This window comes from Zhongshania aquatica (assembly GCF_027257955.1).
Lineage (GTDB): Bacteria > Pseudomonadota > Gammaproteobacteria > Pseudomonadales > Spongiibacteraceae > Spongiibacter > Spongiibacter aquatica.
This window is the reverse complement of sequence record NZ_JANZNQ010000012.1, coordinates 57,672-115,342: the sequence shown is the minus strand read 5'-3', so window position 1 is coordinate 115,342 and position 57,671 is coordinate 57,672. Positions and strand designations below refer to the sequence as shown.

Annotated in this window: 52 protein-coding genes (1 of these 52 only partly in view); 17 read left to right on the top strand and 35 right to left on the bottom strand. The window is 49.1% G+C overall.

The window, feature by feature from the left end; translation table 11 throughout:
- Positions 1-297 precede the first annotated feature (297 nt).
- Positions 298-2,037, top strand: coding sequence for a gamma-glutamyltransferase (gene ggt / locus O9X78_RS13415; RefSeq protein ID WP_269620214.1), 1,740 nt, complete (start codon positions 298-300; stop codon positions 2,035-2,037).
- Positions 2,038-2,266: 229 nt separating this feature from the next.
- On the opposite strand, the gene mutM is transcribed toward ggt, so the two are convergent.
- Complete coding sequence (mutM, locus tag O9X78_RS13410; protein ID WP_269620213.1) at positions 2,267-3,085, bottom strand: bifunctional DNA-formamidopyrimidine glycosylase/DNA-(apurinic or apyrimidinic site) lyase; 819 nt, start codon at positions 3,083-3,085, stop codon at positions 2,267-2,269.
- Between the two features lie 345 nt (positions 3,086-3,430).
- Here mutM and O9X78_RS13405 point away from each other — a divergent pair, with 345 nt between their 5' ends.
- Together O9X78_RS13405 and O9X78_RS13400 are read left to right on the top strand one after the other, a co-directional pair.
- Entirely contained in the window at positions 3,431-5,440 is a 2,010-nt protein-coding gene (locus O9X78_RS13405; RefSeq protein WP_269620212.1) for a hydantoinase/oxoprolinase family protein, read from the top strand.
- Positions 5,441-5,523: 83 nt separating this feature from the next.
- Positions 5,524-8,301 carry a class I adenylate cyclase gene (locus O9X78_RS13400; protein WP_269620211.1) on the top strand — a complete coding sequence of 926 codons (2,778 nt, stop codon included), beginning with the start codon at positions 5,524-5,526 and terminating at the stop codon, positions 8,299-8,301.
- 201 nt (positions 8,302-8,502) lie between these two features.
- Here O9X78_RS13400 and cyaY read toward each other — a convergent pair whose 3' ends face one another.
- Positions 8,503-8,817: an iron donor protein CyaY gene (cyaY, locus tag O9X78_RS13395; protein ID WP_269620210.1), complete on the bottom strand. Its 315-nt coding sequence runs from the start codon at positions 8,815-8,817 to the stop codon at positions 8,503-8,505.
- Between the two features lie 135 nt (positions 8,818-8,952).
- On the opposite strand from cyaY, the gene lptM reads away from it, so the two are divergent.
- The 4 genes from lptM to O9X78_RS13375 all read left to right on the top strand — a co-directional run bounded on the left by lptM (position 8,953) and on the right by O9X78_RS13375 (position 12,051).
- A complete protein-coding gene (gene lptM / locus O9X78_RS13390; RefSeq protein WP_269620209.1) occupies positions 8,953-9,138 on the top strand; it encodes an LPS translocon maturation chaperone LptM in 186 nt (61 codons plus the stop codon).
- Positions 9,139-9,144: 6 nt separating this feature from the next.
- Positions 9,145-10,392, top strand: a complete 1,248-nt coding sequence (gene lysA / locus O9X78_RS13385; protein ID WP_269620208.1) for a diaminopimelate decarboxylase — start codon at positions 9,145-9,147, stop codon at positions 10,390-10,392.
- 115 nt (positions 10,393-10,507) lie between these two features.
- Positions 10,508-11,338 (top strand): diaminopimelate epimerase, encoded by an 831-nt coding sequence (gene dapF, locus O9X78_RS13380; RefSeq protein ID WP_269620207.1) that lies wholly within the window; start codon positions 10,508-10,510, stop codon positions 11,336-11,338.
- An 8-nt stretch (positions 11,339-11,346) separates the two neighbouring features.
- Positions 11,347-12,051 (top strand): DUF484 family protein, encoded by a 705-nt coding sequence (locus O9X78_RS13375; RefSeq protein WP_269620206.1) that lies wholly within the window; start codon positions 11,347-11,349, stop codon positions 12,049-12,051.
- Between the two features lie 47 nt (positions 12,052-12,098).
- Here the strand turns inward: O9X78_RS13375 and O9X78_RS13370 are convergent, their stop codons facing one another.
- Positions 12,099-13,289 carry an alpha/beta hydrolase family protein gene (locus tag O9X78_RS13370; RefSeq protein WP_269620205.1) on the bottom strand — a complete coding sequence of 397 codons (1,191 nt, stop codon included), beginning with the start codon at positions 13,287-13,289 and terminating at the stop codon, positions 12,099-12,101.
- A 100-nt stretch (positions 13,290-13,389) separates the two neighbouring features.
- On the opposite strand from O9X78_RS13370, the gene O9X78_RS13365 reads away from it, so the two are divergent.
- Complete coding sequence (locus tag O9X78_RS13365; protein ID WP_269620204.1) at positions 13,390-14,094, top strand: HAD family hydrolase; 705 nt, start codon at positions 13,390-13,392, stop codon at positions 14,092-14,094.
- A 34-nt stretch (positions 14,095-14,128) separates the two neighbouring features.
- On the opposite strand, the gene O9X78_RS13360 is transcribed toward O9X78_RS13365, so the two are convergent.
- From O9X78_RS13360 to O9X78_RS13270, 19 genes are all read right to left on the bottom strand, one after another.
- Positions 14,129-14,332, bottom strand: coding sequence for a hypothetical protein (locus O9X78_RS13360; RefSeq protein ID WP_269620203.1), 204 nt, complete (start codon positions 14,330-14,332; stop codon positions 14,129-14,131).
- 196 nt (positions 14,333-14,528) lie between these two features.
- The gene (gene glnK, locus O9X78_RS13355) at positions 14,529-14,867 is read right to left on the bottom strand and encodes a P-II family nitrogen regulator (protein WP_269620202.1); all 339 of its coding nucleotides are present in this window, start codon (positions 14,865-14,867) and stop codon (positions 14,529-14,531) included.
- A 179-nt stretch (positions 14,868-15,046) separates the two neighbouring features.
- Entirely contained in the window at positions 15,047-16,291 is a 1,245-nt protein-coding gene (locus tag O9X78_RS13350) for an ammonium transporter (protein ID WP_269620201.1), read from the bottom strand.
- Positions 16,292-16,361: 70 nt separating this feature from the next.
- Positions 16,362-16,700 carry a P-II family nitrogen regulator gene (gene glnK / locus O9X78_RS13345; RefSeq protein ID WP_269620200.1) on the bottom strand — a complete coding sequence of 113 codons (339 nt, stop codon included), beginning with the start codon at positions 16,698-16,700 and terminating at the stop codon, positions 16,362-16,364.
- Positions 16,701-16,786: 86 nt separating this feature from the next.
- Positions 16,787-17,500: a TorF family putative porin gene (locus O9X78_RS13340; RefSeq protein ID WP_269620199.1), complete on the bottom strand. Its 714-nt coding sequence runs from the start codon at positions 17,498-17,500 to the stop codon at positions 16,787-16,789.
- Between the two features lie 484 nt (positions 17,501-17,984).
- Positions 17,985-18,896, bottom strand: a complete 912-nt coding sequence (locus O9X78_RS13335; RefSeq protein WP_269620198.1) for a hypothetical protein — start codon at positions 18,894-18,896, stop codon at positions 17,985-17,987.
- A 74-nt stretch (positions 18,897-18,970) separates the two neighbouring features.
- On the bottom strand, positions 18,971-19,666 hold the full coding sequence (gene urtE, locus O9X78_RS13330; protein ID WP_269620197.1) for an urea ABC transporter ATP-binding subunit UrtE: 696 nt from the start codon (positions 19,664-19,666) through the stop codon (positions 18,971-18,973).
- A gap of 1 nt (position 19,667) precedes the next feature.
- Positions 19,668-20,447, bottom strand: coding sequence for an urea ABC transporter ATP-binding protein UrtD (gene urtD, locus O9X78_RS13325; protein WP_269620196.1), 780 nt, complete (start codon positions 20,445-20,447; stop codon positions 19,668-19,670).
- On the bottom strand, positions 20,444-21,604 hold the full coding sequence (gene urtC / locus O9X78_RS13320; RefSeq protein ID WP_435056058.1) for an urea ABC transporter permease subunit UrtC: 1,161 nt from the start codon (positions 21,602-21,604) through the stop codon (positions 20,444-20,446). The genes urtD and urtC overlap by 4 nt, the downstream gene beginning before the upstream one ends.
- 6 nt (positions 21,605-21,610) lie before the next feature.
- Positions 21,611-23,263, bottom strand: a complete 1,653-nt coding sequence (gene urtB, locus O9X78_RS13315) for an urea ABC transporter permease subunit UrtB (RefSeq protein ID WP_269620195.1) — start codon at positions 23,261-23,263, stop codon at positions 21,611-21,613.
- Positions 23,264-23,353: 90 nt separating this feature from the next.
- Positions 23,354-24,670 carry an urea ABC transporter substrate-binding protein gene (gene urtA, locus O9X78_RS13310; protein ID WP_269620194.1) on the bottom strand — a complete coding sequence of 439 codons (1,317 nt, stop codon included), beginning with the start codon at positions 24,668-24,670 and terminating at the stop codon, positions 23,354-23,356.
- Positions 24,671-24,958: 288 nt separating this feature from the next.
- Positions 24,959-25,576, bottom strand: a complete 618-nt coding sequence (locus tag O9X78_RS13305; RefSeq protein ID WP_269620193.1) for a HoxN/HupN/NixA family nickel/cobalt transporter — start codon at positions 25,574-25,576, stop codon at positions 24,959-24,961.
- A gap of 20 nt (positions 25,577-25,596) precedes the next feature.
- The gene (gene ureG / locus O9X78_RS13300) at positions 25,597-26,214 is read right to left on the bottom strand and encodes an urease accessory protein UreG (protein WP_269620192.1); all 618 of its coding nucleotides are present in this window, start codon (positions 26,212-26,214) and stop codon (positions 25,597-25,599) included.
- Positions 26,215-26,266: 52 nt separating this feature from the next.
- On the bottom strand, positions 26,267-26,935 hold the full coding sequence (locus tag O9X78_RS13295; protein WP_269620191.1) for an urease accessory protein UreF: 669 nt from the start codon (positions 26,933-26,935) through the stop codon (positions 26,267-26,269).
- Positions 26,928-27,428 carry an urease accessory protein UreE gene (gene ureE, locus O9X78_RS13290; RefSeq protein ID WP_269620190.1) on the bottom strand — a complete coding sequence of 167 codons (501 nt, stop codon included), beginning with the start codon at positions 27,426-27,428 and terminating at the stop codon, positions 26,928-26,930. The genes O9X78_RS13295 and ureE overlap by 8 nt, the downstream gene beginning before the upstream one ends.
- A 33-nt stretch (positions 27,429-27,461) precedes the next feature.
- Positions 27,462-29,165: an urease subunit alpha gene (gene ureC, locus O9X78_RS13285; protein ID WP_269620189.1), complete on the bottom strand. Its 1,704-nt coding sequence runs from the start codon at positions 29,163-29,165 to the stop codon at positions 27,462-27,464.
- Positions 29,162-29,497: an urease subunit beta gene (locus tag O9X78_RS13280; RefSeq protein WP_269620188.1), complete on the bottom strand. Its 336-nt coding sequence runs from the start codon at positions 29,495-29,497 to the stop codon at positions 29,162-29,164. Before O9X78_RS13280 ends, ureC begins: the two co-directional genes overlap by 4 nt.
- Positions 29,498-29,535: 38 nt before the next feature.
- The gene (gene ureA / locus O9X78_RS13275) at positions 29,536-29,838 is read right to left on the bottom strand and encodes an urease subunit gamma (protein WP_269620187.1); all 303 of its coding nucleotides are present in this window, start codon (positions 29,836-29,838) and stop codon (positions 29,536-29,538) included.
- 49 nt (positions 29,839-29,887) lie between these two features.
- Positions 29,888-30,772: an urease accessory protein UreD gene (locus tag O9X78_RS13270; RefSeq protein ID WP_269620186.1), complete on the bottom strand. Its 885-nt coding sequence runs from the start codon at positions 30,770-30,772 to the stop codon at positions 29,888-29,890.
- 315 nt (positions 30,773-31,087) lie between these two features.
- Between O9X78_RS13270 and O9X78_RS13265 the strand changes: the two genes are divergently transcribed.
- The 3 genes from O9X78_RS13265 to O9X78_RS13255 all read left to right on the top strand — a co-directional run bounded on the left by O9X78_RS13265 (position 31,088) and on the right by O9X78_RS13255 (position 34,220).
- Positions 31,088-31,351 carry an accessory factor UbiK family protein gene (locus tag O9X78_RS13265; RefSeq protein WP_269620185.1) on the top strand — a complete coding sequence of 88 codons (264 nt, stop codon included), beginning with the start codon at positions 31,088-31,090 and terminating at the stop codon, positions 31,349-31,351.
- A 39-nt stretch (positions 31,352-31,390) separates the two neighbouring features.
- Positions 31,391-32,872, top strand: a complete 1,482-nt coding sequence (locus tag O9X78_RS13260) for a YifB family Mg chelatase-like AAA ATPase (RefSeq protein WP_269620184.1) — start codon at positions 31,391-31,393, stop codon at positions 32,870-32,872.
- A 97-nt stretch (positions 32,873-32,969) separates the two neighbouring features.
- Positions 32,970-34,220 (top strand): response regulator, encoded by a 1,251-nt coding sequence (locus O9X78_RS13255; protein ID WP_269620183.1) that lies wholly within the window; start codon positions 32,970-32,972, stop codon positions 34,218-34,220.
- A gap of 176 nt (positions 34,221-34,396) precedes the next feature.
- On the opposite strand, the gene O9X78_RS13250 is transcribed toward O9X78_RS13255, so the two are convergent.
- Together O9X78_RS13250 and O9X78_RS13245 are read right to left on the bottom strand one after the other, a co-directional pair.
- Entirely contained in the window at positions 34,397-35,338 is a 942-nt protein-coding gene (locus O9X78_RS13250) for a lysophospholipid acyltransferase family protein (RefSeq protein WP_269620182.1), read from the bottom strand.
- A 1-nt stretch (position 35,339) separates the two neighbouring features.
- Positions 35,340-36,617, bottom strand: coding sequence for a sulfotransferase family protein (locus O9X78_RS13245; protein ID WP_269620181.1), 1,278 nt, complete (start codon positions 36,615-36,617; stop codon positions 35,340-35,342).
- Positions 36,618-37,011: 394 nt separating this feature from the next.
- On the opposite strand from O9X78_RS13245, the gene rep reads away from it, so the two are divergent.
- Positions 37,012-39,018 (top strand): DNA helicase Rep, encoded by a 2,007-nt coding sequence (rep, locus tag O9X78_RS13240; RefSeq protein ID WP_269620180.1) that lies wholly within the window; start codon positions 37,012-37,014, stop codon positions 39,016-39,018.
- A 4-nt stretch (positions 39,019-39,022) separates the two neighbouring features.
- Here the strand turns inward: rep and O9X78_RS13235 are convergent, their stop codons facing one another.
- The 8 genes from O9X78_RS13235 to O9X78_RS13200 all read right to left on the bottom strand — a co-directional run bounded on the left by O9X78_RS13235 (position 39,023) and on the right by O9X78_RS13200 (position 45,957).
- Complete coding sequence (locus O9X78_RS13235; RefSeq protein WP_269620179.1) at positions 39,023-39,955, bottom strand: trypsin-like peptidase domain-containing protein; 933 nt, start codon at positions 39,953-39,955, stop codon at positions 39,023-39,025.
- A 185-nt stretch (positions 39,956-40,140) separates the two neighbouring features.
- Positions 40,141-40,563, bottom strand: coding sequence for a c-type cytochrome (locus O9X78_RS13230; RefSeq protein ID WP_269620178.1), 423 nt, complete (start codon positions 40,561-40,563; stop codon positions 40,141-40,143).
- 230 nt (positions 40,564-40,793) lie between these two features.
- Complete coding sequence (locus O9X78_RS13225) at positions 40,794-41,432, bottom strand: NAD(P)-dependent oxidoreductase (protein WP_269620231.1); 639 nt, start codon at positions 41,430-41,432, stop codon at positions 40,794-40,796.
- 108 nt (positions 41,433-41,540) lie between these two features.
- Positions 41,541-41,921, bottom strand: a complete 381-nt coding sequence (locus tag O9X78_RS13220) for a VOC family protein (RefSeq protein ID WP_269620177.1) — start codon at positions 41,919-41,921, stop codon at positions 41,541-41,543.
- 135 nt (positions 41,922-42,056) lie between these two features.
- Positions 42,057-43,946, bottom strand: coding sequence for a DNA topoisomerase IV subunit B (gene parE, locus O9X78_RS13215; protein ID WP_269620176.1), 1,890 nt, complete (start codon positions 43,944-43,946; stop codon positions 42,057-42,059).
- Positions 43,947-44,041: 95 nt separating this feature from the next.
- A complete protein-coding gene (locus O9X78_RS13210) occupies positions 44,042-44,635 on the bottom strand; it encodes a YqiA/YcfP family alpha/beta fold hydrolase (protein ID WP_269620175.1) in 594 nt (197 codons plus the stop codon).
- Complete coding sequence (locus O9X78_RS13205) at positions 44,632-45,438, bottom strand: phosphodiesterase (RefSeq protein ID WP_269620174.1); 807 nt, start codon at positions 45,436-45,438, stop codon at positions 44,632-44,634. Before O9X78_RS13205 ends, O9X78_RS13210 begins: the two co-directional genes overlap by 4 nt.
- A gap of 75 nt (positions 45,439-45,513) precedes the next feature.
- Positions 45,514-45,957, bottom strand: a complete 444-nt coding sequence (locus tag O9X78_RS13200) for a DUF1249 domain-containing protein (RefSeq protein WP_269620173.1) — start codon at positions 45,955-45,957, stop codon at positions 45,514-45,516.
- Between the two features lie 122 nt (positions 45,958-46,079).
- Here O9X78_RS13200 and O9X78_RS13195 point away from each other — a divergent pair, with 122 nt between their 5' ends.
- Positions 46,080-47,498, top strand: coding sequence for a TolC family outer membrane protein (locus tag O9X78_RS13195; RefSeq protein ID WP_269620172.1), 1,419 nt, complete (start codon positions 46,080-46,082; stop codon positions 47,496-47,498).
- A 34-nt stretch (positions 47,499-47,532) separates the two neighbouring features.
- On the opposite strand, the gene waaA is transcribed toward O9X78_RS13195, so the two are convergent.
- The 3 genes from waaA to O9X78_RS13180 all read right to left on the bottom strand — a co-directional run bounded on the left by waaA (position 47,533) and on the right by O9X78_RS13180 (position 50,548).
- A complete protein-coding gene (gene waaA, locus O9X78_RS13190; protein ID WP_269620171.1) occupies positions 47,533-48,825 on the bottom strand; it encodes a lipid IV(A) 3-deoxy-D-manno-octulosonic acid transferase in 1,293 nt (430 codons plus the stop codon).
- 89 nt (positions 48,826-48,914) lie between these two features.
- Positions 48,915-49,568: an isoprenoid biosynthesis glyoxalase ElbB gene (gene elbB / locus O9X78_RS13185; RefSeq protein ID WP_269620170.1), complete on the bottom strand. Its 654-nt coding sequence runs from the start codon at positions 49,566-49,568 to the stop codon at positions 48,915-48,917.
- A complete protein-coding gene (locus O9X78_RS13180) occupies positions 49,565-50,548 on the bottom strand; it encodes a Ppx/GppA phosphatase family protein (protein ID WP_269620169.1) in 984 nt (327 codons plus the stop codon). The genes elbB and O9X78_RS13180 overlap by 4 nt, the downstream gene beginning before the upstream one ends.
- An 84-nt stretch (positions 50,549-50,632) precedes the next feature.
- Here O9X78_RS13180 and trxA point away from each other — a divergent pair, with 84 nt between their 5' ends.
- The 4 genes from trxA to O9X78_RS13160 all read left to right on the top strand — a co-directional run.
- The gene (gene trxA, locus O9X78_RS13175; RefSeq protein ID WP_269620168.1) at positions 50,633-50,959 is read left to right on the top strand and encodes a thioredoxin TrxA; all 327 of its coding nucleotides are present in this window, start codon (positions 50,633-50,635) and stop codon (positions 50,957-50,959) included.
- A 224-nt stretch (positions 50,960-51,183) separates the two neighbouring features.
- Positions 51,184-52,452, top strand: a complete 1,269-nt coding sequence (rho, locus tag O9X78_RS13170; protein ID WP_269620167.1) for a transcription termination factor Rho — start codon at positions 51,184-51,186, stop codon at positions 52,450-52,452.
- 139 nt (positions 52,453-52,591) lie between these two features.
- Complete coding sequence (gene ubiD, locus O9X78_RS13165) at positions 52,592-54,055, top strand: 4-hydroxy-3-polyprenylbenzoate decarboxylase (RefSeq protein WP_269620166.1); 1,464 nt, start codon at positions 52,592-52,594, stop codon at positions 54,053-54,055.
- Between the two features lie 792 nt (positions 54,056-54,847).
- Positions 54,848-57,671, top strand: partial view of a hypothetical protein gene (locus O9X78_RS13160; RefSeq protein ID WP_269620165.1) — the 5' portion only. The gene runs 98 nt beyond the window's last position; 2,824 of the gene's 2,922 nt are visible here — the first part of the coding sequence; it begins with the start codon at positions 54,848-54,850; the stop codon falls past the right edge of the window.

The window sequence follows — 57,671 nt, the reverse complement described above, 5'->3', positions numbered from 1 at the left end:
TATTAACCAATACGTCGCTATGCCGCCGATAAATACGATGATCTCTTACCCTAATTTATAGTAATGCCACGGGCTTGAGGGAATATTCTGAAATATTGGCAAAGCCCGAAACGAGCCAAGTGATGAGGCTTTAACAAGGTTCTGCGCAGCTAGTATTAACCACTTTTTGGTCTTTAGGTTAAAACCGCTCACTATTCCCACTTCATGATATTAGTTGTGCTCGGCCTTTCTTTGCGATTTATCTTATTGCGTGGCAAGCTGCAGACAACATCATTTTCTGTGACAGCTGCCATGTCTATGTTTTTTAAGAGACCAACGTTCACAATTGCCGCCGCTTTTTTGGTTTCATCGATCAGTTACGCCAGTGACCCTGTCATTATTCCGGAGGCCGCTAGTGGTTTTACCGAGTCCACCACCGTTAGCGCAGAATCAGCGATGGCAGTTACCGCTAATCCTTATGCCACCTACGCTGCGGAAAAAATATTACGCGCGGGAGGCTCAGCTATCGATGCGGGCATAGCCGCACAACTGGTGCTTGGTCTCGTAGAACCGCAGTCCTCTGGCATTGGTGGCGGCGCCTTTATGCTGTATTGGGATGCAACGAGTAAGCAGCTCAGCAGCTGGGATGGCCGGGAAACTGCGCCGCAGTTAGTCGATGAACATCACTTCCTAACTCCCGATGGTCAGCCTATGGGATTCTTTGATGCGGTTATCGGCGGCTATTCTGTTGGCGTTCCCGGTGTATTAGCCATGCTTGAAGCCTCACACAAAAGGTTCGGTAAGCTACCGTGGAAAACCTTGTTTGCTCCCGCAATTTCACTAGCCAATGATGGCTTCGTTGTCTCACCGCGTTTACATACTTTACTACTTGAAATGCCGAAGGTTGCTGTTAACCCAGCGATTACGGCTTATTTCTTTAGCGATGAGAAAACACCAAAACCCGTCGGCACTATCCTTAAAAACCCTGCCTACGCGGCAGCTTTATCGAAGATCGCCACAAAAGGTAGTGTTGCTTTTTATAAGGGTGATATCGCGAAGGATATCGTCAACGCGGTTAAGTCTGATCAACATCGCGCGGGTTTATTACGTAAAACAGACTTAGAAAATTACAAAGCCAAAGAAAGGACGCCGATCTGCGCTAGCTTTCGGTCTTATAAGGTCTGCGGCGCACCACCACCCTCGTCGGGTGGTACAACCGTACTGGCAATCTTAAAAATGATTGAGGCTACCGGCGACGCTAATTCCACTTTCACCGAAGCGGACTTTCTTCACACATTTATCGAGGCGTCTCGCCTCGCCTTTGCAGATCGGAATACGTATGTAGCCGATCCTGACTTCGTTGAAGTGCCGACAGCTGGACTAGTAGATTCAGCTTATTTAAAACGAAGAGCAGCGTTAATAGACCTAAAAAAACGTACCCAAGAGGTGTTTGCCGGTCAGCCTCCCGCCTCGCCAACTCGAATCACTAGCACGTCGCCTGAACTTCCATCCACCAGTCACTTTAGTATTGTGGACGCGAGCGGTAATGTTTTAAGTATGACGACCAGTATAGAAACCGCCTTTGGCTCACGTATTTTTGTTGATGGATTTCTACTTAATAATCAGCTCACCGACTTTTCATTCAGCCCAGACAATTCTGATGGCGGCAAAATAGCGAATCGCATAGAGGCCGGAAAACGTCCGCGCTCATCAATGTCACCGATGATTATTTTTAAAGACGACAAACCAGTACTTGCTATTGGCTCGCCAGGTGGCGCTCGTATTATTGATTATGTTGCCGGCAGCATTTATCGAATTCTCGCTGAAGGCGAAGACATTGCCGACGCGATAAGCGCTGGTCACATCATCGCGATGGGCGATACTACCGAATTAGAAACCGGACGATTTTCTGATGAAGTGAAAAAAAATCTACAACAACGCGGCCACCAATTTACCGAGCGCGATCAAACCAGTGGTTTACACGGGATTATGATTGAAGACACCGGCTTAAAAGGCGCTGCCGATCCTCGCAGAGAGGGGCAAGTACTGGGGTTTTGACGCTTTGCTTCTTAGGATAAAGGCATTCGCTTACCCTCATATGGATACCCGATCGGGGTCGAGTAAGGCCACGTAGATAACCGCAGTGTGAGTTATGACAATCAAACACCTCCCCCTTCTCATCCCCAGCTTGATCGGGGATCAATAGGCTTCGGACTTTTGGCCGCGAACAGGCACGCAGAACCTAGGACTTATATTCCTTATTCAGACGGACCATGTATTTAGATATCTACCGTTGGCATGTTGTGCAAAACACAGTTGTACGCTGCGACATTCGAATTTCGTGAAGAACTCGTTTGCAGTTATTGCAGGCCTTACCCCCGCGACCATAAACTTGCAGCTCTTGTTTGAAGTAGCCTGGCTTTCCGTCGCCACCGACAAAGTCCTTTAGTGTGGTGCCACCTTGTGCGATCGCCTTTTCAAGCACTGACTTTACTGCTGTAACCAATCGTGTATACCGCGCAAGGCTGATTTTCCCAGCCTCCTGCGTCGGTAAGATCCCCGCCATAAAAAGCGCTTCGTTGGCATAAATGTTCCCGACGCCCACAACGACAGTGGCAGACATTAAATAGCTTTTTATTGGGACTTTACGACGCCTAGAATGTTTAAACAGATATTCAGCATCGAAAACTTCAGATAATGGTTCAGGACCAAGCGACGAGAACAATTTATGTATTGAAACATCATCACCAGAAATCCACAGTACTGCGCCAAAACGCCTTGGGTCTGTGTAGCGCAGTAATTGACCGTCGCTGAGTAGCCAATCCACGTGGTCATGTTTGGCTGGAGGAGTGTCAGCACTGACAAAGTACAGTCGCCCCGACATGCCAAGATGTATTACTAAGTATCCGGTAGCCAAACGCACTAAGACATATTTCGCACGCCGCTCAACACTTAAGATCTCGTGACCCAGCAAATGGTCCGCTAAATTAGGATCAACCGGCCAGCGAAGTCTATGATCTCGAACGATGACTTTTTCAAAACGTCGCGACACGAGATGCGGTTCAATACCACGCTTTACGGTTTCTACTTCGGGTAATTCGGGCACGACATTCTCAATCAGGATTATTTGTGGATACAGATTGTATCTCAGCTTGATGGCCGCCGTAATGAGTGGGCTTAGATGGCTTGTTATCTTTAGCCTAGGCTATCGCTGTAAATACTTCGGGGGTTCACAGGGTGCCACCAATAGCCAGAGACCTATAGATCCTCAATCAAGTCCGATACGACGAGGTGTTGAGATGCAGATTTAGCACTCTCATTTCCGTCCGATCCACCATCATCCCCGACTCCGATCGGGCATCCATGTGGGCGTAGCGAATGCGTCGCGTCAAGCAATGACAAAGTCCCGCTGACTAGCGACAATAGCGTACCGTCTTCGTTTGAGTTTGTTATGTCTAATCTTGCCCCACTTGCTTACCTAGGTGTCGATACCGGCGGCACGTTTACTGATTTTGTCTTATTTCAGGACAATCAAATTCACTGTTATAAATGCCCGTCTACGCCAGCGCAGCCCGAAGTCGCCATTTTAAACGGTATTCGCCAGCTCGGTTTGATGGATCTAGTTGACGCTGGTCGCTTGGTGGTTGTTCACGGCTCCACGGTAGCGACTAACGCAGCACTGGAGGGCAAGGGGGCTAAAACAGTATTTATCACCAACCGCGGCTTTGCCGATATGCTTACGATTGGCCGTCAAACCCGCGACAAATTGTATGATCTCAAGCCCAAGCCAAAAGTGGTTCCCGTGCCCGCCTCACTCTGTTTGGAAACTGGCGGACGAGTGGGCGCCGACGGCGTGATAGTCGAAGCGCTCTCAGAGCATGACTTAGACAGACTAATAGCTGAAATAAAACGTATTCAGCCAGATGCTGTGGCGATCAACCTACTATTTTCGTTCATCGACAGCCAATTTGAAAAAGCCATTGCAGAACACATTCCCGAGGGGATATTCATTTCCCGCTCATCCGAGGTTTTACCCGAATATAAAGAATATGAACGGGGCATGGCGACGTGGTTGAACGCCTGGCTTGGGCCTAAAGTCGCAAGCTATTTAGGGAATTTACGGGCGTCCTTAAAGCGCACGCCAATTTCGGTAATGCAATCCTCCGGTGGCACAACCGACGCCGCCAATGCCGCGCAGCGAGCAGTCAATCTATTGCTGTCTGGTCCCGCTGGAGGACTAGCCGCAGCTAAATACTTAGGCCAATCCCTGCAACGACCTAAATTAATGAGCTTCGATATGGGGGGCACATCCAGTGACGTCGCCTTAATTAATGGCGAGATAAAACTGACCAATGAAGGTCGCATTGGCCCCTACCCCGTCGCTGTCCCCATGGTCGATATGCATACCATCGGTGCGGGGGGTGGCTCGATAGCCTATCTCGATGAGGGCGGAATGTTGCGAGTAGGCCCGGAATCGGCGGGGGCCGAACCAGGCCCAGCCTGCTACAACAAAGGCGGTCTGAAGCCCACTGTCACCGACGCCAACGTTGTGCTTGGCCGACTCCCCGCCAACGCGCAACTCGGCGGCGATATGCCAATTAACTACGAGGCAGCAAGGGCCGCGATTAACGGGCTAGCAAACTCACTTGGCCTCAGTATTGAAAACGCAGCTGCTGGCATTGTCGACATCGCCAACGAACATATGGTCCGCGCGCTGCGGGTCATCTCTGTGCAGCGAGGACATGATCCCGCAGATTTTAGTCTCTGCTGCTTTGGCGGTGCGGGCGGCTTGCATATTTGTGCATTAGCCGACGCATTAGCTTGCCACGAAATCATTGTGCCAAATTATGCTGGAGTATTTTCTGCGCTCGGCATGTTACTCGCGCCGAGAGAGCGACAACTCTCTCGTACCATTAACACCGGCTTAGCAGAAACCAATATCGCCGCGTTAGAACAAGCACTACTAGAACTAGCCGATACTGGCCGCGAACAATTAATCGTGGAAGGCATAGATGCTGCGCAAATTGTCACGAATGCGAGTGTTGACCTTTGTTATGTCGGGCAGTCCTATACACTCAATTTAGCGTGGCAAAACGATACAGCAAACCTACAAAGTGCATTTCATAAAGCACACCGGGATCACTACGGACACGAACTAGATCTCCCCATTCAACTGATAAATATTCGTCAAGCGCTGCGAGCCGACACTCTTGAATTATCACTCCCAGACGTCCTTACCGGGCCGCCTGCACATGAGGTCGACTTCCACACAATCACGCTAGACGACGCTGAGCACATGACCAGCGTGCCACGCTATGAAAGGCAGCAATTGCGCGCGCATCAAGTCATTACTGGCCCAGCGCTCATTAGCGATACCGTAGCCACTGTTTGGATCGCGCGTCATTGGCAAGCGCAGGCAGATCCCAAAGGCCATTTAATACTGAATAAACACAGCCAATAACACCGGTACGGAAACAATACCGCACATGACAAGACACTGTAATTGCCGGTACAGTGCTTACAGATTTACATCGGATGCACTATATGGCGGACACGTCTATTCACACTCACAACCCCCTGTTCGATCGCGGCATTACCCACGAAGGACTTGCGGAGATTCGTGATCGTTTTTTAAGACTAAACCACGAACGCCTGCTTCGCACTCGCACCGCGCTGCTACCCCGACAACAAATCTTTCTCGATTTACTGCCACTGCTAATCCATATAAATCACCCTATTTTACCCGGTTACAACAGCCTAAGTGCACCCTGTGGTATAGATGGCTACCAACCCGACTCTGTCACGCTAGACAGGCTGCGCAACAACATTGCGCGCAGTGTTAACTACCGCCCCGAAGATCAAGCCGCCCCAAGAATCCACAGTATCTTTTTGATGGGTTCCTGCGGCACGGTAGCGCAAGCAGAAAATTCTGACTTAGACGTATGGCTTTGTCACCACGCAGACCTTGATGAATCTGATATTGAGAAGCTCTATCGCAAAGCCGGCGCTATTTCGGAATGGGCAAAAAACTTGGGGCTGGAAATCCATTTCTTCTTAATGAATAACGATCAGTTTCGTCGTGGCCAACGAGACAGAATCAGCGCGGAATCTGCAGGCACTAGCCAGCATTTCTTACTCTTAGATGAATTCTATCGCAGCGCTCTTTTGGTCGCTGGACGATACCCTATCTGGTGGTTAGTGCCGCCAGAGGAAGAGGTGAATTACCAGGAATATACTGCCCTACTCCACTCCCAAGGTTTCGTCGGTCCGAATGAGTCCATCGATTTCGGTGGCGTATCAGATATTCCCGCCGGTGAGTTTATTGGCGCAGGGGTCTGGCAATTATATAAAGCGATTAGCTCGCCCTATAAAGCGGTTTTAAAGTTGCTGCTGACCGAAGCCTACGCGCGCGACTTTCCCAAAGTGCTGCCAATTTGCGTCAGCCTTAAAGACGCCATTTATAGAGGCACTACCGACGCAGACACACTAGACCCATACGTTATGGTCTATCAACGACTCGCTAGTTATCTCAGCGCACGTAGTGAGCTCGACCGCTTGGAACTGACTCGCCGCGCCTTCTATTTCAAAGTCGGCATACGTCTGTCACAACCAAGCCAATCAGGTACAACGTGGCGGCGCCAATTACTCGAAAAACTAATTCAAGAATGGAAATGGCCGCCGGAACAAATGCTCAACCTCGATACTCGCAACCGCTGGAAATTGCGGCGTGTGCGTGAAGAGCATCGTTTTTTGGTCGCCGAGCTAACCAATAGTTACCGATTTTTACAGGACTTTGCCAAGCGCAGTAAACGACCGGCATTAATCAAATCACAAGAGATGACTTTACTTGGTCGCAAGTTATACGCCGCCTTTGAGCGTAAGCGAAATAAAGTGGAATGGTTAAATCCCGGCATTGCACCTGATCTATCTGAAGAGCAACTTTTTTTCCATTCATCTGGATTTGGCGAACAGCGCCGCTGGGCTGTCAGCACTAGCGCACACCATGACTTCGAAACGGATGCCATACTACAAGAGCACGACCACCTTAGCGGTTTGCTATGCTGGTGTTACTGCAATGGCCTAATTAATGACTACAGTCGCCTACGGATCAATGGCCGGCAAAACGGCATAACAGAAAATGAGTTACGGCGACTAGCGCAACATCTATGCAAATATCTACCGCGTAATGCCTACGCCGCTGACCCAGATAAACATGAGGCCTTTAATCGCCCCAAAGTGCCGGAAACGCTATTGCTCTACCTCAATCTTGGCCAACACGCACTTAGCGCACTGGGCACGGCGCGCGTAGCAAGTGAGAGCTACCATTATCCAATCGATCAATTAGAAATGGTCACTATTAATAGCTGGGGCGAAGTATCTTCGATCGCCTTTAGCGGCACTGAAACGGTACTTAACACATTTAGAAGTTACCAGCAGCTTATGGTACAGGTCAGTCGCGGCAGCCATCAGCTTGGTATTCACGCACTCTCCTTTAACGATCCAGACAATAAATTACTGAACCGCACCAAGCACTTACCCGAGCTGCTACGTCGCGCTTTTTACAAAAAGTCGGCAAATAACCGGCTAATTATTACCCTGAGCAACGGGTTTTATATTCTCCAATCTAAAAACGACGACTTACAAAGTATTTACGCAGCGAGTTACTCAGAACTCATTCAATGCCTTGGTCGCGGGCAAGCAGAATATAGTCCGATGATTATCGATAAGTATTGCTCTCCTCATTCTGCACTGGCGAGTATTGTTCACACTGCCAACTCACCCAATTGCTATGTGTTTTTTCACCAACGAGAAAATACTGCGGATTTATTTTTACGCGATGAACGCGGTTCACTTCACTACAGTACCGCCGCCTTTACCAGCGCTGAAGATCTAATACTCCCACTTTTGAGCTTTTTGACGGAGTGCAAAAAAGAACAACAGAGTCATCACGACATTCTCGTCTACGAATTACGTCAAAAAGATGACAAGTGGATTAGTGAAGCGAATACCGAATTAACTCAGCTGCCAATTGCTTCAAGTGATGGGGATCAGCCCTATCTCGAAGCCATCGCACAAACTCAGTCCGCCGGACGGCTGGTATTTGATATGCGGTGTAACGACCAACTTTTTCGCTATGCGCAAGCAGGCCAGCAACTGTTCGATGAACTCGCCAAGCAATTGCAGCTACTTAGCGCTACGCCGCAACATTATTATCTCAGCAAGATAAACCTTGGGATTATGCCGCCGCAGCAAACCTGCGTGTATATGCGCTACAAACAACATATAGAGGAAATATTGAATACCTCCGTGTTAGCGCGCTGAGGGCATTATTAAGCGGCCAACTTTATTTCACGCTTTCGCTCTGTTCACACGAATCCCCGATCAGGGTCGGATATGATTGGAGTCGTTAAAAAGCCCCGTGTAAAACTCGTTTGACGTCCGAACTCAGCGGTTTTTTACGATCCACAGGATACGGCAGAAGCAGGTCATCGTTACTCGCCACTCAAATGTATCCAAGGCCGATCAATTGATTACTAGCGCCTCACCAATTTGTTCGCGGCCAATTTCATCCAGCATTTCCGCCAGTGTTTGCTCGGTACGCGCACAGTACCATTCATCGTTTTGCCAACTATAATGAAAGCCCCCGGAACGTGCGGCCAACCACAGTTCCTTGCTAGCGGACTGGCGGCTAAATATTAATGCACTGCCATCAGGGCATTTTAGCGTTAACACGCCGCCGCTAATTTCGCAGTCTACGTCCGCATCAAGATCGTCAATTGCATCTTCGATGGTGGTAAACAACTCATCAATATTGTCGTTGAATGTGACTTCGTTCATAGTTAGTTTCCGCTTAAAGCTCTGTGCGCGGCAGTATACTAAGCCTGCCTCCAATCTGCAGTACGATAACAGCCATTGGGCTTGCAGCGCGAGCTAGGTATAATGCGCGCCTTAGCTATTTTCAGGGTCTTTGTTATGGTCAGCTTTCGGGTTTTTGCACTTTGCAGCGTCGTTTTATTGGGCGCCTGCGGCCAAACCGGGCCTCTCGTCCTTCCCAGCGAGGATGGCGACATCAAGCCCGCATCCACAAGCGCAGCTGACACATCTGCTGAAAGCCTGAAAATCACTACCGATACGGCTACGCCGTCTGCCGAAGAGTAAGCCAATATGACCCCTTTCCATTACGTAAATGGCGAACTTCACGCCGAGTCTGTCCCGCTGACGAAAATCGCCGCTGAATTCGGCAGCCCTTGCTACGTGTATTCTCGCGCCTACCTAGAACAACGCTTTACCGAGTACACCGAGGCCTTGACCGGTCAGGATCATTTAGTTTGCTACGCGGTAAAAGCAAACTCGAATATTGCGGTGTTAAATGTATTAGCTAAGCTTGGCGCAGGTTTTGACATTGTTTCTGCTGGCGAATTAGAGCGAGTGCTTGCTGCCGGCGGCAAACCTGAGCGGATTGTCTTTTCCGGTGTGGGGAAAACCGCAGCAGAAATGCAGCGGGCATTAGAAGTGGGTATTCACTGCTTTAATGTTGAGTCAGAAGCAGAGCTGGAGCGTTTGAATACCGTCGCGGCGACAATGAATGTTGTTGCACCAATTTCTGTGCGAGTTAATCCCGACGTAGACGCAAAAACCCATCCCTATATTTCGACCGGCTTGCGCGACAATAAGTTTGGCATCGATATCGACCGCGCGCCCGAGGTATATCGTCGCGCCTCGTCACTCGCAAATATTCACATCAAGGGAATCGATTGCCATATAGGCTCACAACTTATCGACACCAGCCCATTTTTAGACGCCCTTGAACGGGTTTTAAAACTTGTTGATGTACTGGCCGAGATGGATATCACCATCTCTCATCTCGATCTCGGCGGTGGTTTAGGTGTGCGCTATCGCGATGAAACCGCCCCCGTTACCGGAGATTATATTCGCGCCATCCGCGAAAAATTAGGTGGTCGTAAAGTTACCCTAATGTTTGAACCCGGCCGCTCAATTGTCGCCAATGCCGGAATATTGCTAACTCGTGTGGAATATTTAAAGCTCAACGACCACAAAAATTTCGCGATTATCGACGCTGCAATGAACGATATGATCAGACCCGCTTTGTACTCGGCATGGATGGACTTATTGGCCGTACAGCCCCGCCAAGACGGCGTTATCCGCCATTACGATTTTGTTGGCCCGGTGTGCGAAACCGGTGACTTTTTGGCCAAGGATCGCGAACTTTGCATAGAAGAAGGGGATTTACTGGCCCTTGCATCAAGCGGTGCCTATGGATTTACCATGAGTTCCAATTACAATAGCCGAGGACGTGCGGCGGAAATCATGGTGGACGGCGACAACTACCACCTCATCCGCGCACGCGAAACTGTCACCGACTTGATGCGTGGCGAAACTGTGTTGCCCTGAGGCGCACGTAGATTCTAAAGCGTTTTAGGATTTACGCCTAAGCGCTCTTTTATAAAGGCTTCGCGCCCGCATCGTTAATCAGCGCCTTCGGTGAGGCGCAACACAGGGTTTTACGATGCAGCTTCGCTTTACCAAAATGCATGGCCTGGGCAATGATTTTGTTGTTATTGATCTCATTACCCAGCGCTTCAAGCTTAAACCGCACCATATCCGCAAAATTGCCGATCGGCATTTTGGCATTGGTTGTGATCAGGTTCTTACGGTTGAAATTCCTAGCCAACCCGATGTCGACTTCTGCTACCGTATTTACAACGCGGAAGGCAGCGAAGTTGAGCAATGTGGGAATGGCGCGCGTTGTTTTGCGCGTTTTATCCGCGACAAACGCTTAACGGGCAAACAAAAAATCAAAGTGGAAACCCTTGCCGGTATTATTGAACTCGAGCTTACCGAAAATCGGCAGGTTCGCGTTGATATGGGCGAACCCATACTCGACCCCAAACGCATTCCCTTTACCGCCGAGCAGCAAGCCACAGAGTACGCACTCGATGTAAACGGCAGTACATGGCGGGTTGGTGCGGTGTCTATGGGTAACCCCCATGTCATTCTTCCCATTGACGACGTAGACACGGCGCCTGTTGAGTCTATTGGCCCAATAACAGAAAACCATTCGCGATTCCCCCAGCGCGTGAATGTTGGTTTTATGCAAATAATCGATCGAGACACCATCAAGTTGAGGGTATTCGAACGCGGCGTTGGCGAAACCTTAGCCTGCGGGACAGGTGCCTGTGCTGCCGTGGTAAGCGGTATCGTGCAAGGCAAACTCAACGCCACCGTGACAGTGCATTTGCCCGGTGGCAGCCTAAGTATTCACTGGCAAGGCCCGGGGCAGCCCGTTATTATGACTGGGCCCGCAACGACGGTTTTTGAAGGCCAGATACAAATATAGGATTAACTGTGGACAGTGCAAGCCCGAAAAAAGACGGACTACCCAGCGAAACCGAAGTAGCGCGCTATCTTCGTAATCATCCCGGTTTCTTTCTGAATAACGAAGATCTATTGACCGAGCTTAAGATTACTCACAAAACGGGTAAAGCGGTCAGTCTGCTGGAGCGGCAAGTAGAAGTATTGCGCGAGCGCAATATGGATATGCGCAATCGCATCAGCAGTATGCTCGATAATGCACAACGCAATGACATGTTATTCGAGCGCAGCAAGACGCTGATTTTATCGTTGATTGAAGCGAAACGTGCTGAGGAGCTAAGCAATTCGCTGTGCCGTCACTTGGTCAATGATTTTGACGACATCGACTATGCCAGCCTCATTCTATTTGCCGACCCCAATCGGGTTGGCGGCAATGCCCTGCGCGTTGTCAGCCCTGAACAAGCACAAAGCCAAATAGGCAATTTACTCCGTGGTAAAAAATCGGTGTGTGGTGTATTACGCGGAGAGGAATTGAGCTTTCTATTTGGCAAGCATGCCGATCACATTGGCTCGGCAGCGCTTATGCCGATTCAGTCCGGCAATATCGACGGCGTTATCGCAATCGCGAGCAAAGATCCGCAACACTTTAAGTCCAGCATGGGCACTATGTTCTTGGAATATATCGCCGACGTGGTAAATCGCACCTTACCAAAACTAATGAAAGGGCCGTTTCTGTAAGCAAACGACCCTGCCGTATATCACTGCACGCCCCTTGCCAAGTAGCATTAATTGTATGTCTCGCCTTGGCAATGACTATCCATAAAGTGACGCATTAATTTCAAATATTCGTGTTGCCCCAAGTGAAGAATGTGATTGCCGGGAAACCAGTGCAAATGCGACTCAGGCCAATGCGCATGCAGTAAGCGAACAAAACGCGGCGGTGTAAATCTATCCCCTGCACCACCTATAACCATCACCCGATCAGGATCGAGCTTTGGCTGATAGCTTAGCGGGCTATGAATAGCCAATCCTCGTCTAAGATCCAGCGGCGTCAATCCGGTTCGCTTACCGATTAACTCCATTACTGGGCCTGTCGGCACCCAACTTCTCATGGTATCTACCGGCGAGACCAAGGGCGAGTTTGGAATACAAAAGGCTAACCGTGGTTCCACCACCGCCATCACCGAACTCAAATAGCCACCCAAACTCAAGCCACTTATTCCCACATGGGGAGCACCGCGGTCGAACAAATAATCCACTACTACCCGCAAATCAGATACGGCTTGCAGCATCCCCTCGTTTAATTGAGAAAATCCGCCGGCGAAAAGGCCATAGCCACTAAAGGGATGACAACGTTCGGCCCGATCACCATGAAATGGCTGCGTCATCATGACAATATCGTAGCCGTTCTCGTAAAACCATCTAAGCGAAAAGAACAGACTATTAAATCCATACCAGCTTTCAACCACGCCATGCACAAAAATCAAGGTAGGACGCGGGCCGTCGGGGTGCTGCCAATACTGCGCCCTTGCTGTTCGGTTACGGGTATAGCTTAAATAGCTGTCGGTAAGCTCAGGATTCAAGGGCGTAAAGGGGCTTTCAAAGCGCAGCTCAACCGCCGGAATACCTTTGGGCTTATACGCCAACTTACCAATTTTATACTCTGTAATAGGTACCTTAGGTGGCGCAGCAAATACCTGATCAACATCTCTTTGCTCAGCGAACTTTGCGTAAAAATCCATCCATTCGCGCTCGCGCGCTAAACCACCACCTTTTAACAGCTGTGGCAGTAAGGTACCCGAAATTATCAAAGACAGCCCAGTCCGCATCACCCTGTCCATTACGGCGGTGCCATAGACCTTTAGCGGATATTCACTATCGAGCTCAGTGCCGTCTGACTGGCAGTAAAAGTCATCTGGTAAAGTGCGCCACCAAGGCGGTGATGTCTTTACCGGTTGTAAGGTGGTTTTTGCCATGGATAACTCTCTGCCTTTTAGTTTATATCGATATTGACGCATAAACGCCTAGAAAACCTATATTATCAACTAAGAAAATAGAAAGAATGAATAAACCCTTATGAAGCGAATAAAATTGCTGTGTTTCGACCTAGATGACACGCTATGGCTTAGTAAACCTGTCATCCTGCGCGCGGAAGAGATCTTTTATACATATTTGGCAGACAACGCTCCGGCACTGACAGAACAATTCAGCCCTGAGTCGCTACGAGCCCACCGCTTAGCCTTCTTGGCACGTTACCCTCACTTTAAACACCAAATTTCTCAGTGGCGTATTCACAGTCTCACCGAAGCCTTGGAATTGAGTGGTTATCAGGATCAAAGTGCAAACATTGCAAAGCGGGCCTTTGACGTTTTTTTGGCCGCACGACAGCAGATTTCGCTTTTCCCATACACTGAAGACGTCATTAGCACATTGAGCGAAAATTACACGCTAATCAGTCTTACCAACGGTAATGCTGATCTTCAACAACACTCCATAGGCCGATACTTTAGTGCCAGCTATCAGGCGGAAGACGTAAATGCGGCAAAACCAGATGCTGCGCTTTTTTTAAAAGCACTAGAACACAGCGGTTGTAAACCGGAAGAAGCGATACACATAGGCGATCACGCCATTGACGATATCAGCGGCGCAAAAGCGCTAGGATTTCTTGCGATACAAGCATGCCTAACCCCCGATTCACCAGAGCCAGCCACCCTTGCCGATGATCACTTTCGTGACTGGCGGGAATTACCAGATAAGATCAGGCAGCTCAGCTCTCGCTAGCTGCCGACCTTTATCGAGACAGAAACCAAGCCTACTAGAAGTTATCTGACTCTGTATCTATATCGTTTAAATTACTGCGCATATGCGGATCTAAATGCTTTATTTCTCCACCGTGAGAGAGAAAAGCCTCTACATCCTTCGCCAATTGTTCCCGCATACGATCATGCATCGTCGGCGGCGATATATACTGCGATATGTTAGAAGTTTCATTATTTGTACTACGATTACGCGACCCCATACGACGTCCTCCCGGAAATAAGAATCCCGCGTTTACGAGGCGATTTATACTTGTATATAAGGCTAATTGACAAGTGAATGATTAGGCTTTTTTGTTATTACAATAAAATTCATCATTGCTTTTCGAGCTATATGTATTAATACCTGCCATAAAAAAGGCGGCCATTGGCCGCCTTTTTTATGCATCCAACAACATGTTAAATGGCATCTTCGCCGGTTTCACCAGTCCGAATGCGAATGACCTGCTCAAGCGAGGTCACAAAAATCTTACCATCGCCAATCTTACCGGTATTAGCTGATTTGGTAATTGTATCGATGACTTTTTCAAGCAGACTGTCCGCCACCGCAATTTCTAATTTGACTTTAGGCAAAAAGTCTACGACGTACTCGGCACCACGATAAAGCTCAGTATGCCCTTTTTGACGTCCAAAGCCCTTAACCTCGGTCACTGTCACACCCTGCACACCAATCTCTGACAATGCGGCACGGACATCATCTAATTTAAACGGTTTGATTACCGCACTGACTAATTTCATCGCCGATTATTCCTCTTACTTTTATGATAAGAATTACTCACTGCCATTAAGTTATCTCAGGCAGCAATGACTTGGCAAGGTTATCAAGGTTTTAGTATGAAATAAGCGCCAAAAGCGCCCCTTAAAACAAAAAAGGGCGCTCCTATGAGCGCCCTAAACAATCACCAAACGGGGGAGACTTACTTGTTGGTGAATTCCGGGTAGGCTTCCATACCGCATTCAGAGAGGTCGACACCTTCGTACTCTTCCTCTTCAGTAACACGTATGCCCATGACTGCTTTCAAGATACCCCAGATCACTATGCTGGCCACGAAGGTCCAAGCGAAGATCACGAAAGCACCGTATAACTGATTACCGAAAGTTGCGTCGCCGTTGTTGAATGGCACGGCCATTACACCCCAGAAACCTACAACACCGTGGACAGAGATTGCGCCCACTGGATCATCAATTTTGAGTTTATCCAAGGCAAGGATCGCAAACACAACCAGCACACCACCTACGGCACCGATCAGTGTAGAAACCACAGGATCAGGAGACAGAGGATCAGCAGTAATTGCAACCAGACCTGCGAGAGCGCCGTTTAACACCATGGTTAAGTCAGCTTTGCCGAACAGTAAGCGTGCAACGATCATCGCCGCAATCAAACCGCCACTCGCAGCAGCATTGGTGTTCACAAACACTTGTGCAGTTGCGTTAGCTTCTTCGATGTTAGACACCATCAGCTCAGAACCACCGTTGAACCCGAACCAACCCATCCACAGGATGAAGGTACCCAATGTCGCCATTGGTAGGTTTGCACCTGGAATCGCGTTAACTTGGCCATTCTCACCGTACTTGCCTTTACGAGCGCCCAGTAGCAGTACACCAGCCAGTGCTGCAGAAGCACCACACATATGCACGATACCTGAACCCGCGAAGTCAGAAAAACCAGCTTCAGACAAGAAACCACCGCCCCAGCTCCAAGAACCTTGAAGAGGGTAAATAACGCCTGTCATCACGATAGCGAAAGCAAGGAATGCCCACAACTTCATGCGCTCTGCCACTGCACCCGAAACAATAGACATAGCTGTTGCTACGAATACTACTTGGAAGAAAAAGTCAGATGAACCTGAGTAGTAAGTGTCGCCGTTTGATGCCAGCACTTCTTCAACAGTCGCATCAGCGATTGAGTTGCCAAACCATGCATCTGGTAACATACCGCCTTCTGAACCGCCATACATAATTGTGTAGCCACACAACAAGTACATAGTACAAGCCACCGCAAACAGCGCGATGTTTTTAGTTAAGATTTCTGTGGTGTTTTTTGCACGAACCAAACCGGCTTCGAGCATGGCAAAACCTGCTGCCATCCACATTACGAACGCGCCCATAACTAGGAAGTAAAATGTGTCCAGGGCGTACTTGACCTGTATGATGTCTTCCATCACATGCCCTCCAAAGGGAAAGAGTTAAATCTTTTAATTAATTTAGTTAACACAAACCGCGACCGTAGAATTAAATGGCTTCTTCGCCAGTTTCACCGGTACGGATACGAATAACCTGCTCAAGTGCCGTGACGAAAATCTTGCCATCGCCAATTTTGCCCGTGTTTGCTGACTTAGTAATTGCTTCGATAGTGGGTTCAACTGAATCATCTGCGACAGCAACTTCAATCTTCACCTTAGGCAGAAAATCGACGACATACTCGGCACCACGATATAACTCGGTGTGACCTTTCTGACGACCAAAACCTTTAACTTCGGTGACAGTTATGCCCTGTACGCCGATGTCAGATAGCGCTTCGCGCACATCATCAAGTTTGAATGGCTTAATAACAGCCGTAATCAATTTCATCGGATATCTCCCGTCAATGTGTGTTAGCCACACATTAGGATTAAGTTAAGAAATAGCCGGCGACAAAAATGCCGCCGGCTGGGGTATTACATAGAAATAGGTAGGCTGTAAGAAACTACGAATTTCAGGTCGTCTTCGCCACCAGCAAAAGCATTAACATTATCTTCGCCGTCAACAAACTGGCTCAAAGTAAACGATAAGTTATCGTTGTAAGAATAAGTCACGTTGATATGCGACTCGGTTTCACCGTCCAAAGTTTTACCATTTACCACAGTGCCATCAGTAAGACCATCATGCATACCGTACAAGAATGAGAACTGGCCGATGTCATAGCTCAACGTAAAGTACATGTAATCTTCGTTAACACCAGCAATCTGCTTGTAGATGCTTGCGCCAAATGAACCCACACCAACTGAGAAAATTACTTCAGAGAAGTCACCGAAATCTGCTTCGCCGTCTAACGTCGCAGCACCAGTGCCTGGGTAAACGTAGTTTGTGAAATTTAAATCAAAACTCACGCCTCCAACTTCCATACCATAACCTGCGAACAAGTCATATTCGGTACCGAAAGACGTGTCACCACTCGATGCCCACACACCAGCGTAGAAACCGCTCATGCTGTATGAAATGTCACCGTAAACGGCAGGAGTACCGCCCGAACCAGACAAATCATATCCGCGCCACAAGTATGAACTTGCGACACCAGCACTTGCGCTTAACTCAGCCGAAGCTGGAGCGGCAATCATAGTCATTGAAGCAGCTGCAACACTTGCAGCGATTAAGGTTTTCATTGTTTTCATGTCTTTAGTCTCCACTAAGGTATAAGAAAGTGATCAAGCACAATCCTGCTCAAGCTTTAGCACTTTCAATGCCAACTTCATTTTTTATTATTAAAAACAACAACCTAGAACAACCTTACTCGCAAGTTATAACGTTGCTAGTTACTGGCGCATTACAAGACCTCCCTTCCTCCTATGGTTACGCTCAAATATAGAGCACTTTCCAAAATGTGCTTCATTGAACGCCTCAATAAAATGCACAAGTTAAGAGCTATGTAGCATTAGCATTTTAAAAAAGCCTTTTCGAAATGAAGAAAATTCCTTTAAAAACATTTAGATAGATAAAAAATAAATATTCTCCCGATATAGCTAGGCGATGCACCGAAGGCTTTCGCACCAAAATAATGCGCACGCACTAATTTTTAGCTAAACCCGACTTTTTTACTCTCCAGAATGCAAAAAGGGATGCCACAGGACATCCCTTTTAAACAAAACTCTCATAACATCATTGCCGAGTGGCATTAGCCTCTAACTTCTCAACACGAACACGCAAACGCTCAATCTGTCTCTGTAACTCCAAAATAGTTGTTGTCGATGATCTCACCTCGATAGGCTGCGTTGACGATAATATTAATTGATCCACTAATATTCGCCCAGGATTGCCCGCCGATCCAGCCGAACCTGGGTTACCCGCTAGTCCGCCATCGCCGCCCTCAACCCACTTTCGGTTACCTGTCAGCGTTTTCTTGTTAACGTAGTAGCCGCCAGCGCCCGCACCACCAGAACCCGCATCCCCCCCGTTTCCACCGGAACCGCCTTCACTACGAATCGCTATTCGCTTAAGTAGATCATCGCCAGCAACGGATTTGCCAAGAACCTGATAAAGAATAGTGACATCACCGCCTCGGCCGCCCTCTCCGCCATCACCGCCACTTCCACCTTCGCCACCGGCAGCGAGATCACAATTTTCACTCACGTCAGCGCCATCGCCGCCAGCGCCACCAACACCACCGTTCCCACCGTTCCCACCGTTAGACATCACCTGGATATCGCCTAAGGATTCAATACCAAGCTGCAAGCGGATTTCTACGCCATCACTGCCGTCGCCGCCATTTCCACCCGCACCGCCATCTGCGCATACCGATATGGCTTCTGCTGAATCACCTGCCGTACCGGCACTGCCATTGCCGTCAACCACTACACCGCTACCAATATAGGCATGCCGTGCTTGAACACGCCAACCCACCACCGCAGAAGAAAATGTAATTTTAGCGCCATCGCCAATACGTAGGTTTTCGAGCACTAACTCCTGTTGATCAATACCAACAACATAGGTTTTCCCAGCAGGGATTGTAAGGTCGGCAGCCAGCCCCGCCAGCGGTGCCATCGCAAGCGTTAAAATGGCAAGGTGTTTCATGAGTTAATTTTCCTTAAACGATTAAAGCGAAGGGATCTAAAAAGAATCTTTGCCGACTAGTATAAACCCTGCGCCTATACCGTCATATGCCGGCGCACATCTTCTTCGATCATTTCGTCACCGCGCCCCGACATAATGACTTCACCACGATCCATTACCGCGTAGTTGTCAGCTAAAGCCCGAGCAAAATCAAAATATTGCTCAACTAACACAATGGCCATTTCGCCCTGCTGACGCAGTATAGAAATTACGTTTTGAATATCTTTAATAATCGACGGCTGAATGCCTTCGGTCGGCTCATCCAGCACCAACAACCTTGGTCGGGTAATTAAAGCCCGCGCTATAGCGAGTTGCTGCTGTTGGCCACCGGACAAATCACCACCCCGCCGTCGCAACATACTTTTTAACACGGGAAATAAATCGAATATCTCTGGGCTAATGCTGCGCTGACTGCGTTTAAGCGGTGCGTAGCCGGTATATAGATTCTCCTGCACGGTCAGCTGAGAAAACACTTCCCGCCCCTGCGGTACGTAAGCAATACCCGCGCGCGCGCGATCCGCTGGGCCCATCGCACTGATATCTTTGTTCTCCCATATAATGCTGCCACCACGAATCGGGTGGCGACCGGTAACGGCCCGTGCCAAGCTCGATTTTCCGACACCATTGCGACCAAGAATACAGGTGACTTGGCCTTTTTCAGCAACCACATCAACTTTTCTCAGCGCCTGACTGGCGCCGTAGTAAAGATCAATTTCATTAACTACCAACATATCAGCGCCCCAAGTACACTTCGATAACTCGGGGATTAGCAGACACGACTTCTAACCTCCCCTCAGCTAAAACACTGCCCTCGTGTAAGACGGTAACCTTGCTATCCAGCGCCTTAATAAAATCCATATCGTGCTCAACTACCACAACGGTATGATCCTTATTAATTTCTTTTAGCAGCGCAGCGGTTTCCATGGTTTCATGATCAGTCATTCCCGCAGCAGGTTCGTCGACCAGCAATAACTCCGGCCCCTGCACAATCAACATGCCTATTTCTAACCATTGCTTCTGGCCATGTGACAGGCTACCTGCTAGGTCGCCGGTTTTCGCCTTCAAACCTACCAACTGAATAACGTCGGTAATTTTGTCTGCCTGCTCGGCACTCAACTTATGAAACAAGGCACGCATAACACTGCGTGTGCCCGCCAGGGCCAGCTCGACGTTCTCCCATACCGTTAGCGTTTCTACCACTGTTGGTTTCTGAAACTTACGACCAATACCAAGATTAGCAATATCCGCTTCGTCATATTGAGTGAGATCAATACTGTCTTGAAATCTAACTTGCCCGGTGTCGGGCCGCGTCTTACCTGTAATGATATCCATCATGGTACTTTTACCCGCCCCATTCGGACCAATAATCGCTCGCAACTCACCGGGCGCAATATCCAGCGATAAATTATTAATCGCCTTAAAGCCATCAAAGCTTTTCGTCACACCGCTTAGGTACAACATGCTCTGAATTTCGTCACTATGAAAACCAGGGCTCTTTACGACTGCGCTCATGACTCTGCCCCCTGTTCTGGCGTTGAGGTCGCATTCCGTTCTGCACGTCGCTCACGCATTTGGGTCACCACACCAACGATTCCTTTCGGCAAATACAAAGTGCTGATCACAAACAAAGTGCCAAGCATAAATAGCCAGACCTCTGGGAAGGCACCGGTGAAATAAGTTTTCGCATAGTTCACCGCCACTGCGCCAATAACTGCACCGAACAACGTTCCGCGACCGCCAATAGCCACCCAAATAACAATTTCTATTGAGTTAATCGGACCGAACTCACCGGGGTTAATAATGCCCACCTGAGGCACGTACAAGGCACCAGCAATACCTGCCAGAATAGCCGACACCACAAACACAAATAACTTAAAGTGCTCGACGCGATAACCCATGAACCGAGTACGACTTTCTGCATCCCGAATTGCCACCAACACCCGCCCATACTTACTGCTTACTATGGCGCGGCAAAGAACGTAAGCCAGTACGACGCTCAATGCGGATAGCGCAAACAGCACACAGCGAGTCACATCAGACTGCAAACTAAAACCGAGAATATCTTTAAAATCAGTTAGACCATTATTACCGCCAAAACCCATGTCATTTCGGAAAAAAGCCAGCAACAAGGCATAGGTCATCGCCTGAGTAATAATCGATAAATAAACGCCAGTTACCCGCGACCGAAACGCCAACCAACCAAACACAAAGGCCAGCACCGCAGGAACCAAGGCGACCATGAACATGGAGAAGAAGAAGTTATCAAATCCATACCAATACCACGGCAACTCGGTCCAATTTAAAAACACCATAAAATCAGGTAATTCAGCGTTACCGTAGACACCGCGCTCACCAATTTGGCGCATCAGGTGCATACCCATGGCATAACCACCCAAGGCAAAAAATGCACCGTGGCCAAGACTAAGAATGCCGCAGTAACCCCATATTAAATCCAGCGCCAAGGCCAATAAGGCGTAGCAAAGATACTTACCTAACAACACTACAACATAGGTGGGTACATAGAGAAAGCTGCCCTCCGGCATAATTAAATTGCACAGCGGTACTAACACCATTGCTGCTAGTAAAACTGCAATTAAATAGCGGCCCGCTTTGTCAGCCAGCAATAAGCGACCAATTGCGCTGTGTTCAAATATTTTGGTATTTATCATGACTGATTAATCCTCTACCGAGCGGCCTTTGAGGGCAAATAATCCCCTCGGACGCCACTGAATGAATAGAATGATGAAAACCAGTACAAATATTTTCGCTAGTACCGCACCTGCAAAGGGTTCTAAAAATTTATTCGCAACACCAAGGCTCATGGCCGCAAAGAAGGTACCGAATAGATTGCCCACCCCCCCAAATACCACCACCATGAAAGAATCAATGATGTATGACTGACCTAAGTTGGGGCCCACATTGGTTAACTGACTAAGTGCGACACCGGCAATACCCGCAATACCCGAACCTAATCCGAAGGTAAGCGCATCAACCCATCCGGTACGAATACCCATTGAATTGGCCATCGCACGATTCTGCGTAACCGCTCGCATTTGCAGACCAACAAATGTTTTCTTTAGCAAGAAAACCAGCATGAGCAAAACGACTAAACTAAAAATAATAATGTAGAGACGATTATAGGTTAGCGATAAGGCGCCGTTTATTTCCCAGGATCCGCTCAACCAACTTGGCGCGCTGACGGATTTATTTAGTGGCGAGAAAATACTTCTCACCGCTTGCTGCAGTATCAAACTCACACCAAAGGTTGCCAGTAATGTCTCGAGCGGGCGGCCGTAAAGATGTCGAATAATACCTCGCTCAATCACAATACCCACCAAACCCGAGACCAAAAATGCCGCGGGAATTGCAACGATAATTGAGTAATCAATATAGTTTGGCATCAACAATTGAATAACGTAGGTGGTGTACGCGCCAAGCATCATCATTTCGCCATGGGCCATATTAATAACGCCCATAACACCGAAGGTAATAGCTAACCCCACTGCGGTAAGCAACAAGACCGAGCCGAGGCTTAAACCAAAGAATGTATTCTCTATTACTTTATAAATTTCAGCCTTGCTGCGCATTTCAGTTAATACGGCAGCGGCGGACTCTCTCACCAAGTCATCTTTCTCAGTGTAATTACCATCGCTATCTTTTAATTGCATACCTGCCAGTATCGACATAGCATCGGTATCCAATGTGCCACGAAAAGATTCAATTGCATCCAATCTTAATAATTGCTGATCAGAATTTAAATTAACCATCGCGGCGGCAATATTTAAGGACTCTAAAACTCGCGCGCTGGTTTCTACCGCCTTTGCCCGCTCAATGGCGGGCAGAAATTCAGCCGCCGGGCTACGAATCAAATCCTTGGCGGCTTTTAGGCGCTCAGCAACATCGTCACTACGCAAAGATAATTCCGCTAAAACCCCGCGCAGCACGGCACGCAATTCATTATTAATACTAATCTTTCTAACTTTACGATTTCCGATTACACCCAGATCTTCGCCGCTAATGACAGACGTAATTTGATAACCATCGGGGTGCGTTATTGCATAAACCAGTTTCTCGTCGCTTTTTGTGTAGTACAGTTGGCCATCTTGCAATGCGTTGAGCACCGCTGATCGCTGCGACAAATTCGAGCTAGCAATAAGGTTAATAAGATTAATTTTGTCTGATGTGGAGCTTGCCGAAATTAGCTGATTCAACAGCAGCGCGCTATCGGCCTCACTCTCTAATACAACTTGTTCTGCTTGAACTCCCTGAAGAGAAAATAATAGGGAAAGCGTCAAAACAAGCATGCGAAAAACATGACTGTGCTTCATGGAAACATCCATTTACGATCAAGGCCCCGGCACCTTGCAGTGACGGGGCAACGTTGATGAAAGCCTTACTAAGAAGGGCTTTTTATTGGACTAGTAGTTTTGACCTGAACACTTTTTAGTTTCAGTATTGTAGTTACCACACATGATTTTCGGATCTTGCCAATCCGCCGTCAGTTTGGCACTTTCTGGAAGGAAGTCAGTCCATGCATCACCAGGAACAGCACCTTTAGTTTGCCACACAATATCAAACTGACCGTTTTCCTGAATCTCACCGATAAGCACTGGCTTAGTTAAATGGTGATTAGGTAGCATCGTTGCAACGCCACCGGTCAAGTTAGGTACGCTAATACCAATAATGGCAGCAGACACTTTATCAACATCGGTAGTACCGGCTTTCTCAACCGCTTTTACCCACATATTAAAGCCAATGTAAGTTGCTTCCATTGGATCATTGGTAACACGCTTGTCATCGCCAATATAGGCAATCCACTTATCAATAAACTCATCGTTGGCTTCTGCATCAGCGCTCATGAAGTAGTTCCACGCCGCTAGATGGCCAACTAGTGGCCCGGTGTCAAAACCGCTAAGCTCTTCTTCACCAACGGAGAAGGCCACAACCGGAATATCTTCAGCAGACATACCCTGGTTCGCCAGCTCTTTATAAAAAGGCACGTTAGCATCACCGTTGATGGTAGAAACCACCGCCGTTTTCTTGCCTTGCGAACCGAATTTTTTAATATCAGAAACAATGGTTTGCCAATCCGAATGACCAAATGGCGTGTAGTTGATCATAATATCTTCTTCAGCAACACCTTTGCTCTTTAAGTACGCTTCAAGAATCTTGTTGGTAGTACGTGGATAAACATAATCCGTACCGGCCAGCACCCAGCGCTTAACTGAACCACCCGCATCACTCATTAAATAATCAACCGCAGGAATCGCTTGCTGATTGGGAGCGGCGCCTGTGTAAAAAACATTTTTAGACGATTCTTCACCTTCATATTGAACCGGGTAAAACAGTAGTCCGTTTAATTCTTCGATAACTGGCAAAACTGATTTACGAGAAACCGACGTCCAGCAACCAAAAATGACATCAACCTTGTCTTTGTCTAATAATTCTTTTGCTTTTTCTGCGAACAAAGGCCAGTTCGACGCGGGATCGACAACAACCGCTTCCAACTTCTTACCTAAAATGCCACCTTTTTTGTTCTGATCTTCAATTAGCATTAACACGGTATCTTTCAGTGTTGTTTCACTGATTGCCATCGTGCCGGAAAGGGAATGCAACACACCAACTTTAATAGTGTCTGCGGCTTGTGCAATCGAGGCGCTTAACGACAGCGTCGCGGCGGCCAACACAATACTGCTGTGCTTAGCCAAAGCCTTAAAGGAATTACGACTTTTCATGTTTAGCTCCGTACTCTTTTTTTTGTATATATCGCTAATCTGTATAAATACGATTAGTGAACCCTGGCAAATCTCCCACGTGTAGTAGCAGAATTAGTGCCAATCATTAAAGGAGCGTTAAAGCACTATCTAGGTGCGACGTGCTAAAGAGCGTAGAACCGGAGCTAGAATGACGTTAAAGGGAAAATGTAAACTTAAATGTGACATAGGCGCGAGCGCACTATTTTTATTCCGTGCAGCATAGCGCACCAATATTGCGCGGCCGCACCAAGAAATCTCCGACAGGACTTAATTCGACAACAAAAGAAATACACCAAAACCAGTAGCAAAAACACCAAGCCCAGACTGCAAAGATAATTGCAAGGCGTGATGATAACGTCCAGCCGCACTCATACCGCTGCGTAATGCGGCGCCGACACCTGCCATCGCCATAATTAAACCGACATTAAATAACAGAATATGCAGCATGCCGAGCGCCGGACTTGCCATGCCCGCAGCAGGAATGACCGCCAGCAGCGGCGCCGAACCTGCACTACCATGGACCAAACCAACTAGCGCAGCGTTATAGCTATTGGGTCGGGCATGTCCTCGTCGATGATGTTGTCGCCACAAGTGCATAAACGTCGATATACCAATGGCAATTAACATCCACGCAACTGCCGCCTCAGCATAGGCACTAAATCGAGTTGGTATCGCGGTACCCGCCACCAGAACGCAGGTAGCTATAATAATAACCGCCAGTCCATGACCAAAACCCCAGTGCAAAGCAAATCGAAAACTATGGCGACCGCCATCGCGACCACTAATACCACTCACAGCGGCAATATGATCGGCGTCAAAGGCGTGAATCACACCCGCCGCAAAACCCAGCAGTAAAATACTCAATAAAGGTGCCATATCAGCCATCACTCATTGCTCCCTAGCTGTTAATGCTCACGCCCTAACATACCCTGCTCGATAATAAAGCTCACAATCTCCGCCACACCGCTGCCGTCTTTTAGGTTGCTAAAAATAAACGGTTTATCGCCGCGCATTTTCTTCGCGTCTCTATCCATCACGCCGAGGTCGGCGCCAACCAGCGGCGCTAAGTCGGTTTTGTTGATAATGAGTAAATCTGAGCGGGTTATGCCGGGACCACCTTTGCGGGGAATTTTGTCACCGGCTGAAACGTCAATCACATAAATGGTGAGATCAGATAATTCAGGGCTAAAGGTCGCCGCTAAATTATCTCCACCGCTTTCAATCATAATTAATTCTAGATCGGGGAATCGGCCACTTAACTCAGCCACCGCAGACAGGTTCATCGACGCATCTTCTCGGATTGCCGTATGTGGACAACCACCCGTTTCGACACCGAGTATACGATCCTGCGACAGCACTTCGTGGCGCAACAAAAACTCTGCATCTTCGCGGGTGTAAATATCATTGGTTATGACCGCAATATCAAAGCGCTCTCGCAACTCCGCGCAAAGAGTTTTGACCAGCGCAGTTTTCCCCGACCCCACAGGGCCACCAATACCAAGCCGTAAGGCAGGCTTTTTCATAATTCCAACTCCATATTTTTTAATATATTTACGGACATGTATTTGCGCTCAATTAAGAACGGAATAATCGTGAATATTGCGTTTCATGTTGCATAGATGCCATTGCCAAACCCGGCAAGCCTGCACCTATATCTTCATCCGCTCGCAAATAAGCCTTTGCCACACTTTCCTCTAAACACGGCATTAAGGCCATCAACAATCGCTGACCGTCAGTCTGGCCCAAGGGCACCAATTTAATCGCTGCTGCCGCCTGATTTTCTAGCCAGCTCCACGCAAAGCCACTAAGAACGTCATCATGGTCTATTTCAAAATGCTGGGCAGCCATAGCAAATCCGGTGGCAAAACTTATCGCTTCGCCCTTAGGCCAGCGCAACGCCGAAGGTAATTCGAATGACACGAGCAAACGCAAAAGCGCTTCACCCATTTGCACATCTTCTAATAGTAATTCGCGGGACTCCCGCGCAGCCTGTAGAGTTTGATTCCAATACACCACGGCGTCTATATCATCACTCTGCCAGGCTTTTAATAATCGCAACAAGACCGGCAAATCCAAACCACCAACGCTGTGATTTAATACCTCGCCAATCCAATCGACTGCACCATCCATATCGCGAACCCAAGCGCGCTCAACCGCATACTCCAAACCCTGCGAGTAGGCGTAAGCACCCACCGGCAAGGCGGGACTAACCATCTGCATGAGGTGCAATAAGGGCCTAGCCATGATGATGCTCATGGGTGGTATCAGCATGACTATGGGAATGATCGTGGTCGTGGGAATGGCCGCTGTGGTGAGCACCGCTATTGTGGTAAGCCCCATTTTCCGGGTGGAAGGATTTATCCGTCACCAGCACCGTAAGCCCAAGTCCACGCAACATATCGTCGAGCACATGGTCGTGCTGATAACGCAATTCGCCAGTTTCAATTTGCAAAGGAACGTGGCGATTACCAAGGTGATAGGCAGCCTTTGCCAATAACAGAGGATCGTCACTTCGTACTTCGGAAACGGTTTCTTCCGCCGCCACTACCAGTATTTTTTCGCCAGTTGTCGCGACCAGAACTTCTCCATCGGCGAGCACATTACCGCGCTCGACAAACCAGGCAACCTCTACGCCGCATAAAGTTTTTGCGCGATAGCGACTACGCTGCCGCTCCTGATAATTTAGGACCAAGCGAATATCACTGGTGCCACTGCCCAGCTCATAACATTCCAACATTTTAATTCCTTATTCTCGGCAACACCGCTGTCATTAAAACAAGCAGTACAACTGTGTCAGTGGTAGCTCGGTCGCAGGCTCACAAATCAGCAGCTGTCCGTCGGCACGCACTTCATACGTGTCGGGATCGACGTCCATAACCGGCTGATAATTATTCAACACCATGTCTGCCTTGGTGACGTTGCGGCAATTTTTGACGGCGACCAATGGCCGCTCTAAACCTAAGCCCGAAGCGATATCCGCATCTATTGCCGGCTGGCTCACAAAGCTGACCGAAGTCTGTACGCAGGCCTTGCCAAAGGCACCAAACATCATTCGATAATGCACTGGCTGTGGTGTAGGAATAGATGCATTTGGATCACCCATTGGCGCAGCAGCAATGGCGCCGCCTTTAATAATCATCGACGGTTTAATACCGAAAAATGCGGGCTTCCATAACACTAAATCCGCTAATTTACCGACTTCAATGGAGCCTACCTCATGGGAAATTCCATGGGCGATGGCGGGATTGATGGTGTACTTAGAAATATATCGACGGGCGCGGAAGTTATCGCTGCCCTCTGAATCTTCGGCGAGTGGGCCGCGCTGCACTTTCATTTTATGCGCGGTTTGCCAAGTTCTGCATACCACTTCGCCCACACGCCCCATGGCTTGGGAGTCCGACGAGATCATCGAAAACGCACCTAAATCGTGAAGAATATCTTCCGCAGCAATCGTCTCTTTACGAATCCGCGAATCAGCAAAGGCCACATCTTCTGGAATATTCGGATCAAGGTGATGGCAGACCATCAACATATCCAAATGCTCATCTACCGTGTTAACTGTGTAGGGACGGGTTGGATTGGTAGAGGACGGCAAGACATTCGGTGAGCCACAGGCTTTGATAATATCTGGCGCGTGGCCACCGCCCGCACCCTCGGTGTGGTAGGTGTGGATCGTCCTCCCCTTAAATGCAGCGATGGTATCCTCTACAAAGCCCGATTCATTCAAAGTATCGGTATGGATCGCTACCTGCACATCGTATTTTTCGGCAACGCTCAAACAGCAATCTATCGATGCCGGCGTGGTCCCCCAATCCTCATGAAGTTTTAAACCCATTGCGCCAGCCTGCAACTGCTCTTCTAAAGCACCGGGTAAACTGGCGTTACCCTTACCGAGAAATCCTAAATTCATTGGAAAACTTTCTGCCGCTTGCAGCATTTTGCCGATATGCCAAGCGCCCGGTGTACAGGTCGTGGCGTTGGTTCCCGTTGCCGGGCCCGTGCCGCCACCTAACATAGTGGTCACACCACTCATCAGCGCCTCTTCAATTTGCTGAGGACAAATAAAATGGATGTGAGCATCAATGGCACCAGCCGTTAAGATTTGGCCTTCGCCAGCAATCACTTCTGTACACGGCCCAATTATAATATCGATATCTGGCTGAATATCCGGGTTGCCCGCCTTACCAATTGCAGTAATACGACCAGCCTTAATGGCTACATCGGCTTTCACCACACCCCAATGATCGAGGATCAGCGCATTAGTAATAACCGTATCGGGAGTAAACTCCCTACCTAACTGGCTCTGCCCCATGCCGTCGCGGATAACCTTACCGCCGCCAAATTTTACTTCTTCGCCGTAAGTGGTGAAATCTTTTTCCACCTCTATCCACAGTTCAGTATCAGCAAGACGAACTCGATCACCCACCGTTGGGCCATACATATCCGCGTAGGCGCGGCCATCAATACTTGTCATGACTTTGCTCCTGTATTTGCAGTGCCATCTAAAGCACCCATGACAGCACCGCGAAAGCCATAGACTTCGCGTTTGCCCGACAAGGCAACCAATTCAACTTCTCGACTTTGTCCTGGCTCAAAGCGCACCGCCGTACCCGCCGCAATATTCAAACGAAAGCCACGACTCGCTTCGCGGTCAAACACCAGCGCTAGATTCGTTTCAAAAAAATGATAGTGGGAGCCGACTTGAATGGGTCGGTCACCACTGTTGGCAACATCTATTGTGCAGGTTTCTCGTCCCGCATTTAAAACGATATCGCCCTGCGCTATCTGCATTTCACCTGGAATCATAGAGCCTCCATTCTTGCAACCAAGGGCTGCACAATTTCTTAGACAATTGGGTTGTGCACGGTGACCAGTTTGGTGCCATCTGGGAAGGTGGCCTCCACCTGCACCTCGTGAATCATCTCCGCGACGCCGTCCATCACATCATCACGACTCAATACTTCACGACCTGCGCTCATCATCTCGGCAACACTGCGACCTTCACGCGCGCCCTCCATTACCTCGGCGGAAATAAGTGCTATCGCCTCTGGATAATTCAATTTGAGGCCCTTGGCCTTACGACGCTCTGCGAGCAGCGCAGCGGTAAAAATTAATAATTTATCTTTATCTCTAGGACTCAGTTCCATCGCCGTTACTTCCCGTATTCAATCAATATTTCAATCGCCAATGAGCGAGCTAGGTATTCCAAATTCGCGGCGGACAAGCCGCCCGCCCATTTAACTTAGGCCGCAGTTGCGACCACAACCACATAAAACCCTTGCGGCAATGCTCGGGTGAATTACCCAAATAGCGCGCCAAAAAAATCTCACGTTTTTGCGACAAACCCCACTCTGCAGGCAACCAGCCTCGGCCGGCAACAAGTTCAGCCAAACCCTCTCGCAGTGTGTCCATCATCTGTTGATCACACTGCAGGGTAGCAAATAGAGTGCCGCTCACCGACATTCCACCCATACCCCAAGGCGCATCCAGCATTCGGCTACCGCCAAGCCATTCAGTGCGCTCTTTCAACAGGAGTTTGCCATCTCGGCTTATTTCAATTTTCTGGGTGCAGTGGCCGTTTTTAAAACCTTCACCGCTGGCGCGACGACCCAAAACCACAATATCCCAGGCGCATAACGCAGCGTCGCCCTGCAGGGCAAAGTTGTTATTCAACTCCGCCTCTGCGCCTTCAAAAACAATGGTTTCCTGCGGCAGCCATTCAAGACAAGCAGCGCTGGCAATCTGAGCTGAAATACCCTGTGACTGCACTGTTTTTGCAGCATCACTGCGATACACCTTGCCCGCAGACGGCGTGGTCAGCAGTGCGTTTGCACCAACATCAAGATTTAAACCAACCCTCAATGCGTCGCCCGGCACCATGCCACCGGGGGGATGTAGCAAGTAGACATGGCAGCAGTCGTCTTCCGGATAGAAAGGGCTCTGCACTCGTAGCGGCCCCTTATGCAAAGAACGCACTAAATCGGTGCGATTTTTACCGGCGCGAAAGCCAAGCTCAATGGACGCCTGCCAAGACTTTATTGGCACATACTCAGCGCCAGTGGCTTTGTCCGGCACTGCCATTGGTTTAGTTACTTCCTGTGTGGGGGCTCGCGCCGTCAACGGCCAATCCTTCTTTCAGTGTATTTCCCATTTAAAATGCCATCACATCTCGGCATCAGTATCGGACTGCAACAGCAATATTTGTACCATCACTGTGCACATTTTTACTTAGCTGCGCCAAATCAGTTCTTGGATTCATAATATATGCACTAATGTAATGCGCGAAACGCGTGCCGCAGTACATAGCCGCTCGGCTTATTCACGCGATAGACGTCTAGCTTCATACCAATGGCATTTTTAAGATACACTTAAACCCATTACAGAGGTGGACACCCCATGGCCAAACCAGATTTTATTTCTCAGCTAGCGCAACAAGCTGGTCGATTAATTAATAACGGTCCTGACATTCAGCAGGACATAGAAGAAAAAGTGCAGGTGTTACTGCAGGGCGGTTTTAGCCGTTTGAATATGGTCTCTCGTGACGAATTCGACGCACAAGTTGCCGTACTAAATCGCACCCGTGGCAAACTGGAAGCCTTGGAAAAACAACTTGCTGAACTCACCGAGCTACTTGAGAATCAAGCAAACAGCAAAGACTGATTTTTACTATGTCGTAATGCGGCCTTCAAGGATGAAGACATGCCACTCGCCACCGTTTACAGCCGCGCCAAGCTGGGCGTAAATGCCCCACTGGTCACCGTTGAAGTACATTTATCTGGCGGACTTCCCGCCTTTAATATTGTCGGCTTACCGGAAGCCACGGTGCGAGAAAGTCGCGACCGAGTGCGCTCCGCGCTAATTAATTCGCGCTTCGAATTTCCGGTCAGTCGTATCACCGTCAATCTTGCACCCGCAGATTTACCAAAGGAAGGGGGCCGTTTCGACCTTCCAATTGCTATCGGTATTTTACTCGCATCTGGGCAAGTGCCTGCCGCGCCATTAGAAAAACTAGAACTCATTGGCGAACTCGGCTTAAGCGGCGAACTTCGTGCCGTTGATGCCGCTTTACCCGCCGCCATCCAAGCAAATTTGGCAGGCCATATTCTCATCTTACCCGCTGCAAATACCGGACTGGCCAGTATCGTTAACGACACCGGCCTGCGCGAAGCGGACTCCTTGCTCGCCGTCGCCGCCCACCTGCACGGCCAAAACACACTACCCTTTGCAGGCGCCAGTATTGAACCCATCGACACAACCAACTATCCCGATCTCAGCGACGTTAAAGGTCAAGCTGGCGCCAAACGTGCGCTGGAAATTGCCGCAGCTGGTGGTCATAGTTTATTGCTAAGTGGGCCACCCGGCACCGGTAAAACGCTATTGGCGAATCGGCTACCCGGAATTTTACCGCCCCTAACTGAGGCCGAGCGCTTAGATATTGCCACGGTCCAGTCCGTCGCCAGTCAGCCTCTGCGATTGCATCGCCCCTTCAGATCACCCCATCACACCGCCTCTGCGGCAGCTTTAGTGGGTGGAGGAAGTTATCCTCGACCGGGCGAAATATCATTAGCTCACAACGGGGTTTTGTTCTTAGATGAACTACCGGAATATCCGCGCAAAGTACTGGAAGTGCTGCGCGAGCCGATGGAATCGGGGGAAGTCATTATCTCACGAGCGGCACAGCAATTAACTTTTCCGGCAAAATTTCAATTGATCGGAGCGATGAATCCATGCCCCTGTGGTTATGACGGCGACGAAAACAAAGACTGCCGCTGCACTCCAGACCAAATTCAACGTTACCGCAGTAAACTATCCGGCCCACTACTCGACCGCATCGACTTACGTATCACCGTGCCTCGACTACCGCCGGGAGTGCTGCAAGACTCAAGTAAGGCAGAGAGCAGCGCGATGGTTCGCGAACGCGTGTGTGCAGCCCGGGACCGCCAGCATGAGCGCAGCTCTAATATCAATGCAAGACTTAGTGCCGAGGAAGTGGCGAGGTTCTGCGCGTTAGATGACCCCAGCAAACAATTCATGCTCCGCGCAGAACAAAAACTGGGGCTTAGCGCCCGTGCCCACCACCGCCTAATTAAAATCGCCCGCACGATAGCTGACCTTGCGGATGAAAAGGACATCAGCCTCGCGCATTTACAAGAGGCCATGATTTATCGAGGTGATCAATAAGCTCATGCGCGAATGCATAGGCAACATTACTGATCCCCCTCCCAAGGAGCGAATTGTAGACTGCTGTTTATAAACAGATGATAAGGCTCTATTCGCAATGCCAAGCGTCTTGGTCGTAGAAGATAACGCAGCGCTAGCAAGTATGGCGAAAGCAATCTTGGAAGATATTCTTGGCTTCACAGCTTATGTCGCCCGCAATGGTGCCGAGGCCAAGTCCCTACTGAAAGATAAGCCCGAGCACTTTACTGTCGCACTGGTGGATCTGAATCTTCCCGACGCACCGAACGGCGAAATAGTTCCTGTAGTTCAGTCATACGATATTCCAGTCATTGTTCTCACCGGTTATTTCGGCGACGAATTACGCAATAAAATGATTGAACTTGGCGTAGTAGATTACGTTCTAAAGAAAAATATTAGCGCCTACGAATACGCTTGCCACCTCGCCCAGCGTGTACATCGGAATTACTCAACCAAAGTCCTTATCGTCGACGATTCTAAATCTGCATTGTTAATGCTTAAACGTCACTTGGATATTCAGCGCCTGCAAGTTATCACCGCCGAAAACGGAAAAGATGCCTTGCTAAAAATGATGGAACATCCCGATATCAAGCTCGTGATCACAGACTACAATATGCCAGAAATGGATGGCTTCGAACTTATTCAACAACTTAGAACACGCCACCCGAAAGACCAACTGGCTATTATTGGACTATCAAGTTCTGGGGAGGCGCGACTGTCCGCGCAACTCCTCAAGAGCGGCGCCAATGACTTTATTGGCAAGCCTTTTAGTTATGAAGAATTACTCTGCCGCGTGAATCAGAATCTCGATTACCTCGATCATATTCAAGATATTCGTGACGCTGCCAACCGCGACTACTTAACCAAGCTCTACAATCGTCGCTATTTCTTTAACGAAGGGAAGCTACTGCACCAAAAAGCGTTATTTCAAGAAACACCACTATCGCTAGCGATGATTGACATTGACCACTTTAAAAAAATTAACGACCGCTATGGCCACGAAGCCGGCGATACCGCATTGAAGCATATGGCGGATCTACTGCGTGGTGAGTTTCCAAATGATCTCGTTGCGCGTTTTGGCGGCGAAGAGTTTTGTATTCTAAGCACCAGCGATAGTGAGAGTACTTTTAATCGCTTTGACGAATTTAGACGCAAAGTTGCAGACAGCCGAGTAGATGAAAACAACTACCAATTTGGATTTTCTATCAGCATTGGTATTTCCAGCGTGCACAATGAAAAGCTAGACGCCAACATCCACGCTGCCGACCTCAACCTTTATCGAGCAAAAGAACAAGGAAGAAATCAGGTCGTTACTAGTTGCCAGCCTTAGCGCTAGCGGCAAGTTCACCGCGACCTCTGTTGCTCGACCAAAAATAACGCTGCCGCAGTAAATTATCTGGCCGGCTTTTACACAGCATGAATCTGTGTACCACCACGCCAAGGCTTCCGCTCGATGCTCTGCGAAATTCGAGCAAACAAAGAAATAAAACAACTTACGCGCCTTAGTTAAATGTAAGGCGACGATTCATCTGGATTTGGACGGGTTTTAAAACGCTGATGAACCCAAAGGTATTGCTCTGGCACCTCTTTAACTTCTTTTTCCAACAGCTCATTAAAGACTCTGGCAACCTCTACGGGGTCACCAGCGGCCTCATCCAGTGGAGGAAGTACGCGCAAGAGATAGCGACCCTCTTCTTCACGTCGAAAAAAGAACGGCACCAATGCTGCACCAGTACTGCGAGCCAATCTGCCGGGAACGGTAACCGTGGCTGCATCTATACCAAAGAACGGCAGGAACACGCTGTGCTCCATACCATACTCACCGAAATCCTGATCCGGCGGATACCAAACAATTTTTCCCTGGCGCAGATATTTGAGTGCCTTACGCATATCGTCGCTGGGAATCATATCGGCAAAACGGGCCAGTCGCGCCTTCAACACAGTAGCCTCCTGAACCGGATCAGGATGACGGCGATACACCCCGTGTACTTGGTATTTAAAACTAATCATACGCACACCCAACTCTTGGGTAGTAAAGTGCGCACCCAGCAGCAACACACCTTTGCCACGCGCCAGTGCCTCGTCTAAATAGTCAGCGCCTTCAATGCGAAATTCATCTTTCAAAATAGCGTCTGCGCTAAACCAACTCGCCACTGAATCAAAGATGCCCATACCCAAGGCCTGAACATGGCGACGCAAAAGTGCGTCGCGCTCGGCGTCATCTAACCCAGGAAAGCACAGCGCTAAATTGGTTCGTGCAACGTGCATACGCTGGCCAAGCAAGGGCCACAGGATCACCGCCAAGCCTCGACCAAGCGCAAGTTGTCTATGTAAGGGTAATTTCGCGCAAAGCTTAAAGACGCCATAACTGAAACGAAGAATCAGTCGGCGCGCACGTGAAGCCGACGGTACTTCAGCATTTTCTTTATATGCCTCGGTTTTCGTCATGCTACACCTGTGCTAAGAGCGGGATCTGAAAGCGCTCGCAATAATCGCCAAAGGTGTGATCAACACCCTCAGCAGTCAGGCCAAAGTCACTTAACTGATACTGATGACTACCGTGTTTATGCTGGGGATTAGCCGCTAAATAGTCTGCAATTTTGCCCGCCATAACATCGGAATACGGATACCCAAAATGATCATAAATGCGACGAACTACCGCCTCTGGATCGCTCAGTAAATCCGCATATTGCACATCAAAAACCTGATCCTTAGGATGGCGAAGGCGAGCCTCCATACCCCGCTTCAGCGAAGTGGCAAGCTGACTACTTAAGTGCCGGCCCACCTCCGCGCAATCAACCTGACCACATGCGGCTTTCTGCATGACCGCATCTAAGCTGCAGATTGAGGGTAAAACTTGTTTTGGATCGCGGTGGGTCTGCACCACACAGGCATCTGGGAAGGTGGTTAACAAGGCATCTAGCCAATTCAGGTGCAAGGGGCTTTTTAGCACCCAATGGCCGCCACCGCGCTGCCACTGCAGTATTTGTAATTGCACCTTGTATTCTTCATAGGCAGCGCAAACCTGTCCTCTACTTAGACCCTGAATCCATTGCCGGTAATTGACATCGTCCTCTTCGAAGATAGGCATAATGTAGGCATTGGCTAACAAGCCTGCACATTCCTCAGGACCGCGCGGATCAATATCGTGAATCTTGCGGAGCGCTGGCAACATACGCCGCAAATTTCCGACAATTCCATCAGCCTGAGCTATTCGTGGATCATCTTCACCGGCGACATGATTTTCATCAGGCGTTGGCTGCATTGCCTCCCAGAATAGAAGCGGGCGTGAGTTGGGATCTAGCGCCAAAAGTTGGCTAAGTAAGGTGGTACCCGTGCGCGGAAAAGCAGCGACAAATAAGGGCCGCTCGATACGCTGCTCGCGAATTTCAGGATGGCGCTTTAACAGATCGTTAATCCGCAAACGATTCACCAAAGGCTTAAGCAGTACCTGCCACGCAACCACTCGGCCGATTGGACTTAAGCGCTTATTATGTTTCAGATAATTAAGTCGCAAACGCAGGGGTACTAAGAAGCGTTCATCGCCAAAATCATGCAGCCCCGTCTTTTTACAAGCCGCCGCCATTAATTTCTGCTCGGAGAAATTAGGATAATTCAGTCCAATGGCCTGAGCTTTGCCCAAGCACCACGCCAAGGCCCGAACAACAAGACCTAAACTTATACCCTCCTGCCATGGCTTTTTTTCGGCAATCTCAGTATGACTCATCTACTTAACTCTCAAGTTCGAAGATCGACGCAGCCATGCAACGCAACCTGTTGGAAACAAAATAAAAATCGAACTAGGAATATATCAGAACGCCCACCAACAAATACACAAGCCAAAGGCATTGGGCACTACGACCAGTTCACAACCACAGACATTTTGTTTGTGGCACCGCGGTTTTCACTTAAAAGGGAGATCGACATTGGAGGTAATTAAGCTGCTCACTGCTATCTCACGCTATCGCAGCAACAGATAATTATTGAATTAGGATTGCAGCCATCATCACCACACAAACCAGCTACCTGCATAATTAAACTACAATACAGCGGTTCTTCCCCCACTCCGCCCCTGCTACAATGTTCGGCCCTCCAGATGTGATTTCGGAAGCCCTTCAGGTGTGAGCAAACTCAACGACAGACAACGCGAAGCGGTGCTTTACATCGATGGCCCCATTTTGGTGTTAGCGGGTGCGGGCAGTGGTAAAACCAGTGTGATCACTCGCAAAATGGCGTATTTGATTGAGAAGTGCGGCATGCCCGCACGCCACATTGCAGCGGTAACCTTCACGAACAAGGCTGCCCGCGAGATGAAAGAACGGGTGTCTCAGCTTGTGAAGGGCAAAGAAGCCCGCGGCTTAACGGTATCCACCTTTCACAATTTGGGTTTGACGATACTGCGTAGCGAATACAAGGCGCTACAATATAAATCAGGCTTTTCCATTTTTGACGGCCAAGACGCGCAAACTCTGATCCGCGATTTACTGATGCAGGATCACGGTGCAGAGAGCGACAATGCCGATCGCATTCAACATCGAATCTCGCAGTGGAAGAACGAATTTATTACTCCGCAGCAAGCAATTGCCAGCGCCGAAGGCCCAGCCGACATCCTGTGCTCACAAGCCTATTTGCGTTATCAGAATGCTTTAAAAGCCTATAACGCCCTCGATTTCGACGACTTAATCATGTTGCCTGCACTGCTATTTGAGCAGCAGCCTGCGATTCTGGAAAAGTGGCAACAGAAAATTCGCTATATGCTGGTGGACGAGTATCAAGATACTAACGGCGCGCAATATCACTTAGTCAAACAGCTGGTCGGCGATCGCGGCGGCCTGACCGTGGTCGGCGACGACGACCAATCAATTTATGCCTGGCGCGGTGCAAAGCCCGAAAACCTGTCTTTGCTCGGCAAAGATTACCCGCATTTAAAAGTTGTTAAGTTGGAGCAAAATTACCGCTCCACCGCTCGTATTCTCAAAGCGGCCAATACCGTTATCGCCAACAATCCCCATGAACACAATAAGGCGCTGTGGTCTGAGCTCGGTCACGGTGAACATATTCGTATTATTCGATGCCGCAACGACGATGCCGAATGCGAGCGCGTGGTAACCGAAATTTTAGACCACAAGCTGCGTACGCAGGGACGATTTGGTAATTACGCCGTGCTGTATCGCGGCAACCATCAGTCACGCTTATTAGAATTAAAGCTACAAGTGCATCAAATTCCCTACAAGCTCAGTGGCGGCACGTCGTTTTTTGCCCGCAATGAAATTAAAGACATCATGGCCTATCTCCGGCTGATTATTAATCCCGGTGACGACAATGCCTTCTTGCGAATTGTGAATGTGCCGCGCCGAAAGATTGGCACCTCTACCCTTGAAAGCCTCGGCCTCTATGCCACTGACCGTGAAATCAGCATGTACGATGCCTGCAATGAAATGGGCCTGAGCCAACACCTGCCGGAAGCGGCAGTGTCGCGTCTGCGGGAATTCACGGGCTGGCTGAATAACTTGCGCCGGAAATGTTACGAGGATGAGCCCGTCGCCAATGTTCGGCAGTTGGTCAGCGACATCGACTACCTCGACTGGTTAATTCAAAACAGCTCATCGGTAGCTATTGCCGAGCGACGCATGGCTAACGTGCATATCCTGATCAATTCTCTGGAAAAGTCGATAAAAGACGATGACAGCGAAAATGCCATCGAGGGCGCAATAAGCCGTTTAGTACTGCGGGATTTAATGGAGCGCCAAGAAGACGAGAAAGAAAGCGATGATCAAGTTCAGCTTATGACACTTCACGCCGCCAAGGGCTTGGAGTTTCCCCACGTCTTTATGATTGGCTTGGAGGAAGGCATTTTACCCCACCAAAACAGCATAGATGACGGCATGATCGAAGAAGAGCGCCGCCTTTGTTATGTGGGCATCACCCGCGCCCAGCGCACCCTTACCATGAGTTACTGCGCCAAGCGTAAAAGTTTTGGTGAGTTTAGCAGCTGCGATCCGAGTCGCTTTTTAGCTGAATTACCCCAAGAAGATTTAGAATGGGAAGGTCGCGGCGACAATGATCCCGCGCAAAACCAAAAGCGCGGCGGCGAAACCCTCGCCAGCCTGAGGGATATCCTCGGCTAAGTCCCTAGAAATTGCCCGCCGGATAGAAATCCGGCCACACCAACAATTTGGTGTCGGCATTGATAAATCCGGCATCTATCGCATATTTCAAGGCCCGATCAACATTGGCGACGCCGTTTCTTACATTTAACACGGTAGGCCCGCCCAAACCCACTGACAACACACTGGTCACCGCCAGGGCCTGCCCGTCGGGGCCAAAAATGGGGCCACCACTGTCACCTGGAATACTGGCTTTGTCCGTGCGTATTTCATAAGCCCAGCCATCCCCCAATACCGCTGTAATTGAGCCAGTTTTAGCCTCTAAATTACGCAAACCAAAATGAAAGGGGGAACGGCCATAGGCAAACACATTGTCGCCCACCGAGGCTAAACCCGTGAACAATGACACCGGCCCACCAAAGGCAAACGACGCGGGATGAATATTCGCTAGATCGTCAGCATGTACTTTGACCAAGGCAAAATCGTTGTAAACACAGACGTCAGAGCCCGGTGTTTCGCCCTGCTCCTGCATGGCGCGCCAACTGGAATACACCAGCTCGCCAGGCTGAGTCGCATTTTCAATAATGACTTGGTTAAAACCAATGGGTAAATTATTGGTTTCACAGGGATCAATCCCGTCGTTGGTATCAATACTGAAGCAGTGAGCCGCCACCCCGATATACACCGTCTGTGCATTGGGCGAGAACAAGAAATTACCTGTGCAACCGCTGCCGTCAGCGCTTATTTCCATTCCCGGCCGGATCTGGCTACTGGCCGGAGTCCCAAAGCTCACCGGAGTTTCAGGACTGCCGCCGCCATTATTCCCCTGAGGAGGATTATCTGTGCCTGCTGTACTGCCATTGTTTGAGGGCGCTGAATTAGACGAGTTTGACGAACCGCCACAGGCCGATAGAAGCGCCACAAATACAAAAACCAGCCATCGAGTCATCACCGTCATATCCATTCATCTTATTTATTATTAACAGAATAGCGCAGAACGTAGGTCATTTACGGTATTGATGCCCAATATCGACACCAAACGCACGCCACATGAATCCTAACGATACGCCGATTCCCCTGTCGCAGATTTATTTTGGACAAAAAAAAGCCGCGCAATGCGCGGCCTTTCGTGCTTTAAAGCAATTACTTACTGTTTTCCAGCATGTAATCAACCGCAGCCATCACTTCTTCATCTGAACAGCTCATGCACAAACCTTTCGGCGGCATCATACCGATGTTATTGAAACCTTCGATAGCGTGTTTATGCAGAGTATCAACGCCCTGTTCAGCACGTTTACCCCAATCAGCTACATCACCAACTTTAGGCGCACCGCCGGCACCAGAAGCATGGCAGCCCTGGCAGCTACCTTTGTAAACGTCTTCACCCGACTTAGGCGCGCCGCCTACCGATGCAACCGCCGCTCCGCAGGTATTATCACCTTGTAAACACACTTTACCGGCAGGCTGAATGCGGCTTTCTACTTCAGCCATTTGCTTGTCAGTCAAAGCCCACGCCGATACACACACCATCACCAAACCAAAGGCGGCGGCTAATTTCTTTAACATTGCACTATTCACCGTTAACGTCCTCTTTGCTTACAAGACCCAACGGCCCCGTATTATAATCTGGCGCGCATTATAACGGCATGGTCGCGATTACTCCAATAGCGCGAAGCGCTTATGGTCTAAGGTATTAAAAATAAGCCTTCTAACCACGACTTTTAGACAGGAAATACGCCGATAGACTTAAACTAAAATACAAATCTACTTTCATAAACGCAGATAACGCAGTCTAATCAATACTGAATGATCGGCGCTTTATGAAGCCATGTATCATCCTGCAACATATTCAGCATAGCATGGGCGCAATCTGCAAAGCTTATAGCCGAAAATCCGTTAAATGGATCAAAACCGAGTCGATATTGCCCTTTCAACTCACCTTTACGCATTTGCAGAGGGCGCACGCCAAACCAAGACACATCAGAATACTGCTTTATCAACTGATACTGATGCTCTTTATCTTCGTGTCGCAAACTCATAAAAAGCTGCGCAAATTTTCTTACGAAACGGGCGCCAATGGTAATTCGATCTTCGTCGACGAAGGTACTTCCTCCCCCACACCAAATAAAGCGGACACCTGACTCGGCCCGCAAGGCATCAAGAATATGACGACTCGCGACTGTACATAGATCTGCTGCCGATTGCTTATCTACCCCAATCGCAAAGAGCACGGCCTCTGTGTCGCCAGTAATTACCCGCCAAACATCCTCGGCACAGAGTGCATCACCTTCGACAACACAAATACGGTCACGTACATCTTTAGGCAACTTAGCTGCCGAACGCACCAACACCGTCACGTCATGCCCCGCATCAACGGCCTGACGTAAACACTCACCGCCCAATGCGCCAGTGGCGCCAAACAGAGTTATTTTCATCACGACTCATCCTATTTTTATTATATGACCCAAAATATAAAGTCTGATGCATAAAAAAGAGCGAGGGTTAATCACTTAACACCTCGCCCTTTTTGTCATTCTTTAACTCTAACCAAGCTGATGTAAAGCACAAATCTTATTGCCTGCAGGATCACGCAAATAGGCAAGGTACAATTTACCCAAACCACTTTCACGAACCCCTGGCGCGTCTTCACAACTCACGCCACCGTTTGCGACACCGGCTGCATGCCATGCATCCGCCTGAGCAGGATCTTTTGCCGCAAAACCTACGGTGCAACCATTACCATGGGTAGCAGGATTGCCATCTATCGGCGGAGTAATCGCGAAAATGCCACTCGCTGTAAAGTAGAAGCAACGACCTTTCTCATCGATAACACCGGGCTCGTATCCCATTGCGCCTAAAATTGCATCATAGAATTTCTTTGATGCGTTCATGTCATTTGCACCGACCATAATATGGCTAAACATTTATTATTCTCCTCAGATTAATGTAATCCCAAACAGGATCACTGGTACGTGAAAAACTATGGACTTGTTCACTTCAGTATTAAAAGCCCTACACAAAACCTTATCTTCGATATTTGAAAAACGTCACGAATACAATCACAGCAACACTTCAGCCTCATCACCACTGGCTTCAAGCCATGTTTTACGGTCTGGTGCGCGTTTCTTTGACAGCAACATATCCATTAAGCCATCGGTTTCATCACCGTCCTCAATAGACAAACGCACTAAGCGGCGGGTATTGGGATCCATAACCGTTTCGCGCAGTTGCAACGGGTTCATCTCACCCAAACCCTTAAAGCGGGTGACCGAAATTTTGCCGCGCTTATTCTCCGCTTCAAGCCTGTCCATAATGCCCTCCTTTTCACCGTTATCTAAGGCGTAATGAACCTCTTTACCGATATCGATACGATACAAAGGCGGCATCGCAATATACACATGACCTTGCTGCACTAAAGGTCGGAAATGCCTTAGGAATAGAGCGCACAAGAGGGTCGCGATATGCAGACCGTCGGAGTCCGCATCAGCCAGCACGCAGATTTTACCGTAGCGTAAGCCGCTTAAATCCTCGGAGTCTGGATCCATTCCTATCGCCACCGAAATATCGTGCACCTCCTGCGAGGCCAATATTTGTTGGGCGTCGACTTCCCAGGTGTTCAGAATCTTTCCGCGCAGCGGCAGTATTGCCTGAAACTGCCGGTCGCGGGCCTGTTTTGCTGAACCGCCCGCCGAATCGCCCTCTACTAAAAATAGCTCCGAACGCTCCGTATCTACACCAGAACAGTCGGCTAGCTTGCCAGGCAGTGCCGGACCAGCAGACACCTTTTTACGCACGACTTTTTTCGCTTTGCGCATCCGGGTTTGGGCATTGTTTATACACAGCTCGGCGAGCTTTTCGGCGTCTTCGGTGTGTTGATTCAACCACAAACTAAAGGCGTCTTTAGCAACGCCGGCAACAAAAGCTGAGGCTTCACGGGAGCTAAGACGTTCCTTGGTTTGACCGGAGAATTGCGGGTCGGCTAACTTAGACGACAGCACATAGCTGCATTTATCCCAGATATCATCCGGGACCAACTTAACCCCGCGTGGAATCAAGCTGCGAAATTCGCAGAACTCGCGCATCGCGTCGAGCAAGCCACTCCGCAGCCCGTTAACGTGGGTGCCGCCCTGTGCGGTGGGAATCAAGTTGACATAGGATTCTGCCAAGGGCTCGCCACCCTCGGGCAGCCACTGTACCGCCCAATCAACCGCCTCGCTGCGACCGCTGAAATGACCAATAAAGGGTTCTGCTGGAAGAGTGTCGTATTCACGGGTGTGGCTGGCTAAGTAATCGCGCAAGCCATCTTCGTAATACCACTCTTCACTCTCGGTGCCAGTTTCATCAATAAAGCTAACACGCAGACCGGGACATAATACCGCCTTGGCGCGCAGTACATGCTTTAAACGACGTACCGAAAATTTTGCCGAATCAAAGTATTTTGGATTGGGCGTAAAACGAATATAGGTACCGGTGTTGCGCTTACCGCAGCTATCTATCACCGCTAATTCCGATGCCTTGTCGCCATCGGCGAAAAACATCTGGTGAACTTGCCCGTCACGCTTGATCACTATTTCCAGCGAACTGGACAGGGCATTGACCACCGACACACCCACGCCGTGCAAACCACCGGAGAACTGATAATTGTCGTTAGAGAATTTGCCACCGGCATGCAAGGTGCACAGAATCACCTCGACACCCGGCAAACCTTGCTCCGGGTGAATATCTACCGGCATACCGCGACCATCGTCCGAACAGGACAGCGAGCCATCGGCAAATAAGGTGACAATAATTTCACTGGCGTGCCCAGCTAAGGCTTCATCGACGCTGTTATCGATCACTTCTTGGGCTAAATGGTTGGGGCGAGTGGTGTCTGTATACATGCCAGGGCGCTTACGCACCGGCTCTAAACCAGTAAGAACTTCAATAGATTGCGAGGTATATTGTGACATCTAAAACCATTGTTAGCGGCTGCACCGCATGACTAATTGAGCTAAAAATCCAACCTAGTTAGGAAGGGATCAGTATTATTTGTTGTTAACGGAGTTTACTCCGCACATGGCGATAATTGTAAGAACGCCACAATAGCAGCTAAATGACGATCAAAGTGCTGAAAGCTATGATCGCCCCCCTCTTCTACCGTCATTTTAACACCGCTATAAAACCGCACTGCGTCGCGATAATCCAAGGTCTCATCTTGCTCTTGAACCATGACCCAGTAACGGCCAGTATCAGGTTTTACCACCAAGGATTGTAGAACATCAATATCCGTCTGCTCTATACAAAAATCCACCCCAGTATAGGGATTATGATGCGCACCAATAAAATGTTCGGCAAACGTGTGAGGCTCAACCGCCGGATTCACCAGCACCGCAGGTAGGCGGTAACGCTCAGCCAGCGCAGAGGCAAAAAAACCACCCATTGAGCTGCCCACCAAACCCAGAGAACCTGTCTTTTTTTGGAGGAAATCTTGTACTAACTTATCTAATTCAGCAAAGGCGTCTGCTGGCTTATTCGGCAGCGACGGCACCATATAATGAATATCGGAGTGATGTTCTGCAACATAACACCCCAATTGCTGCGCTTTCAAAGACTGAGAAGAAGAGATAAATCCGTGAATATAAATAAGTCCTGCTGTCATTCGTAACCGCTTGCCAGATTGTCGACCGCAAATGTTACACCTTTTACCCGCGACACTCTTGTCTGAAATTGACCGTTTTGGGCCAAGTAAAATACCCGATAGCCCGGGTTGCAATCGTCAAGCGCAAAATGATCACTATTGGGCGCAAATTGGATGCAGGTTGACGGCGTAGTCAACAAACCAAGATTTTGAAATAACATTTCAGATTGTTGATGCACATGCCCAGAGACAAAGGCCTTTATATGGTTTTTACCTTCAACAAGGGCAAAAACCTGATCTGCATTCTGCACCCGCTGCTCATCTAACCAGCGGCAATCCAATGCTTTTAAATGGTGGTGCAAAAACACCAATGTCGGCCTATCGCTGTCAGCGATACTCGACAGAGCGGATAATTGATCATCGGCTAGCAAACCGCCTACCTCGCCACTCACCGCAGAATTTAAGAAGCCCAAGCGCCAAGCGCCCAGATCGACAACCGTTGGCATCATTTGATCGCCAACCACACTGCGCATTAAGCTCGCATCGTCATGATTACCGGGAAGCCAAACAACTTGTGCCGCGAGTCCGTCTAATCGAGCAAATAAGCGACGATAGGATTCCACAGCCCCATCAGCGGCAATATCTCCAGACACCACCAGCAAGTCGATACACGGACATTCCTCAGCTACCGTCGCCAAAACCGCGTCCAAGCTATTGTCGGTATCCATACCTAGCAGAGTGTCGCCATGCTCGGCGCCGAGATGACAATCGCTAATTTGCACCACTGTCAGTGGTGTCATGTCTTTTTGAGCAGGCAGATTCACCGAAAAACCCCATTATGACTTGCTTGTTTTATACGGGATGCTCTGTCTGTCCGCCAGTAAATTTAGCGAACCGCGTCATATTTCCAGAATATTCAATGGATTATCCAAAGAATGGCCAAGACTAAGACACAAACTTAGCCATTCGCCAAGATAACGATTTTGCTGAGCTTTTTCGTCACGCTGATACATGCTCACATTGGGATATTGGTAACGGGGCTTAACCGGACGTAAACCACTGGCCCCCATCACTTCCGCAAGGCTCGCATCGTGATAGATACGCACCTGCAAGGTCGGTGCGGGCAATTCCTCAAAAAGCGGCTTCGCCAGGCGCAGCTCAATCATCGTGGTATACGGCGCACGCTCTTTAATCAGCAGCTCAACAGCGTTCGTGGCCACACCAAAGCGCAAACAGTCGCCCGCCGCCACGTCTTCTGGTAGCAGCTTCTTCAAACGGCGAAAATTCATTTCGCAGTCGGCAAGGTGGCCATTTAGGTCTATACGATATTGATGCTTATCCACATCACTCCCAATGAAATGCCAAGACATTCCATAACTTTAGTTAATTTTCATTCTCAAGAGGCTTTAGTTTGATACACTTTAGCGCTTTTCCACCTCCCCCTCTTTGGAGACAGGTTACCTCTATGATTGCCAAACGTCATCTTCTCAGTATTTCTATGACTGCGCTCTTGAGCAGCCACCTTGTCCAAGCTGACACATTACTTGATATATACGAACTTGCGGTAAAAAATGATCCGCAACTACAAGCCGCCGAAGCAACTTACCGCGCCAATATAGAAACTAAGAATTTAAGCCGCGCGGCGCTGCTGCCGCAGGTTACCGCGCAGGCCTATTATCAGGATGCCGAAAGTGACACAGAAAGAGAGGGCATAACCAGCTCGACAGTAGGCGGTTCTTCAACTATTCAACAAAACATCAATACCGACACCGAATCCGAAAACTATTCAGTATCACTGAGTCAGGCACTTTTTGACTTACCTGCGTGGTTTAACTTTCAAGCCGGCAAAAAGATTTCTGAACAAGCCGAGGCCCAGCTGGCTTACGAACAGCAACAATTAATCGTACGCACTGCCGAAGCTTATTTTAACGTGCTGCGCGGCCGTGAAAATCTAGACGCATCTAAAGCGGAAGAGCGCGCCGCAAAACGGCAGCTTGAACAAACCCAACAGCGCTTTGACGTCGGCTTAATTGCTATTACCGACGTGCACGAAGCCCGCGCTGTATTTGATAGTACCGTTGCACAACGTTATGGCTTTGAAGGCACACTGGCAATCGCCAGAGAAAACCTAAGTAGCTTAACAGGCCAGGACCACAATAATTTGTGGTCGCTAAAAACGGATTTCCCCATCACCATGCCCGAACCCGCGAACCGTGCAGAATGGGTAGACTTTGCGCTAGCAAACAACAAGTTGCTTCAGGTTACGAACGCCGGTGCTAGTTCGGCCTATGAAACCGCACAGTCCAAAAAAATGGAGCACTTGCCGAAAGTGGTCGGAAGTTTCACCACAAGCAAAGACGATGTTGACGGCACATCCCGCTACATGCCAACAAATAACTTCGCAACGCAACCAGACTCTTACACTGAAAACGACGCTATACGCATTACACTTACCATGCCACTGTTTGCAGGCGGCGCCATTAGTGCTGGGCGGCGCCAAGCTTACGAACAGTACAATGCGGCTAACTACAATGCGCAAGCTACTCAGCGCCAAATTATTACCAGCACCCGAGCGCAACATATTGCGGTCTATACCGATGTGCAGACCGTGAATGCGCGTAAGCAAAACATCATTTCAACCCGCAGCGCGCTAGACGCCACCGAGGCTGGTTATGAGGTGGGAACGCGGAATATAGTCGATGTATTAGACGCCCAACGTCGCCTTTACGGCGCAATGCGTGACTATACAAACGCTCGTTATGACTATGTTATCGACGTGCTGAAATTGAAATTGAATGCTGGCACGCTGAGCCCGGCCGACATTATCGCCCTAAATAAATGGCTGCAGCTACCAGAACCGGTCACACTGAAAAACAAAAGCTAAGGCTTCCTCACCGAAATTATAGGCGTGAGCACAATCAAGATTTAAGAGATTTATGCTCACGCAACGCTTGCTCAATAACCGCGAGCAAGCGTTGCAAGGCACCTCGATTAGCATCAACCACCTGTTTCGCCATCGCACCCTGATTCTCTGCTCGCTCAGGATCATCCAGTAAAGCGCCCAATTCACGGGCTAATGCGTCACTATCGGCAACCTTGATCAGGCCACCCGAAGCCTCTAACAGCGAGCTTATTTCTGCAAAGTTAAAATCACTCGGGCCAGTTAGCACGGGCAAACCCCACGCCGCAGGCTCAAGCGTATTGTGCCCGCCATGTTCAATAAGACTGCCACCCACAAAGGCAATATCCGCACAACCCAAAAGTAACAATAGCTCTCCCATTGTATCGCCCAGTATTACTTGAGCACCCTCGGCACTGCACTCATTCTGATATTCACTACGGCGCAAATAACGAAACCCGCTGGCGGCGACCAATTCAGCTACCTTCAAGAATCGCTCTGGATGTCTGGGTACAAGTATCAACACCGCATCTGGCTGTTCATTCAGCAGCTGGCGATGGGCAGCGAGTAAAATCTCATCTTCACCCGCGTGGGTGCTGGCTGCTATCCACACGGGCCGAGAGCCAAAGCAGGCCTCATGCAAGGCGCTAGCCTGGTCGCGCAGCGCGGCGGGGATGGCTAAATCGAATTTAATACTCCCTGAAACGGTCATATTTTCCTCAGGTACACCCAGCATCACGAAGCGCGCGCCATCATCGGGGGACTGGGCTACCACCTTCGAGAATCGTGAAAACACAGACTGGGTCAATGCCGACAATCGGCCATAGCCGCGCGCAGATCGGGCGGATAGACGCGCATTCGCTAATATCACGGGAATACCCATTGCCGCAGTTTGGCAGACCATATTCGGCCAAATCTCGGTTTCCATAATGACCGCAACGCTCGGCTTTATGCGCTTAAGAAATCTCGCTACGGCGTCAGGTAAATCGTAGGGGGCATAAACATGAAACACCCTGTCGCCGAACATCGCCGTGACACGCTCTGAGCCTGTGGGAGTCATGGTGGTAACAACAACCGGCAAATGCGGATAAGCCGCTAAAAAGTGCTCAATGACCGGCGCTGCAGCAATACTTTCGCCAACTGAAACCGCGTGAATCCACACGCCGTTTTGACGCTGTGGCGCCTCGAAAAAACCAAAACGCTGCCCAATACGATCCCGATATGCCGGCGCGCGCCAGCCCCGCCAAAGTAAGCGGAGCAAAACGAGTGGCAAAATTAGATAAAAAAAGGCGCTATATAAAAATCGGGGCATGTCGCGAATGCGTTCCCATAGAGTAGCGAAAGCGGCAAGCATAACGGCCGGCGCTCAATCAGGCCAGCCGCAAACCCCGCGTCTTGGCCCTAGGCCATATTAAGAACTTCTCGCACACAGCGATTTATTCCCTTGGCGGCCTCAGCAATACTGCCCGCCAACATATAAGCGGGCGTTGTCACCAGCTTCATCGCCTCGTCGACGCACACCTCATCCACAGCGCAATCTTGGTGAATGCCTCCCATGGTGTTAATGGCCCCGGCAACTTCCGCGTCGTTGCCCACCGTGCAGTGCACACCTTCACCAAAAATACGTGCCGCCATCGTCGGCGCAATACAAATTAGCCCCGTGGGTTTGCCTGCTTTGTTCATGGCCTGAACAAATGCCAAAACATCTTTTTGAACACTCATCTCGGCGCCATTGACCGCAAAATCTGAGAGATTCTTCGCTGCGCCAAAACCGCCCGGCACAATGACTGCATCAAAATCGGCCGCGTTTGCATCGGCCAGGTCTTTCACCTCGCCCCGCGCTAGACGCGCCGCTTCTACCAAGACATTGCGGCTCTCGCCTTCAGCCACTTCACCTTTCAAATGATTGATAACATGAAGTTGATCGATATTGGGCGCAAAACACTGGTAACTGGCGCCGTGATTCTCCAATGACAACATCGTCAGTACTGATTCATAAATCTCCGAACCATCGTAAACACCACAACCTGATAAGATCAGTGCGACTTTTTTCATTGTTGCTGTCCTCCTTGCTGGAACATCACTCCGCTATTTGCGAAGCAATTTTCAATAATACCTTCACGCAAACCGTGTTGCGAAAGCGCCATAGTATCAATATTTAAAACCTCAAACAGTGCCAACACAATGGCGATACCGGAGGCAAAAACAGACTGCCTGTCTTCAGACAGGCCCTGATAGCGAACCTCTCCGATTGTTGTAAACGTCTGCAGGTTTTCAGCTAGCAAGCGCAAATCGTTCACGTGTATGCCAGTGCTCGCTTTTCCAGCACCTCCTGCCTTTGCGATAAGAACTTGCTCTACTGCCAACAAGGTACCAGAACAGCCAATAACAACTGGTGGCGACTCACGAAACGATGTCGGGAACGTTTTTAGCGCGTCTTCGAACATCTCTGCGGCGGCATCACGGGCCGCCGTAAAATAAGCTGGGAGTAATTCACCTCCGGGGAAGTATCGCAGATAGCGCAAGCAGCCAACGTCAACACTGATTCCACTGTGCATTTGCTCTGCAAGACCCCACGCAAGCTCAGTACTACCGCCGCCGACATCTACAACCAAGTATGTTTTTTGAACATGCTCTTCAGCTGCAGGTAAGCAGCCTTTGGTCACGCCAAGGTAAACTAACTCTGCTTCACGCTCGCCACTAATAATGCGTGGACATACACCCATCAACGCTTCTACGGCCAATAAAAAAGGAGCTGCATTGTTTACACCACGTAATGACGCTGTCGCCACCACGTGCAACCCTGTTATTCGATAGCGGGCTAATACACTTTTATACTCACTCAAACACGCCAACGCGCGCTGCTGGGCATCGTGTTGTAAATCACCCATTTCACTGCCGGCTGCCAACTGAACCTTACGCTCTTCAGTATGGATAGTTTGCCAGCCACCTATCTGCACCTGCGCTATTAACAAATGAAAGCTATTCGAACCCATGTCGATAGCCGCCATGTAGTCACCTAGGGGTAAAATCACCGCTTCCCACCTTTTCACATCCGCTTAATTCATGTGCTATCATCGCACATCCTATATTTTGTGATGTTTACTCGGAGAACTACCATGAGCGACAACATCGTTCACGTCACCGACAGCAGCTTTGAAGAAGACGTGCTGAAGTCTGATTTACCTGTATTGGTCGATTTTTGGGCAGAGTGGTGTGGCCCATGTAAAATGATTGCACCGATTCTGGATGAAATTTCTGGTGAATTCGATGGCAAATTGAAAATTTGCAAAATCGATGTTGATGCAAATAGCGACACGCCAGCTAAGTTCAGCGTACGCGGCATTCCAACACTGATGATTTTCAAAGGCGGTAACGCAGAAGCCACTAAGGTTGGCGCGCTGTCTAAAACACAGTTGTTGGATTTCGTTAACTCCGCACTGTAATGCCGTTGTAACCCGTTCAGCCTAGCTGAGCGGGTTTTCGCGAAAAGCTAGACGCCTAGACTTTTCAATGATAGAGTGCGCAAGATCCTTCAAACAACACCCAATAAATAACCTTAATTTCGCTTCTGCTTAACACGTCGAGTTCGTTCCGGCTTACTGTTTTTCTGCCGTTCCCACGTCTCGCTTATATCCTGTCTAATTGATACCACTAAACCCATATACCTATGAATCTAACCGATCTAAAAACAAAATCTGCTCAAGAATTACTCGACATTGCCAAAGAAAGCGGCCTCGACAACATCGCCCGCTCACGCAAACAAGACATCATCTTCTCGATACTCAAGCGCCACGCCAAAAGTGGTGAAGATATTCACGGCGATGGTGTATTAGAAATACTACAAGACGGCTTCGGCTTCTTGCGTTCCGCCGACTGCTCCTACCTTGCCGGCCCCGACGATATTTATGTGTCTCCCAGTCAGATCAGACGCTTTAATCTGCGCACCGGCGACAGCATTGCTGGCAAGATCCGACCACCCAAAGAAGGCGAGCGCTACTTTGCGCTATTGAAAGTCGACGAAGTTAACTTCACCCGCCCCGAACAATCTAAGAACAAGGTCCTATTTGAAAACCTCACCCCCCTGTTCCCCAATGAGCGTTTAACCCTAGAGTTGGGTACCGGCTCGACTGAGGATTTAACTGGCCGCATCATCGACTTGGCCGCGCCTATTGGCAAAGGTCAACGCGGCCTGATCGTCGCGCCGCCGAAAGCGGGTAAAACCTTAATGTTGCAGAATATTGCCTCGAGCATTATCCGCAACAACCCAGAATGTTATGTCATCGTATTATTGATCGACGAACGCCCAGAAGAAGTAACTGAAATGCAACGCTCGGTGGGTGTGCGCGGTGCCGAGGTTGTAGCATCAACCTTTGATGAACCACCAGCACGTCACGTTCAAGTTGCCGAAATGGTTATAGAGAAGGCCAAGCGCTTAGTCGAACACAAGCGCGACGTTGTTATCTTACTCGACTCCATCACCCGTTTAGCTCGCGCCTATAACACCATCGTCCCTAGCTCAGGCAAGGTACTAACAGGTGGTGTTGACGCTCACGCACTTGAGCGCCCTAAACGTTTCTTCGGTGCGGCACGTAATATTGAAGAAGGCGGCAGCTTATCCATTATTGCAACGGCATTGATTGATACCGGTTCGAAAATGGACGAGGTTATCTACGAAGAGTTCAAAGGTACGGGTAACAATGAACTGCATCTCGACCGTAAAATTGCCGAGAAACGCGTTTACCCCGCCATCAATATTCGCCGCTCCGGCACCCGTCGCGAAGAATTGCTGACCGGTGAAGAAGAACTGGCCAGAATGTGGATTCTGCGTAAATTACTACACGGCATGGAAGACACCGCAGCGATTGAATTCTTAATCGACAAGCTCAAAGATACCAAGACCAATGCCGATTTCTTTGACTCGATGAAGCGTAAGTAACGCGGAATGCTTGACGGGAGACGGGAGATGCTAAAAAGCAAAACTCTCAGCTCTCGTCAATGTGTTGGGCGCTGCACCATCCGCGCCCACTATTATTTTACTTTTCGTCTCCCGTCTCCCATCCAGCGTAACGCCTGCCATGTATAAAGACCTCAGAGAATTCATCCGGCATTTAGAAAAACAAGGTGAGCTAAAACGTATTAGCCATCCCGTTGATCCCAATCTGGAAATGACTGAGATTTGCGACCGCGTCTTGCGCGCTGGCGGCCCCGCCCTATTGTTTGAAAATCCCATTGGTTACGATATTCCGGTACTGGCGAATTTATTCGGCACCGAAAAGCGTGTCGCAATGGGTATGGGCAAAGACGATATAAAGGCCCTTCACGAAGTCGGCGAATTACTCGCTTTTTTACGCCAACCTGATCCACCAAAAGGTCTACGCGACGCGTGGAGCAAACTACCGGTATTCAAACAAGTTTTGAATATGGGGCCTAAAATGGTGAGCAATGCGCCCTGCCAGGAATGCGTGATTGAAGGCGACGCGGTAGATTTACGCACACTGCCCATTCAAACCTGCTGGCCCGACGACGCCGCACCACTGATCACTTGGCCACTAGTTATTACCCGTGGCCCGAATAAAGAACGCCAAAACCTCGGCATTTACCGCATGCAGCTTATCGGCAAGAACAAGCTGATAATGCGCTGGTTATCTCACCGTGGTGGCGCCTTAGATTTTCAAGAATTTAAAGCCAGCAATCCCGGCGAGAAGTTTCCCGTATCGGTTGCCCTTGGCGCCGATCCAGCTACGACCCTAGGCGCGGTAACACCCGTACCCGACTCGCTGAGCGAATACGCATTTGCCGGATTGCTGCGCGGCAGCAAGACCGAACTCACCAAAAGCCTAAGCAATGATTTACAAGTACCCGCGACCGCAGAATTTATTCTTGAGGGTTATATTGACCCCGAAGAAATGGCCGACGAAGGCCCCTACGGCGACCACACCGGCTACTACAATGAGGTAGACAGCTTTCCGGTTTTCACCGTTACCCATATTAGTCACCGCAAAAAACCGATCTATCACAGCACCTATACCGGTCGTCCACCGGACGAGCCTGCCGTACTCGGCGTCGCCTTGAATGAGGTGTTAGTCCCACTACTGCAAAGGCAATTCCCAGAAATAGTCGATTTCTATCTGCCACCGGAAGGCTGCTCCTATCGCATGGCCGTGGTGACGATTAAAAAACAATATCCAGGTCACGCCAAACGCGTCATGTTTGGGGTTTGGTCATTTTTACGACAATTTATGTACACCAAGTTTGTAATTGTTTGCGACGACGACGTCAACGCCCGCGACTGGAATGATGTTATCTGGGCGATTACCACTCGTATGGACCCGGCTCGCGATACCGTGCTGGTTGAAAATACACCCATCGATTATCTTGATTTTGCCTCACCGGTTTCGGGCCTCGGCTCGAAGATGGGAATGGACGCCACCAATAAAATGGGCGGTGAAACCACCCGAGAATGGGGTCGTCCCATTGTGAAAGATCCTGCTGTTATCCAGAAGATAGATGATATTTGGGATCAGTTGGGGTTGAGCTGAGGCTCAGCAGACTCGCTAATCTGATATAAACTTTTCGCTGGAATGGCTTGTTTATTTTTTGTGGATATCGAGAGGTAGAAAACTGATTTCTGATAGTGCTCGCAAGCTTATAGGGCTTGACTACAATTCATAATACATACGCTTTGAGCCTAAATATAAAGTCCAAGAAGTAATTTTTAAACTGAAAATCATTCTGAGTAATATTACTACGCTCTGCTAGCGATTTTTTCGCCCTCGCTGGGCGACTTACTTCTTTTTGCGAAAAAAGAAGTAAGCAAGAAATTCGCCCGCTATCACTCACCCTTCGGGTACTCTGTGCTTCTCAAAACTCAATGGGATCGCTGCGGAACTCGCCTTGGGCTCAGACAGTCCTCACTAAAAAAATCCCATTGAGTTTCTGCGATGCTCGGTGAGTTCAAAAGCGGGACTAAGGGCGGCACTTCGCTGTAACATTAGACAAAAAACTTTGTCTTTCCCACACAACACCTGCAGCTTACACGAATCCCCTTCAGCACCGCCGAGCACTGAAGCAAGTAACGGGTTAAGCGGGGAACTGCTTGAGCCGAAGGCGAGTTTTCCCGGCGGCACGCTCGCTGCCCGTGCCGTTATTTGCGAAGCACCCAACAAAAATAGGGCATTCGCCATCAGTAGATTATTCAGTTTAGGGTTGATAAAGTTATCATAAGAAAACGGTTATATCGCGCCTAACTTAATTTAGCGGGGGGGTACGCGATAGCTGTTGGGTCTTTTCAATGGAACTTCGACGATTAACGTCGCAAATGGAATTGTATAATGTATTTTAACCAGTTGAATTCTCTCCTATTTAAACAACTTCTTCGCAAATCGCTAGGCTATATCGTGGTGATTTCGACCATATTACTAGGTGCCTGTGGTGGCGGAGGCGGCGGAGGTGGAAGTAGTGCAAATCAGGTCTGCGATAGGCTGACTCTTCTGACAACGGACACCATACTGCCCGGCGATCCGATAGAGTTCAAAACAAACGAAACCCTCGACGCCGTCTATATTGTTCTGTCAGACAGCGAAGTCCCGCTGAGCAGTATTACTAGCGACATGGGGTACATCGTCAATGCGCCCATAACACCGGACCTAGCGGCAAACGGTGGCGAAATTACGCTAGTTGCCGAAATGGGCGGCGCACGCTGCAACATCCCAGCTATCACGGTTGATGCCCTCCCACCGGCTAGCGATACCGATAATTACGCCGATGTACTGGATACCCTTGAGCAGGCGCTTATCAAGTTTGAAGAGGCCTTTGGTTACGATCCGGAGACAGTATCAGACGAAGATATCCAAAATGACCCCTATCTTTTGGCGGCCCACTACATCCACGAGTTATTCAACGATCCCGCCAGCGAAATTAGCTTGGCTTATCAGCGCAACGTGTTCGCTACGATGTCCGCAAATGATAAGGCCTACATCGCGCAAGTAATGGAAAAACTGGATCTCAAAACTTTACTAGAGAATTTTGCGAGCCGTTTTGATGGGCCGATCTTTACGACAACCCCAGACTCAGGCGAAATAGCCAATGTTGCCGCAGCGGAACCGATGGTACGCCGCGCCCAATGCACGGGCAGCTATGCAGATAATACTAAACACAAAGTAGCGATAAATAATGGCGAGACATTGTCTCGCGGCATGAAGTTATCTTACGAGGCGCAAACTAAGCAAAGAAACGCCCAAAGTGCCGCCGCAAGTCAGGCGGCAAAGAGCTCTGCACTAAACACGTTATTTACCGTAGGTGGCCAATTAGGCAAAGGGGCAGCTGCAACACCCTTAGCAGTATTGACGACCGCGATGGCGATTAGCAGTATTACCAACAATATGGAAATTGACATGGTTGCAGCGCTGCTGCCATCTGAAATCACGGAAGCCAAACTGACAATTATTCCGAAGCCACGCCTCGAAGAAGATTACACCGAAAAATTTTCAGAACCGAGTTGGCTTTTCCGCGTCGATGCGCGAAGCAAAGAATATGACTTTTCTAAATTGGTTGTAGACACCGGTTTTGCCGCTTTGGGTGCCCCAAAGAGTCCAGTTGATCCCAATTTAATGTTCGGGGCAAGTGAAGTCGCCAACCGGGTCACTTCTAAAGCGGGGGCTCAGGATTGCGAGTTAATTGTGCCTTCTATCAGCTGGAATAACATCCAGATTGGCAGTGACTATGCTGAGCCAAAGTTTATTTCAGGCACTGCATTTTCTTTAAACACCGGACAAGATCGTAAAATCACGCCACAGGAAGTTGGTCAATCTGAACTCGAGGTGAAACTGAAGTCAGGGAAGTTCCCCTCATATACCAACACGCTCGCGATGGAGCAAGACACCATCGTGATGGAAAACCTCGCGAAATCATTTTTGTTTTCTTCTAGCCCAATTGTTGTCAACACCCCAGGAGAAGTCATTGATGTCAATGTGAGCATTCTCAATTCAGTGCTTCCCGAAAAACATGAGATGCAGACCTCCAGTAATCTTAGCGTGTCCAAGACACGAAGTGGTGACTCATTACAATTAAGGATAGCAACCCCCTCGGATCCAGAGGGCTACCCTCAGTACATTACATTAACCTCTACATCCAAAACCCTCGTGCCAACAGAGCCTCGCAGGACAACCGCAGAAGTCAAACTGGCAGACTTAAAGATAAGTATTGAGGAAACACTAGCCGGTAGTTGCGACGAAACCGTCTACACCGAAGAAAATCGCGCCATCATCACCGGGTTTAGCAATGATGACTCTGTAACTTGGACTTCCAATGGCGGCACGCTGACAGAGCTCGCCAATAATACGGTGCGATTCAGTACGGAGGACGTAGGCACGTTTGTACTCACCGCCACCAGTAATGAAGACAGCAACATAAAGGCCAATGTGACAATCAATACACTAGATTGCGCGGGCAATGTCTATATGAATGCAAACGTGGTAACGAATGCCAGCTCACCAAGAGAAGATTGCACCAACAGTAATCCCGAGGACGTCGAAGTAGAAACCATCTTTGGTGTGGTAAACCCCGATTACCAGGGTCTATCACCGGCGAATATCCGTCAAAAAATGGGCTCACTGTCTGAGGGCCGCCCATTTAATTTTGATCAGTCGGATTCAGACAATTTGGTGTTTTCTGAAGAGCGCGGCGATCAATGCCTAACTACGAGCGTAGCGTTGATTGCAGACAGCGCCGGCACTATAGAGAATATGGGCGACAACACCATCGGCTTTGGTACCTCAAGCGAAACGCAGGGGCGGTGTATCGAAGTTGAATATTCGGAGGGTGAAAAAGGTACCGATTGCATTACCTCTGGCGCATTGGGCAGTTACATTATGGCCTGGGTCTTCGATCACGAAGCCGAAGCCGATTACGAATTGAAAATAGATCTTGCCTGCTCTGCTAAACCCGTTGAAGGCCTTCAATCGGGTAATAATATCATTTTCGTTATACATACCTACGATGAAAATGGCCAAGAAGTAAATGTGCTTCCTTTGACAAATCCACCAGGCGGCGGGACGACCTGTTTAGACGGTGTGTTGCCTTCGGGTAAACGCTGGACGATACCTGCGATGGCTAGTGGATCTCAAGTAATGATTTATGCCAGCTTCTTTGATTCTG

Coding starts and splice junctions, on each gene's coding strand:
- O9X78_RS13295 (WP_269620191.1), bottom strand. CDS start 26,935: ATGGCTAGGCCCTTATTGCACCTCATGCAGATGGTTAGTCCCGCCTTG.
- O9X78_RS13195 (WP_269620172.1), top strand. CDS start 46,080: ATGATTGCCAAACGTCATCTTCTCAGTATTTCTATGACTGCGCTCTTG.
- O9X78_RS13360 (WP_269620203.1), bottom strand. CDS start 14,332: ATGGGGTCGCGTAATCGTAGTACAAATAATGAAACTTCTAACATATCG.
- O9X78_RS13270 (WP_269620186.1), bottom strand. CDS start 30,772: ATGGCAGTGCCGGACAAAGCCACTGGCGCTGAGTATGTGCCAATAAAG.
- ureC (WP_269620189.1), bottom strand. CDS start 29,165: ATGACAAGTATTGATGGCCGCGCCTACGCGGATATGTATGGCCCAACG.
- urtE (WP_269620197.1), bottom strand. CDS start 19,666: ATGTTGGTAGTTAATGAAATTGATCTTTACTACGGCGCCAGTCAGGCG.
- ureE (WP_269620190.1), bottom strand. CDS start 27,428: ATGTTGGAATGTTATGAGCTGGGCAGTGGCACCAGTGATATTCGCTTG.
- glnK (WP_269620200.1), bottom strand. CDS start 16,700: ATGAAATTGATTACGGCTGTTATTAAGCCATTCAAACTTGATGATGTG.
- urtC (WP_435056058.1), bottom strand. CDS start 21,604: ATGATAAATACCAAAATATTTGAACACAGCGCAATTGGTCGCTTATTG.
- O9X78_RS13210 (WP_269620175.1), bottom strand. CDS start 44,635: ATGACAGCAGGACTTATTTATATTCACGGATTTATCTCTTCTTCTCAG.
- trxA (WP_269620168.1), top strand. CDS start 50,633: ATGAGCGACAACATCGTTCACGTCACCGACAGCAGCTTTGAAGAAGAC.
- O9X78_RS13225 (WP_269620231.1), bottom strand. CDS start 41,432: ATGAAAATAACTCTGTTTGGCGCCACTGGCGCATTGGGCGGTGAGTGT.
- waaA (WP_269620171.1), bottom strand. CDS start 48,825: ATGCCCCGATTTTTATATAGCGCCTTTTTTTATCTAATTTTGCCACTC.
- O9X78_RS13305 (WP_269620193.1), bottom strand. CDS start 25,576: ATGGCTGATATGGCACCTTTATTGAGTATTTTACTGCTGGGTTTTGCG.
- O9X78_RS13260 (WP_269620184.1), top strand. CDS start 31,391: ATGCCACTCGCCACCGTTTACAGCCGCGCCAAGCTGGGCGTAAATGCC.
- O9X78_RS13255 (WP_269620183.1), top strand. CDS start 32,970: ATGCCAAGCGTCTTGGTCGTAGAAGATAACGCAGCGCTAGCAAGTATG.
- O9X78_RS13370 (WP_269620205.1), bottom strand. CDS start 13,289: ATGGCAAAAACCACCTTACAACCGGTAAAGACATCACCGCCTTGGTGG.
- O9X78_RS13400 (WP_269620211.1), top strand. CDS start 5,524: ATGGCGGACACGTCTATTCACACTCACAACCCCCTGTTCGATCGCGGC.
- O9X78_RS13245 (WP_269620181.1), bottom strand. CDS start 36,617: ATGAGTCATACTGAGATTGCCGAAAAAAAGCCATGGCAGGAGGGTATA.
- O9X78_RS13250 (WP_269620182.1), bottom strand. CDS start 35,338: ATGACGAAAACCGAGGCATATAAAGAAAATGCTGAAGTACCGTCGGCT.
- O9X78_RS13350 (WP_269620201.1), bottom strand. CDS start 16,291: ATGGAAGACATCATACAGGTCAAGTACGCCCTGGACACATTTTACTTC.
- ureG (WP_269620192.1), bottom strand. CDS start 26,214: ATGAAAAAGCCTGCCTTACGGCTTGGTATTGGTGGCCCTGTGGGGTCG.
- lysA (WP_269620208.1), top strand. CDS start 9,145: ATGACCCCTTTCCATTACGTAAATGGCGAACTTCACGCCGAGTCTGTC.
- urtD (WP_269620196.1), bottom strand. CDS start 20,447: ATGAGCGCAGTCGTAAAGAGCCCTGGTTTTCATAGTGACGAAATTCAG.
- O9X78_RS13230 (WP_269620178.1), bottom strand. CDS start 40,563: ATGTTAAAGAAATTAGCCGCCGCCTTTGGTTTGGTGATGGTGTGTGTA.
- glnK (WP_269620202.1), bottom strand. CDS start 14,867: ATGAAATTAGTCAGTGCGGTAATCAAACCGTTTAAATTAGATGATGTC.
- O9X78_RS13405 (WP_269620212.1), top strand. CDS start 3,431: ATGTCTAATCTTGCCCCACTTGCTTACCTAGGTGTCGATACCGGCGGC.
- O9X78_RS13235 (WP_269620179.1), bottom strand. CDS start 39,955: ATGACGGTGATGACTCGATGGCTGGTTTTTGTATTTGTGGCGCTTCTA.
- parE (WP_269620176.1), bottom strand. CDS start 43,946: ATGTCACAATATACCTCGCAATCTATTGAAGTTCTTACTGGTTTAGAG.
- O9X78_RS13220 (WP_269620177.1), bottom strand. CDS start 41,921: ATGTTTAGCCATATTATGGTCGGTGCAAATGACATGAACGCATCAAAG.
- O9X78_RS13335 (WP_269620198.1), bottom strand. CDS start 18,896: ATGAAACACCTTGCCATTTTAACGCTTGCGATGGCACCGCTGGCGGGG.
- elbB (WP_269620170.1), bottom strand. CDS start 49,568: ATGAAAAAAGTCGCACTGATCTTATCAGGTTGTGGTGTTTACGATGGT.
- rho (WP_269620167.1), top strand. CDS start 51,184: ATGAATCTAACCGATCTAAAAACAAAATCTGCTCAAGAATTACTCGAC.
- ubiD (WP_269620166.1), top strand. CDS start 52,592: ATGTATAAAGACCTCAGAGAATTCATCCGGCATTTAGAAAAACAAGGT.
- urtB (WP_269620195.1), bottom strand. CDS start 23,263: ATGAAGCACAGTCATGTTTTTCGCATGCTTGTTTTGACGCTTTCCCTA.
- O9X78_RS13280 (WP_269620188.1), bottom strand. CDS start 29,497: ATGATTCCAGGTGAAATGCAGATAGCGCAGGGCGATATCGTTTTAAAT.
- lptM (WP_269620209.1), top strand. CDS start 8,953: ATGGTCAGCTTTCGGGTTTTTGCACTTTGCAGCGTCGTTTTATTGGGC.
- O9X78_RS13340 (WP_269620199.1), bottom strand. CDS start 17,500: ATGAAAACAATGAAAACCTTAATCGCTGCAAGTGTTGCAGCTGCTTCA.
- O9X78_RS13265 (WP_269620185.1), top strand. CDS start 31,088: ATGGCCAAACCAGATTTTATTTCTCAGCTAGCGCAACAAGCTGGTCGA.
- cyaY (WP_269620210.1), bottom strand. CDS start 8,817: ATGAACGAAGTCACATTCAACGACAATATTGATGAGTTGTTTACCACC.
- O9X78_RS13365 (WP_269620204.1), top strand. CDS start 13,390: ATGAAGCGAATAAAATTGCTGTGTTTCGACCTAGATGACACGCTATGG.
- ureA (WP_269620187.1), bottom strand. CDS start 29,838: ATGGAACTGAGTCCTAGAGATAAAGATAAATTATTAATTTTTACCGCT.
- urtA (WP_269620194.1), bottom strand. CDS start 24,670: ATGAAAAGTCGTAATTCCTTTAAGGCTTTGGCTAAGCACAGCAGTATT.
- ggt (WP_269620214.1), top strand. CDS start 298: ATGTTTTTTAAGAGACCAACGTTCACAATTGCCGCCGCTTTTTTGGTT.
- dapF (WP_269620207.1), top strand. CDS start 10,508: ATGCAGCTTCGCTTTACCAAAATGCATGGCCTGGGCAATGATTTTGTT.